The 57671-nt window shown below is 62.6% G+C and carries 55 protein-coding genes (1 of these 55 cut by a window edge); 9 read left to right on the forward strand and 46 right to left on the reverse strand.

The genetic code is table 11. The features are described 5' to 3' along the window. Positions 1-1217 carry the 5' portion of an alpha/beta-hydrolase family protein gene (locus tag M1L53_RS09500; RefSeq protein ID WP_054188558.1) on the reverse strand. It extends 448 nt beyond the left edge of the window, so 1217 of the gene's 1665 nt are visible here — the first part of the coding sequence; the start codon lies at positions 1215-1217; its stop codon lies beyond the left edge, outside the window. Between the two features lie 234 nt (positions 1218-1451). On the opposite strand from M1L53_RS09500, the gene M1L53_RS09505 reads away from it, so the two are divergent. Next, positions 1452-3776: a LuxR C-terminal-related transcriptional regulator gene (locus M1L53_RS09505; RefSeq protein ID WP_051720813.1), complete on the forward strand. Its 2325-nt coding sequence runs from the start codon at positions 1452-1454 to the stop codon at positions 3774-3776. An 82-nt stretch (positions 3777-3858) separates the two neighbouring features. Here M1L53_RS09505 and M1L53_RS09510 read toward each other — a convergent pair whose 3' ends face one another. The 23 genes from M1L53_RS09510 to M1L53_RS09615 form a co-directional block, all read right to left on the reverse strand. Next, positions 3859-5676 (reverse strand): ABC transporter ATP-binding protein/permease, encoded by a 1818-nt coding sequence (locus M1L53_RS09510; RefSeq protein ID WP_054188559.1) that lies wholly within the window; start codon positions 5674-5676, stop codon positions 3859-3861. 31 nt (positions 5677-5707) lie between these two features. Then, a complete protein-coding gene (locus M1L53_RS09515; RefSeq protein WP_030535596.1) occupies positions 5708-6457 on the reverse strand; it encodes a DUF6390 family protein in 750 nt (249 codons plus the stop codon). Beyond that, entirely contained in the window at positions 6457-7527 is a 1071-nt protein-coding gene (gene hypE / locus M1L53_RS09520; protein ID WP_007735089.1) for a hydrogenase expression/formation protein HypE, read from the reverse strand. Before hypE ends, M1L53_RS09515 begins: the two co-directional genes overlap by 1 nt. Then, the gene (hypD, locus tag M1L53_RS09525) at positions 7517-8629 is read right to left on the reverse strand and encodes a hydrogenase formation protein HypD (RefSeq protein WP_007735088.1); all 1113 of its coding nucleotides are present in this window, start codon (positions 8627-8629) and stop codon (positions 7517-7519) included. Before hypD ends, hypE begins: the two co-directional genes overlap by 11 nt. Beyond that, positions 8626-8925, reverse strand: coding sequence for a HypC/HybG/HupF family hydrogenase formation chaperone (locus M1L53_RS09530; protein WP_003942168.1), 300 nt, complete (start codon positions 8923-8925; stop codon positions 8626-8628). Before M1L53_RS09530 ends, hypD begins: the two co-directional genes overlap by 4 nt. Positions 8926-8941: 16 nt before the next feature. Further along, a complete protein-coding gene (hypF, locus tag M1L53_RS09535) occupies positions 8942-11230 on the reverse strand; it encodes a carbamoyltransferase HypF (protein WP_054188560.1) in 2289 nt (762 codons plus the stop codon). Further along, positions 11227-11514 (reverse strand): HypC/HybG/HupF family hydrogenase formation chaperone, encoded by a 288-nt coding sequence (locus M1L53_RS09540; protein WP_042450715.1) that lies wholly within the window; start codon positions 11512-11514, stop codon positions 11227-11229. Before M1L53_RS09540 ends, hypF begins: the two co-directional genes overlap by 4 nt. Positions 11515-11517: 3 nt before the next feature. After that, on the reverse strand, positions 11518-12012 hold the full coding sequence (locus M1L53_RS09545; protein WP_030535599.1) for a hydrogenase maturation protease: 495 nt from the start codon (positions 12010-12012) through the stop codon (positions 11518-11520). Between the two features lie 6 nt (positions 12013-12018). Further along, a complete protein-coding gene (locus tag M1L53_RS34870; protein WP_003942178.1) occupies positions 12019-12138 on the reverse strand; it encodes a DUF6893 family small protein in 120 nt (39 codons plus the stop codon). 48 nt (positions 12139-12186) lie between these two features. Then, complete coding sequence (locus tag M1L53_RS09550; RefSeq protein ID WP_030535600.1) at positions 12187-13548, reverse strand: hypothetical protein; 1362 nt, start codon at positions 13546-13548, stop codon at positions 12187-12189. Beyond that, positions 13545-14183 carry a DUF6084 family protein gene (locus tag M1L53_RS09555; protein WP_054188561.1) on the reverse strand — a complete coding sequence of 213 codons (639 nt, stop codon included), beginning with the start codon at positions 14181-14183 and terminating at the stop codon, positions 13545-13547. Before M1L53_RS09555 ends, M1L53_RS09550 begins: the two co-directional genes overlap by 4 nt. After that, complete coding sequence (locus M1L53_RS09560; protein WP_054188562.1) at positions 14180-14800, reverse strand: DUF5947 family protein; 621 nt, start codon at positions 14798-14800, stop codon at positions 14180-14182. The genes M1L53_RS09555 and M1L53_RS09560 overlap by 4 nt, the downstream gene beginning before the upstream one ends. 19 nt (positions 14801-14819) lie before the next feature. Further along, positions 14820-15722, reverse strand: a complete 903-nt coding sequence (locus tag M1L53_RS09565) for a NifU family protein (protein ID WP_054188563.1) — start codon at positions 15720-15722, stop codon at positions 14820-14822. Positions 15723-15725: 3 nt separating this feature from the next. Next, positions 15726-17519, reverse strand: coding sequence for a nickel-dependent hydrogenase large subunit (locus tag M1L53_RS09570; protein WP_054188564.1), 1794 nt, complete (start codon positions 17517-17519; stop codon positions 15726-15728). Positions 17520-17573: 54 nt separating this feature from the next. Continuing rightward, complete coding sequence (locus M1L53_RS09575; RefSeq protein ID WP_042922651.1) at positions 17574-18689, reverse strand: hydrogenase expression protein HypE; 1116 nt, start codon at positions 18687-18689, stop codon at positions 17574-17576. Positions 18690-18870: 181 nt separating this feature from the next. After that, positions 18871-19683: a hydrogenase nickel incorporation protein HypB gene (gene hypB, locus M1L53_RS09580; protein WP_054188565.1), complete on the reverse strand. Its 813-nt coding sequence runs from the start codon at positions 19681-19683 to the stop codon at positions 18871-18873. A 2-nt stretch (positions 19684-19685) separates the two neighbouring features. After that, positions 19686-20015 carry a hydrogenase maturation nickel metallochaperone HypA gene (hypA, locus tag M1L53_RS09585; protein ID WP_073512368.1) on the reverse strand — a complete coding sequence of 110 codons (330 nt, stop codon included), beginning with the start codon at positions 20013-20015 and terminating at the stop codon, positions 19686-19688. Between the two features lie 160 nt (positions 20016-20175). Further along, entirely contained in the window at positions 20176-21870 is a 1695-nt protein-coding gene (locus M1L53_RS09590) for a cutinase family protein (protein ID WP_007735070.1), read from the reverse strand. Between the two features lie 181 nt (positions 21871-22051). Continuing rightward, positions 22052-23164: an alcohol dehydrogenase catalytic domain-containing protein gene (locus M1L53_RS09595; protein WP_185744503.1), complete on the reverse strand. Its 1113-nt coding sequence runs from the start codon at positions 23162-23164 to the stop codon at positions 22052-22054. A 28-nt stretch (positions 23165-23192) separates the two neighbouring features. Next, positions 23193-24551 carry a pitrilysin family protein gene (locus tag M1L53_RS09600; protein ID WP_003942169.1) on the reverse strand — a complete coding sequence of 453 codons (1359 nt, stop codon included), beginning with the start codon at positions 24549-24551 and terminating at the stop codon, positions 23193-23195. A 127-nt stretch (positions 24552-24678) separates the two neighbouring features. Then, on the reverse strand, positions 24679-26949 hold the full coding sequence (locus M1L53_RS09605) for a polyribonucleotide nucleotidyltransferase (protein WP_020907444.1): 2271 nt from the start codon (positions 26947-26949) through the stop codon (positions 24679-24681). Between the two features lie 438 nt (positions 26950-27387). Beyond that, positions 27388-27657 (reverse strand): 30S ribosomal protein S15, encoded by a 270-nt coding sequence (rpsO, locus tag M1L53_RS09610; protein ID WP_007735061.1) that lies wholly within the window; start codon positions 27655-27657, stop codon positions 27388-27390. Positions 27658-27815: 158 nt separating this feature from the next. Then, positions 27816-28796, reverse strand: a complete 981-nt coding sequence (locus tag M1L53_RS09615) for a bifunctional riboflavin kinase/FAD synthetase (RefSeq protein WP_003942148.1) — start codon at positions 28794-28796, stop codon at positions 27816-27818. Between the two features lie 117 nt (positions 28797-28913). Between M1L53_RS09615 and M1L53_RS09620 the strand changes: the two genes are divergently transcribed. Continuing rightward, a complete protein-coding gene (locus M1L53_RS09620) occupies positions 28914-29660 on the forward strand; it encodes a metal-dependent transcriptional regulator (protein ID WP_030535607.1) in 747 nt (248 codons plus the stop codon). 9 nt (positions 29661-29669) lie between these two features. On the opposite strand, the gene M1L53_RS09625 is transcribed toward M1L53_RS09620, so the two are convergent. The 12 genes from M1L53_RS09625 to rimP all read right to left on the reverse strand — a co-directional run bounded on the left by M1L53_RS09625 (position 29670) and on the right by rimP (position 41385). Then, on the reverse strand, positions 29670-30146 hold the full coding sequence (locus M1L53_RS09625) for a GNAT family N-acetyltransferase (protein ID WP_054188567.1): 477 nt from the start codon (positions 30144-30146) through the stop codon (positions 29670-29672). Continuing rightward, positions 30143-31063 (reverse strand): tRNA pseudouridine(55) synthase TruB, encoded by a 921-nt coding sequence (gene truB, locus M1L53_RS09630; protein WP_020907442.1) that lies wholly within the window; start codon positions 31061-31063, stop codon positions 30143-30145. The genes M1L53_RS09625 and truB overlap by 4 nt, the downstream gene beginning before the upstream one ends. A 24-nt stretch (positions 31064-31087) precedes the next feature. Then, positions 31088-31747, reverse strand: a complete 660-nt coding sequence (locus M1L53_RS09635) for a 4'-phosphopantetheinyl transferase (RefSeq protein WP_054188568.1) — start codon at positions 31745-31747, stop codon at positions 31088-31090. A gap of 13 nt (positions 31748-31760) precedes the next feature. Further along, complete coding sequence (locus M1L53_RS09640) at positions 31761-32684, reverse strand: metallophosphoesterase (RefSeq protein ID WP_054188569.1); 924 nt, start codon at positions 32682-32684, stop codon at positions 31761-31763. Beyond that, a complete protein-coding gene (locus M1L53_RS09645; protein WP_054188593.1) occupies positions 32669-34072 on the reverse strand; it encodes an MATE family efflux transporter in 1404 nt (467 codons plus the stop codon). The genes M1L53_RS09640 and M1L53_RS09645 overlap by 16 nt, the downstream gene beginning before the upstream one ends. Positions 34073-34082: 10 nt before the next feature. Beyond that, entirely contained in the window at positions 34083-35075 is a 993-nt protein-coding gene (locus M1L53_RS09650) for a bifunctional oligoribonuclease/PAP phosphatase NrnA (protein ID WP_054188570.1), read from the reverse strand. A gap of 12 nt (positions 35076-35087) precedes the next feature. Then, positions 35088-35567 carry a 30S ribosome-binding factor RbfA gene (gene rbfA, locus M1L53_RS09655; RefSeq protein ID WP_003942248.1) on the reverse strand — a complete coding sequence of 160 codons (480 nt, stop codon included), beginning with the start codon at positions 35565-35567 and terminating at the stop codon, positions 35088-35090. Positions 35568-35877: 310 nt separating this feature from the next. Next, positions 35878-36168 (reverse strand): DUF503 domain-containing protein, encoded by a 291-nt coding sequence (locus M1L53_RS09660; protein ID WP_003942205.1) that lies wholly within the window; start codon positions 36166-36168, stop codon positions 35878-35880. 113 nt (positions 36169-36281) lie between these two features. Beyond that, the gene (gene infB / locus M1L53_RS09665; RefSeq protein ID WP_039973456.1) at positions 36282-39233 is read right to left on the reverse strand and encodes a translation initiation factor IF-2; all 2952 of its coding nucleotides are present in this window, start codon (positions 39231-39233) and stop codon (positions 36282-36284) included. A 108-nt stretch (positions 39234-39341) separates the two neighbouring features. Then, positions 39342-39692 (reverse strand): YlxR family protein, encoded by a 351-nt coding sequence (locus M1L53_RS09670; protein WP_019748063.1) that lies wholly within the window; start codon positions 39690-39692, stop codon positions 39342-39344. A 44-nt stretch (positions 39693-39736) separates the two neighbouring features. Then, positions 39737-40768 carry a transcription termination factor NusA gene (gene nusA / locus M1L53_RS09675; protein WP_003942738.1) on the reverse strand — a complete coding sequence of 344 codons (1032 nt, stop codon included), beginning with the start codon at positions 40766-40768 and terminating at the stop codon, positions 39737-39739. Next, positions 40765-41385 (reverse strand): ribosome maturation factor RimP, encoded by a 621-nt coding sequence (gene rimP / locus M1L53_RS09680; protein WP_054188571.1) that lies wholly within the window; start codon positions 41383-41385, stop codon positions 40765-40767. Before rimP ends, nusA begins: the two co-directional genes overlap by 4 nt. Positions 41386-41656: 271 nt before the next feature. On the opposite strand from rimP, the gene M1L53_RS09685 reads away from it, so the two are divergent. Together M1L53_RS09685 and M1L53_RS09690 are read left to right on the forward strand one after the other, a co-directional pair. Further along, entirely contained in the window at positions 41657-42109 is a 453-nt protein-coding gene (locus M1L53_RS09685) for a hypothetical protein (protein ID WP_007735037.1), read from the forward strand. Continuing rightward, a complete protein-coding gene (locus M1L53_RS09690; protein WP_003942700.1) occupies positions 42106-42561 on the forward strand; it encodes a ferritin-like domain-containing protein in 456 nt (151 codons plus the stop codon). The genes M1L53_RS09685 and M1L53_RS09690 overlap by 4 nt, the downstream gene beginning before the upstream one ends. A gap of 51 nt (positions 42562-42612) precedes the next feature. Here the strand turns inward: M1L53_RS09690 and M1L53_RS09695 are convergent, their stop codons facing one another. Further along, the gene (locus M1L53_RS09695) at positions 42613-44037 is read right to left on the reverse strand and encodes an MFS transporter (protein ID WP_054188572.1); all 1425 of its coding nucleotides are present in this window, start codon (positions 44035-44037) and stop codon (positions 42613-42615) included. 83 nt (positions 44038-44120) lie between these two features. Here M1L53_RS09695 and M1L53_RS09700 point away from each other — a divergent pair, with 83 nt between their 5' ends. From M1L53_RS09700 to M1L53_RS09710, 3 genes are all read left to right on the forward strand, one after another. After that, on the forward strand, positions 44121-44756 hold the full coding sequence (locus M1L53_RS09700; protein WP_003942694.1) for a TetR/AcrR family transcriptional regulator: 636 nt from the start codon (positions 44121-44123) through the stop codon (positions 44754-44756). A 93-nt stretch (positions 44757-44849) separates the two neighbouring features. Further along, entirely contained in the window at positions 44850-45347 is a 498-nt protein-coding gene (locus M1L53_RS09705; protein WP_042450740.1) for a nuclear transport factor 2 family protein, read from the forward strand. Continuing rightward, positions 45344-46177 carry an SDR family NAD(P)-dependent oxidoreductase gene (locus M1L53_RS09710; RefSeq protein ID WP_042450742.1) on the forward strand — a complete coding sequence of 278 codons (834 nt, stop codon included), beginning with the start codon at positions 45344-45346 and terminating at the stop codon, positions 46175-46177. Before M1L53_RS09705 ends, M1L53_RS09710 begins: the two co-directional genes overlap by 4 nt. On the opposite strand, the gene M1L53_RS09715 is transcribed toward M1L53_RS09710, so the two are convergent. Both M1L53_RS09715 and M1L53_RS09720 read right to left on the reverse strand, forming a co-directional pair. Next, a complete protein-coding gene (locus tag M1L53_RS09715; protein ID WP_054188594.1) occupies positions 46139-47095 on the reverse strand; it encodes a DMT family transporter in 957 nt (318 codons plus the stop codon). The two genes, M1L53_RS09710 and M1L53_RS09715, sit on opposite strands and share 39 nt — an antisense overlap. A gap of 91 nt (positions 47096-47186) precedes the next feature. Then, positions 47187-48479 (reverse strand): aromatic acid/H+ symport family MFS transporter, encoded by a 1293-nt coding sequence (locus tag M1L53_RS09720; protein WP_054188595.1) that lies wholly within the window; start codon positions 48477-48479, stop codon positions 47187-47189. A gap of 159 nt (positions 48480-48638) precedes the next feature. On the opposite strand from M1L53_RS09720, the gene M1L53_RS09725 reads away from it, so the two are divergent. Continuing rightward, positions 48639-49064: a pyridoxamine 5'-phosphate oxidase family protein gene (locus M1L53_RS09725; RefSeq protein WP_054188573.1), complete on the forward strand. Its 426-nt coding sequence runs from the start codon at positions 48639-48641 to the stop codon at positions 49062-49064. Between the two features lie 75 nt (positions 49065-49139). Here M1L53_RS09725 and M1L53_RS09730 read toward each other — a convergent pair whose 3' ends face one another. The 5 genes from M1L53_RS09730 to M1L53_RS09750 form a co-directional block, all read right to left on the reverse strand. After that, positions 49140-49919 (reverse strand): nuclear transport factor 2 family protein, encoded by a 780-nt coding sequence (locus tag M1L53_RS09730; protein WP_054188574.1) that lies wholly within the window; start codon positions 49917-49919, stop codon positions 49140-49142. Next, positions 49916-51646: an acyl-CoA dehydrogenase family protein gene (locus M1L53_RS09735; RefSeq protein ID WP_050655157.1), complete on the reverse strand. Its 1731-nt coding sequence runs from the start codon at positions 51644-51646 to the stop codon at positions 49916-49918. Before M1L53_RS09735 ends, M1L53_RS09730 begins: the two co-directional genes overlap by 4 nt. A 58-nt stretch (positions 51647-51704) precedes the next feature. Beyond that, entirely contained in the window at positions 51705-52364 is a 660-nt protein-coding gene (locus tag M1L53_RS09740; RefSeq protein WP_021343988.1) for a rhomboid-like protein, read from the reverse strand. A 22-nt stretch (positions 52365-52386) separates the two neighbouring features. Further along, a complete protein-coding gene (locus M1L53_RS09745; protein ID WP_020969392.1) occupies positions 52387-53058 on the reverse strand; it encodes an O-methyltransferase in 672 nt (223 codons plus the stop codon). A 79-nt stretch (positions 53059-53137) separates the two neighbouring features. Then, a complete protein-coding gene (locus M1L53_RS09750) occupies positions 53138-54883 on the reverse strand; it encodes a proline--tRNA ligase (RefSeq protein WP_054188575.1) in 1746 nt (581 codons plus the stop codon). A 55-nt stretch (positions 54884-54938) separates the two neighbouring features. Here M1L53_RS09750 and yaaA point away from each other — a divergent pair, with 55 nt between their 5' ends. Continuing rightward, the gene (yaaA, locus tag M1L53_RS09755; protein WP_007735009.1) at positions 54939-55682 is read left to right on the forward strand and encodes a peroxide stress protein YaaA; all 744 of its coding nucleotides are present in this window, start codon (positions 54939-54941) and stop codon (positions 55680-55682) included. Positions 55683-55694: 12 nt separating this feature from the next. Here yaaA and M1L53_RS09760 read toward each other — a convergent pair whose 3' ends face one another. Beyond that, positions 55695-57203 (reverse strand): YdiU family protein, encoded by a 1509-nt coding sequence (locus tag M1L53_RS09760; RefSeq protein ID WP_054188576.1) that lies wholly within the window; start codon positions 57201-57203, stop codon positions 55695-55697. A gap of 35 nt (positions 57204-57238) precedes the next feature. Beyond that, entirely contained in the window at positions 57239-57667 is a 429-nt protein-coding gene (locus M1L53_RS09765; protein WP_007735005.1) for a CBS domain-containing protein, read from the reverse strand. Between the last annotated feature and the right edge of the window lie 4 nt (positions 57668-57671).

The following is a 57671-nucleotide window of genomic DNA, read 5'->3' on the forward strand; positions in this document are numbered from 1 at the left end:
TGAGCGGTGAAGTTCGGAGTCCCCGACCACAACGCCCCATCCACCCGCGTCGCCATGTCCTGTGCTCCCGCGAACGCGGCCTGTCCCCCGTACGATCCGAGGCTCTCGCCGAAAACGACAAGCTTGGGGCGCTTGTCGAGCGGCAGATCGATCCACTTCGCATAGACAGAGTTGAACAGCGCCCGGCCTGCGGCCATCGGGGTTTCGCGATCGGCGATGAATGCCAAAGGGCTGGGAAGGAACGAGTACTGCATCGCCGCGATGGCGGTGTCGCCGCCCTGGACGTATTCGAAAGCGGACGCCACGTCGTCGTTCACCCAGCCGCGGCCGGTGGTGGTCACTACTGCCAGGACGGCACGGTCGAAGCCGCCGGTGCGCTCGAGTTCGTTGACGACCCGCTGCGCGACACCGTCGACGGAATCCGACGACTCACGGCCGGCGTACACGCGGATGGGTTGCTTCGCGTCCCGGCCGGTCAGCGCGGAAATCTGCACCGCAGACGGCCCGCTACCCATGAAAGTGCGACCCTCCTTGCCCAGCGAATCCCATGCCTCGGCAGACATGGGTGAACCACTGCGTTCGGCGATCAGAGGCTGGTCGATACCATCGGGCGTGTCGTTGTCCGCGCCGGAGAAACTCCAGTTCGCAAAAGCGATGAGCCCGTTGTAGAGGGCACCGTTGACGACGAAGATCGCCAACGCGAAGACGACGACCAAGCTCGCGACTTTCGCTGCTTCCTTGGGAACAAACCGCAGAGCAACGGCAGCGAGCCCTCTGGTGAGATACCGCAGACCACGACCCACCTCCAACAAGGTCAACCACACCACCAGCGAAATCAGCAGCACCAGAAGATAGTTCGCCCGGTTCACGCGAGGCGCCTCGACCAGATCACGGACGATCTGCTGCCACCACGAACCCAAGATCAGAAACAGAGGCACCAATATCACTGCCAGTACGGCGAGTACGGCCCAACCGATCCGCTTGGTCCGGTCCGACCATCTCGGTTCGACTCCGCATTTGCGGATCATCCACGCCACGCTCACACCGATGCCGTACCCGGTGGCGACGGAAATACCGGTTGCCACGCCCTGCAGGTACCACGCGCGCGGTAAGAGGGACGGGCTCATCGAGAGGACGAAAAACACCAGACCGAACGACAACCCGACCGAGTGCAGCGTCTTGCCGTAGCGCCGCACACCTTCCCACACACGTTTCATGCCCGAATCGTAAGTGCGCCAGAAAGATGAAATGCGCCTCTCATCCCTTTCGAATGAGGCGCGAACTACGTCGGTGGAAAGTGTTCGCTATTCCGCGTCATGCACCGAAAAGCTTCGACCCAACGGCAATCACGGACAAACACCGGTGGTGCGTTGACAGATTTCACACACGCGAGTCCGCGTACACTGTGTGGGGTCAATCCACTCAGCACGTACAAATTCGGCGCGATTCTCATGGCGGCAAAACGAGGAAACCTACCGATCGAACTGAGCAGTTTCGTCGGTCGCCGGTCCGAGGCCAAAGAAGTCCGACGCCTGCTGTCGGACTACCGGCTCGTGACCCTTACGGGCCTGGGTGGGGTCGGCAAAACCCGCTTGGCGCTCCGTGCCGCCGATGATTCCTCTCGTGCGTTCCCCGGGGGCGTCTGGTTCGTCGACTTCAGCGAACTGCGGGAGCCGGCACTTCTCGATCAGACGATTCTTGCCGCACTCGGAGTACAAGACCGATCTACGCGGTCACCGCGATCGGTACTGATCGGCCGTCTCGTCGACGAACGGGTCCTGCTTGTTCTGGACAATTGCGAACACCTCATCGGCTGGGTGGCCGACACCGCCGCCGAACTCCTCCGGTGCTGTGCCCGATTGGCACTTCTGGCGACCAGCCGAGAACCGCTCGACATTCCCGGCGAGATGGTATTACGGGTGCCGCCTCTGCGATTTCCCACCGAGGCGCCGTCGCCAACCGACACCCGTGATGGTGATGCGATGATGCTGTTCGAGCAGCGGGCACGTTCCTCCGTGACGGACTTCCGCATCACCAGCGAGAACAGCGCGGCTGTGGAGAAGATCGTCCGCCGGTTGGAAGGACTACCGCTGCCGATCGAGTTGGCGGCTGCCCGACTGAGGGCGATGTCGGTCGATCAGATCCTGCAAAAACTCGACGACCGCTTCCAACTGCTGACGCGGGGCAGCCGGAACGCTCCAGCGCGTCAACAAACGCTTGCACAGAGTATCGACTGGAGCTTCGATCTGTGTACGCCGCCGGAGAAGTCGTTGTGGGCGAACTCGAGCGTATTTGCGGGTAGCTTCGATCTCGGGTCCGTCGAAGGAATTCTCGCCGACGAAGCACAGAACGACGACTTGGGCGATCTCGTGATGTCCCTTGTCGACAAGTCGATCCTCATCCGTGAACAAAACGGCTCGTACGTCCGCTACCGCCTACTCGAGACTCTTCGCGACTACGGGCGTGAACTGGTGTCAGTCGACGAGTGGGTCTCGCTGCAGCGCAGGCACAGTGAGTGGTTCAGGCAACTCGTCTTCCGCGCCGGAGTCGACTGGACGGGGCCGCACCAAATCGACTGGATGACGCGGATCGACCGCGACTTACCCAACGTGCGCACCGCGTTGGAATTCGGTCTGACCGAACCCGACTCGGTCGAAGCCACATTGCGTACCGCAAGTGCCTTGCATGATTACTGGCTTGCACGTGGTCGATTCAACGAAGGTCGCTACTGGTTGGGTCGCGCCCTGGCCGAGGTGCCCGAACTGACCGAGGGCACTCTCGGTGAGGCGGTAGTCGAGGCCGCCGCGACAGGCGCACTGCTGGCAGCCCTCCAACGAGATATCGCTTCGGCGACAAGCATTGCCGAAGAGGCTCGGCGACAGGCCGAGATGCAGCGGAACGACGACGGTCGCATACTGGCGCGGTACACGCTCGGATTCGTCGCGGTCGCCGACGGCGATCTCGTGCGCGGCGCCGAGTACCTGGAGCAGGCTGTCGCAGCATTCCGGGCAAACGACGACATCGCCCGTCTGGTACCCGCGCTCTACTGGTTCGCCTTCGTCGTCGACGCACTCGGCGAAACTGACCGGGCTGCAAGTATTTACGAGGAGGAGTTGGCCCTCACCGAATCGCGCGGCGAAATCTTGTGGCGGTCGATGACGATGTCGGACTACGGATCCGCCCTATGGCGTCATGGCAACCACGCTCGCGGTATCGAGCTACTCGAAGATTCTCTCCGATTGCTGCGAGGGCTGGGTAACCAGTTCGGATGTGCATGGTGCCTCGAGGAAATCGCGTGGACGCTTGTCGACCGGGACGCAAAGCTGGCAGCCACACTGATGGGAGCTGCCAACACGCTGTTCACCGCCACGGGCAGCCCGATGGACACCTTCAGGAGCATGGTCCCGTACCACGAAAACAGCGTGACCGAGGCTCGTAACCGGCTCGGAGACAGGGTGTTTCAAACAGCATTCGATCATGGACGAGCTCTGACTCTCGACGACGCAGCGGCCCGCGCGCTGAGAGGGCAACCGCCCGGTGGATCACCGAAATCGGCGGCCGACGAAGTGCTGACTCCGCGGGAGCAGCAGGTGGCCGAACTCGTCGCACAGGGCCTGACAAACCGAGCAATCGCGGACAAGCTGGTCATTTCTCAGCGCACTGTCGACGGCCACGTCGATCACATACTGAACAAACTGGGGTACGGCTCGCGCACCAGGATTGCGGCCTGGGTGCTCCAGCGCACAAACGACTTCCGCAACCCTTCGACCTCGTGACGGTCGGTGTCTTCGATCGATCGCGGCGCGGCGGGTAACCCGGCCGAATCCTGTCGCAAGAATCCGACCGTCGAAAGTTTTCTCAGCCTTCGTGATCAGCGAGAGTCCAGTGTCCTGCACCGCGCAGTTCGAGTTGTCGATTGTGAAAAACGTCGAGAGTGCTGCGATGCCCGACGCTGACAATGATGCTGTCGGGCAGTTCACGGCGAAGGATGTCGTAGAGCGTGTACTCGAGGCCTTCGTCGATTCCGGATGTCGCCTCGTCGAGAAATGCGGTTCGCGGTCGGATCAGGAGGACTCGGGCGAACGCCAACCGTTGTTGTTCGCCCGGCGACAGAATTCGAGTCCAATCAGCCGGCTCGTCGAGCCGACCGATCAAATGTGCGAGATGCACCTCGGCGAGCGCGTCGTGGAGCCTGCGGTCGTCGAAGTTCGAGCGCCCGGTGTTCGGCTGACCTGAGGGCAACTGGTCCGGATATGCCAAACCCGCGCGCAGAGAACCCAATGGTAGGTATGGCCGTTGTGAGAGGAACAGGACGTCTCCGACCGGGGTGGTCACGGAACCGTTTGTGTACGGCCACAACTGCGCGATGCTGCGGAGCAGCGTGGTTTTGCCGCTACCCGACGGACCCTTCACCAGCAGTGCATCGCCGGGCCCCAGTGACATGTCGAGTTCGGAGATCAACGCCTCACCAACCGGCGTGCGCACGTCGAGTCCCCGAACAACCAAATGACTGCCAGCGGAGAACGCGTCGAGCACGGGAAGTGCGCGGGCACGTCGATTGGCATCGGCGAGCCCGGTCAAACGGATCAGTGTGGCCCGGAAACTTGCAAAATCGGCATAAGACTCTCGAAAGAACGACAACGAATTGTGCACCTGGCCGAATGCTTGAGCAGTTTGCATCACGTCGCCGAAAGTGATCTGCCCGCTGAACAATCGAGATCCCTGGACCAGAAACGGAAACACCACCGCTGTCTGATCCACTGCCAGATTGAAGCCACTGAACTTGAGCGTCCGGAAGACGATCGCCCACATATTGCGGATCACTGCAGCAAAACGTAGTCCGAGCGTGCGTCGTTCGACGTTCTCTCCGCGATAGAAGGCGATGCTTTCGCCGTACTCCCGTAGTCGAACCAACGCGTACCGGAAGCTGGCGCCGAGTTTCTCGTTCAAGAAGTTCAGCATGATCAAAGGCCGGCCGATCCAGAATGCGAGTGCCGTGGTCACCAACACGTAGGTGTAGACGAGAAAGATCATCGCTCGCGGAATCTCGGCACCGAAAACAGTCAAGGGACCGGACAGATCCCACAGGATCTTGGTGAAGCTGACGATCGAGACCATTGCGGCGACGGCGCCCATGGACAACGTGCGGGACGACGTCGCGAATGCGGTGATGTCTGCCTGAATACGTTGGTCCGGATTGTCGACCGGGTTCTCCAGGAAGTTTCCGCGATAGTAGGCGCGGCCGTCGAGCCAATCGTCGGTCAATGTGTCATTGAGCCAACTGCGCCAATTGATATCGAGTGTTTGGCCTACCAGGTAGACGACGAGTGAGCTAGCGACGTGGACTGCGGCCAATATCGCGAACACTCGCAGGTAGTGCCAGAAAGCGGTTTCGTCGAGGTTCTGAATGGCGTCGTAGAAATCCTTGTACCAGTACGAGAACAACACCGTCACGCGGACACCGAATATCGTGAGCAGCAGCAGTAACGCGAGAATCGACAGCGGAATGACGGTGCGCCGGGGATCGAAGTAGGGCCAAGCCATTCGCCGAAACTGGTTGCCCCAGAAGGTATACCGAGCAAGCAGCAGCGCGGTGACGACGAGAACCACTACCGTGATCGCATATGCCTCTGCCAACCACAGTGCGCTGTCCGTTACCGCGCTACCCCAATTCACCGTAGCCTCCGTCCTGGAGGGGAACTGACGATCACATATCGGTCGACAGCATTCGGTTCGCGATCCGCAATCCCGAGTCTTCCGCGGCATCCAATGCACGTGATTGCTCTGCCGTTATCCTGTCGCACACCCAATCCCAGTGCATCGTCACCACAGCGCCGGGGACGGGCATCGCCGCAAGCGCGTTGCCCTCGACCCTCCACCGCACTCTCTGCGTTGCCGGTCGGCCGCGTGCGAGTTGCTCACCGTCGAACTCGAGCGGGGACGAAACCACCAATGCATGCTCCTCGCCGACGTCCTCGACCACTCCCCATCTGATCCGGCAGTTCTGGAGGACGGACAGTGGGACCGCACCGCGCTTCCGAAGAAGCTTGACCCACGGATACACCAGAAATACGTGAAAACTGTGGTGCGCGAGCGCGCGGTCCCGACCCCCGAGGACGGGGAGGAACCCGGTGTTCTCGCGTTCACCGAATGCCCCCCTCAAGTGCTGTAACAACTTCCCCGAATCGAGAGAGTCGAGGAGATCACCTCCCACCCAATAGGCTTCGATCACTCGCGGATCCAGGGGGTCGTCGATGCCCGCTCCTACAGCCAATGCCTCGAGGTACGGCCACGCACCGTCGAATTGACGAGCGTGATCACGGTCGCCGCTGCCCGAGTTGCCGCTGGCCAGACGAAGCAGCACTGAAGGATCGTCGGGTCCGCAGTAACCCAACTCGTTCGGCGGATACGCGTAGCGGGCAAACAATGCCGGCCCGTTCATACCGACGGCAGTCATCAGCAGATCCGAGGAAGTTGTTCACCTGCCGGCAAATCCACTACCCGATTGCCTCCCAATGCCGTACGCGCCACCACCATTGTGCGATGTTCGGCCACGCACTCCCCGATCACGGCGGCTCCCACACTCAGTGGATTGCCGTGCATCGCTTCCAGAACCAGGGCGGCATCTTCGCGTGGAACGAAAGCGATCAACTTGCCCTCGTTTGCGACGTACAACGGATCCAAGCCGAGTAGCCCACAGGCGTCGCGCACGTCAGCGGGAATCGGCAGATCTCGCTCCACCAGCGCAACCCCGATGTTCGACGCCTGAGCGATCTCGTTGAGGGTCGCGGCGACTCCGCCCCGCGTAGGGTCGCGCAGGACGTGGATGTCGACACCGGTGGCAATCATGTCGGCCACCACGCCGTTCAGGGCCGCACAATCACTGCGCACTTCGGTCCCGAATTCGAGACCTTCGCGACAACTCATCACGGCCACGCCGTGAACGCCGATGTCGCCGCTGACGATCACGACGTCACCCACTTGTGCGCGAGTGGGGCTGATGTCCACCCCGTCTGCGACAATCCCGATTCCTGCGGTGTTGATGAAGACTCCGTCGCCGTGACCGGCATCGACGACCTTGGTATCACCTGTCACCAGCCGAACGCCGGCAACGTGCGCGGCCTCACCGAGCGCCTTCGCGATTCCCGCGATGTCGGTCAGCGCCGTCCCTTCTTCCAGGATGAATGCCGTCGACATCACCAATGGCTGCGCTCCCGCCATCGCCAGGTCGTTCACCGTTCCGTTGACAGCGAGATCGCCGATAGTTCCGCCGGGAAACACCATGGGTTTGACGACATACGAGTCGGTCGAGAACGCGAGCCGCACCCCGCCGACGTCGAATACGGCCGAGTCACCGAGTTCTGCATCGGCAGCGCTTCCGAACGAGGGCAGGAACAGGTGCTCGATGAGCTCGGCGGACATCGCTCCTCCACCACCGTGCCCCATGACGATGTTCGGCGAATCACGCAGCGGCAGTGGGCAGACCCACGCCGACAAGTCCACGACAGCGGTCTCCTCAGCCGGCATGACCCGCCTCCTGAAGTTCCAGGCGCCGGTACAGGTAGTACGCGGCGCACGCCCCCTCGGACGACACCATCGTGGCACCGAGTGGATTCCGAGGAGTGCATTCCTTCCCGAAGGCACTGCACTCGTGTGGCTTGATCAAACCTTGCAACACTTCTCCGGAACGGCAGACGCTCGACTCGTCAGTATGGATATCGGTCACCGAAAAACGCTCTTCGGCATCAAAATACGCATACTTCGGTGCCAGCTGCCAACCGCTGTCCGGGATCGATCCGATGCCGCGCCACGTCCGGTCCGACACGGCGAACACATCCTCGAGCATCGCTTTCGCTGCGGTGTTGCCCTGCGCGGTGACGGCACGGGCGTAGGCATTTTCGACCTCGTATCGACCCGATTCCAACTGCAGCACCGTCTTTCGGATGCCCTCCAGCAGATCCAGCGGCTCGAATCCGGTGACGACGATCGGGACCTTGTACTTCTCGGCCAGCGCCGGGTACTCCGACGTTCCCATCACACTGCACACATGCCCGGCCGCCAGAAATGCCTGCACGCGGCACTCTGGCGAATCCATGATCGCGGCCATCGCCGGCGGGACCAGAACGTGCGAGACGAGTAGCGAGAAGTTCTCGATACCCAGGCGATTGGCCTGATAGACGGTCATGGCGTTGGCCGGCGCGGTGGTCTCGAATCCGATCCCGAAGAACACCACTTGCCGGCCCGGATTCTCCTTGGCGATAGTCAGTGCATCCAACGGTGAGTACACCACCCGCACGTCACCGCCGGCGCTCTTGATGCGGAACAGATCCGACGAACTCCCCGGAACTCGCAACATGTCCCCGAAGGAGCAGAAAATGACATCGGGTCGTGCCGCGATTTCGAGAGCTTTGTCGATGATCTCGAGCGGGGTGACACAGACCGGGCATCCGGGTCCGTGGATCATCTCGATCTGTTGGGGAAGTAATTGATCGATGCCGTGTCTGATGATCGAATGTGTCTGACCACCACACACTTCCATGATCGCCCATCGCCGTGTGGCCAGCGCACGGATCTGATCCAGCAGTTTGCCGGCCAGTTCCGGATCGGAGAACTCGTCCAGATATTTCATGATTCCGTCTCCTTCGGTTCGATCCCCGCGGCCCGGGCAGCCCTTTCGAACCCGTCACCGAATTCCTCTTCGAGTACGCCGAGGTGCTCGAATTCCGCCAGCGTGCTGCGAGCGGATTCCTCGTCGAGTCGCTGGATGGCAAATCCGACGTGCACCACGACGTACTCGCCGACTTGGGCGCCCGGAATGTACTCGAGGCACACTTCTTTTCGGACGCCACCGAAGTTCACCACCGACATCGTCGTTCCGTCGCGTTCCTCCAGGGACTCGATACGTCCCGGTACGGCTAGGCACATGACACAACTCCTGACCTCATGACGAACTCCCCACCAGCACTTGGCCGTAGGCGAGACCGCCGTCGTTCGGCGGCAACTCCAGTCCTGTCAACGGCGTGAATCCAGCGTCTGAGAGCAGAGCACACGCCCGAACGAGCAGTAGAGGGTTCTGAAAGACACCTCCGGTGAGTACTACCTCGTCCACTCCCGCCAGTTCCCGGCCACGAATTGCCCACTCGAGCACCAGGTGCGCTACGGATTCGTGGAAACGGGCGCCGATCACTTCAGCGGGCAACTTCTCCCGGAGATCGCGGACAACAGCCCGAATGACCGACCGCGGATCTGCTGTCCACGAATCGTCGTCCGACTGCGTCCAATCGAAGGTGTACCGCGAACCGGCGCTGTCGACTCCCCTCGACACCCCCTCCAACTCGATGGCAGCCTGCGCTTCGTAGTCGACCCTCTGACGGACCCCGGTCAGCGAGGAGACTGCGTCGAACAACCGCCCCATGCTCGAGGTGTCCACGCACCCGAAACCGGTTTCCATCTGGTGAAGTAGGACCGACTGCTCTCGGGGCGGACAGGCTGCCACGGGCGCGAGGTCGGATTCCCAGTCCAACCCGGCATGCCACAGGTGGGCGAGCGCCATTCGGTACGGCCGTTCCACTCCGGCATCGCCACCGGGCAGCAGTACGTATCCCAGATGCGCGAGACGGCGATAACCCTTGTACGTCGCCAGCAGTAGTTCCCCTCCCCACACTGCGCCGTCCGCCCCGTAGCCGGTGCCGTCGAACGCTATTCCGAGAACTGGTTCGCTCCCGTCCCGGCCGTTCTCCCCCATCACGGAAGCCACATGTGCGTGGTGATGCCCGACGATGCGCACCGGTCGGTCACCACTACGACTGCGAGCCCACGAGGACGAGCGATACCGAGGATGCTCGTCACAGGCGATCTGGTGCGGCACCACCCCCGTGATCGATTCGAAGTGACTCTCCGACGCAGCAAAACTGTCGATGACAGCGAGGTCGCCCATGTCTCCGATGTGCTGACTCGGCCACACATATCCGTCCTCGGCAAGACAGAAGGTGTTCTTCAGGTCGGCCCCGACCGCCAAGGTAGGCGGTACGTCGAACGGCGCGGTGACGGGCAGCGGAGCATATCCGCGCGAGCGACGAAGCAACTGTCTTCCACTGCCGACTATTCGCATCACCGAGTCGTCACACGGCATCAAGATCGGACGGTTGTGGGTCAATACCCCGTCGGCCAGGTCACCCAATCGTTCGAGATCGTTGTCGGAGTACAGAATCGGCTCACCGCCGATGTTCGCCGATGTCATGACCAACACCGCTGGGCCCGCCTCTTCTCCGGCCAAACCCAGAAGAAGATGCTGAATCGGGTTGTAGGCCAGCATGATTCCGATATCCGGAATGCCGGGGGCAATCAAGGGGGAAAGCGCGTATCCAGACGCTTTGGCAACCAGCACAATCGGGCGCTCGCGCGAGGACATGGCATCAGCCTCGGCATCACCGACCACACCCAACTCTCTGGCTTCTGGCACATCGCGCACCATCACCGCCAACGGCTTGCTTGCTCGATGCTTGCGTTCACGCAACTCGTGAACCGCGCGGTCGTCGCGGGCATCACAAGCCAGGTGAAATCCTCCGATTCCCTTGACAGCAAGAATCTTCCCGTCTCGCAGTAGGGATCGGGCTCGTAGCAGTGCACCCTCACCGGTCACGGCGGGCGCGTCCCCTTCCACGAACGATAGCGTTGGACCGCACTGCGGGCAGGCAATCGGTTGCGCATGAAACCGGCGGTCGGAGGGATCCACGTACTCCGCCGCACAGTTCGCGCACAACGGGAATCGCTTCATCGTCGTAGCGGCCCGGTCGTAGGGCAGCGATTCGATGATCGTGAATCGCGGACCGCAGTTGGTGCAGGTGATGAATGGATGACGATATCGCCGATCGCTCGGATCAGTCAGTTCCCGGAGGCAGTCGTCGCAGATCCCGACATCCGCCGGCGCCAAGGTTCGCCCGACCGACCCCGCATCCGTCTCGACTATGCAAAACCCCTCACGACCAACCGGCCGCGAGTCCTCGCGCTCTACCGACTCCACCCGTGCCAGCGGTGGGGGGTGGTTTCGCACCCGAGCGACAAATGCATCGATTGTCTCTCCGTCGCCTTCGACGTCGATCACGACACCGAGAGCAGAATTTCCCACCGAACCCGACAGTCCCAGTTCGGTGGCGGTCGCATGGACGAACGGCCGGAAGCCCACCCCCTGGACTACGCCACGAACGATGACACGGCAGGCGATCTTCATGTCCCGACCTCGCCGTTACCAGTATCGGAGTCGACTATCTCACCGTCGTGGCCACCACGGCCCATCAGTTCGAGGCCGGCCCGAGCGTGGCGAGCTTCCTGCTCGTCGACCTTCTCGACTGCAAAGCCCATGTGGATCACCACCCAGTCACCTGCAGTGACGGTGCCTTCGTCGAGCATTCCGATGTTGACCTTGCGTGGTGCCCCCTCCACGTCGACGAGAGCGAGTTGACCGCCGTATCCGTCCAGTAGTTCGCGTACCCGTCCCGGAATCCCCAGACACATGACTCACACCTCCGGCCCCAGTGTGGTGGCATCACAGTCCACGTCGATGGACCGGACGAGTGCCAGCACCGCCGAAGCGGCTTGCCTTACCGAATCACGCATCTCCGCACTCAATCCGATTCCGTCGCCGATCGATTTCGCATGTGCCCCCACCACGAACGTCCGCGGGAGTGTTCCGCCGAGGGCCTGCAGGCTGGCAAACACCGAACTCGGATGCATCGAGTGCGCGTCGAAACCTCCTTGCGGGCCTTCACTTTCGGGGTCCACTTCGATGATCGCGAGCTTGCCCGGGACTCCGGTCGCCGGTAAGGCATCGATCAGGACCAGGGCGTCCCACGACTCCAACAAGTCGTACGCCAGATGCACGCCCCGAATCCCGTAGTCGACCAGGCGAGCTCCCGATGGGAGATTCTCATGCTGCAGCGCCCGAACAACTTCGGGGCCGAATCCGTCGTCTTCGAGAAATATGTTCCCGACACCTGCAATCAGCACGCGCACAGCGCTTTACATCTTTCGCATTCGCAGATAGCGCTGGATGTCCGGCATCGACACCACCAGGACGATCGCGGCTGCGATCGCGGTGGCGCCGAGAAGTGCCGTCGACAGCAATCCCATGCTCCTCATGGCGAGTTCTCCTCTCGATAGCTGTGAAGTTCGATACCTGTGAGTACGTCACGCGCTGTCGCGCGGCATCGGCTCTATCTCGTCCGGCGCGAAGTACAGGTAGCGGCCGTACCAGTTGTGTAGATCGGCGGCCGGATCGTCCAACAGTGTCACCCCAACATGAATGTCGCCGTCCACGTCTTCATGAATGGTGGCGACGTGGGCGATCCGGCCGTCGAAGAACAGGTCCTGAGCATCAGCGCGGCGTGAGGGGTGGAGCCGAACCGTACTTCCACCAGAGACACGGACGCCGTTGATCAGAACTGCGTCGGTGCGTGGTTGGACACTGGTGTCGGCTTCCGGGGTCCACCAGTCCACACCGTCAGGCACCTCGGGTATCAGATCAGAACCGGCATTCGAATCTCGCAGCACGCCGTGCAGGCCGGCTAGATCGTCGTCCGTCAATCGCTCACATCGGTCGATGATGTCGGCAGCTCTGGAGTCGGTAGCTCGCGCCCGCGCCTTTTCCTCGTCGGTCATGGCAAGGATTCTCAGGGTGAGAATTTCGTCGATCTCGGTCGAGTCGAAGAGAGATCCCTCGCTCTGCGGCGCAATCTCGGGAAAGTCGTACAGGATGATCGGTGACACCAGAACGGTGGGAGATGTGCCAGGGTGAGTGGGGTCCTCGGTCCCCGCAAGCACCGGATAACAGCGATTTTGCCGCAACTGCTCCGAGTGATCTGCTTCTTCGAACAACGACAGGAACCTCGAGCCTGTGCAGTTCACAATGACGTGAGTCCCCAGCATCGATTGCGCGGTGGCCGTGCCCTTGTCCCGTGCGTCGACGCTCGTGGCGTTCATGATCGTCACGGAAATCACCGTGCGTCCGTCCCCGGCGGAGGCGCTCACTGCCAAGAGGCCATTCACCGGAAGCCGTGTCCGAACGATCCGTCCGACCACCCTGCCCCGAGAGTCCGACAAAGTCTCTCCTTCGACAACTCCGGCCGCACAGAAGGTTTCTTCGACGCCGGCCTCGAGTTCGTCCAGACCCCACGGACCCAACACGATCTCGGACTCGGTGGCTTCGTCCCACGAGATCGACTCCCGCTCGCCGACAACCAACCGATCGACCGGGATCCACGCCCCGCCGGCGCCGAGTCGTTCAACCGTCCGCGACTGGTGGTGCAGAAATCTCACAGTCGCAGAAACTTCGACGCCGTTCCGCTCGAATTCGCCGAGCAGACATTGCGCGGACATCGACGGTTCCTCACCGACTCCGACCTCGGCGGCGCCGGGCGGTCCGAGAACCCCGAACTGCCAACGGGATTGATTCTTCGCCGAGCCGGCCCGGTAGGGATAGAGAAGATATCCCTCGTACAGGACGGCGTCGGCCACGGCCCGAACGTCGTGATCCATCCCCGTTCGAGTCATCGCGGCACCTGGCTCGCCGTCAGCAACTGCCGCACGGCTGAATCGAGGTCCGTGAGGCCGTGCGCTGCCTTGAACCGCACGAGATCGGCAATCGTCTCATGGTCGAGGCGTACCCAACCAGACGCCGGATAATGCGCAGCCATCAGCTGTTTCCACACGTCGACCGGCAATTCGTAGGCAGCAGATCTGTCCCACGGGATCTGCTGCACGGAGAAACCACGCGGTCCGTCGGTGAATACCGTGCCGCTGAGTAGAACCACGATCGGAATCGTTCCGTCTCCGAGTGCGTGCATGTACTTCGACGCCGTCACCGAGAAGTCGTACGTACACGCCATGGGCAAGGCCGCGACCGTTGTTCCGGTGAATCCTTGAACGACCGTGGAACATTCCATCCACAGGAAGGTGCGCAGCGTACTCGACCAACGCTCCCGCGGACCGAAGAGATCGCGCAGACCTTCGCCTTCGGCGTCGGAGTACGGTCGGCGGTGTGGTTCGATTCGTACCTGCGCGCGCAGAGCCACCGCACGGACGGTCGTGCCGGTGGATTCCGACATTCTCAATCTCACCGTCAGATTCGGCGTAACCGCGTACGGTTCCACCTCTATGTTGTCGACCGAGAAGTCGAGAACAGTCATGCCGACCTGCTTCGCGCCTCGACGCGCCCGAAGAACTCGTCCACTGCGCGTGCGGCATCCTGGCCACCGTCGAATCCGCGCCACACGGTGCGCAATCGTCCCACCAGTTCGTAACAGGCGTCGATGGGAACAACGAAGCATCTCGGCGATTGTCCTGACGTGGGCACCGACACGATCAACGCCTCGACGTCAGCCCGCATCTGCGAGAGCCCCGGATTCTCCTCGAGCACAGTCTCGAACGAGTCGATAGGCAACTCGGATTCGGTAGCTCCGGCCGGTCCCGGATAGAAGACTATGTACTTGTCGAGGAGTGAGTTGCGGAAGAAGAATGCCAGGCCGACGGGGATTTCCAGAGACTCCCACCGGCCAGGGCCGAGGTCGAAGTCCGGAAACTCGAGGTACCGATCGGGAACCGCTTTGTATCGAAGGTCCGCGTCGACCGGTGCAAAGAGTAGATAGCACGGTCGGCACACGCACATCAGGCTCCGGACCTGTACGTCCACGACGTGCTGGTGTTCGTCGCCTATGCCCGCCGCACACATCTCACACCTCGGTCCGGCCGGAACGACACGCGACGAGGCGATTCGTGTGAGCACCTCTCCCACAGTGACTTTCATGACCCGGCTGCGTTCACGGCTAGGTCACCGATATCACAGACTCGTCAGCAAGCGCGACCGAGAGCACTCCGTCGCGAATCAGCACCGGCACAGGCGCCAGGTGCTCGGTCCCGGTGCCCACCCGCGCTCCCGCCCCGTACACACTGAAGTGGGCAGAGCACGTCGGACAGGTGAGGACAGCGGCGTCTCGGGCAGGACGGCCCATCATGCGTTCGAGCACAGCCCCCGCCATCGAGTGCTCACACACCGGGCAATGGTCGCGATACGCGTACAGATCGTCACCGGAGCGGCAGACCAACAGATCGGAGCCCGACACGCGGAAGCCCGCGACCTCTCCCACCTCGACTTCGGCGAATTCGGGGACCTCCACCCAGTGCGTACCTCCCCCGTCGGCGTGAACGTGCGAGAACAGGGACTCGACCGAGATCACACCCGACTTCACCTCGTGCGGATCCGGTGTTTCGACGTCGATTCCGGTGGTCTCGGGCGCCGCCGCCTGCACCGCGTCCTGGACCGCGGTTTCGAGGGTCACCGAGGACGAAGGGCAACTGTTACAGCTTCCGAGAAGCCGTAGTCGCACTACGCCGTCCGCCACCTCGATCAGTTCGACGTCGCCTCCGTGCGAACCGAGGTACGGACGCACGCTGTCGAGCGCAGTGCGGACGCGGGTCTCCACGTCGTGCGGGTGAAGTCCGTGCACCAGTAGCAGGCTGGACACCAGATCGTCGCGAACCATCGCATCCATCGTGGCCGGATCTGCCAGAGCGACGGTGCGTTCGAGTGCTGCGCCGTACAACTGCACGACCTCACGCACCAGTTGCTCGGCGCGATCTCTCGCCACCGGGCCTGCGCCGACGTTGGCCTGCAACAACGTCTCGATGCGCTCACCTGCTCCGCGCCAGTAGTCGGCCGATTGCTCCATCGATCACTCCCCGGTCACGGACTGCGCCGGAGAGTGCAACTTCTCCAGGGTCTTGCCACCGCCGAGATACATGTGAACACCACACGGCAGGCAGGGATCGAAACTACGCACGGTCCGCATGATGTCGATGCCCTTGAAGTGGTCGCGATCGTTCTCCTCGAAGATCGGCTGACCCTGCACGGCATCCTCGTACGGACCGGGGGTTCCGTAGCTGTCGCGCGGGCTCGCATTCCACGGTGTCGGTGGGTACGGGTGATAGTTCGCGATTTTTCCGTCACGAATCACCATGTGATGTGAGAGAACTCCGCGGACGGCTTCGGTGAATCCGCAACCGATACCCTCGTCCGGGACCTCGAACGACTCCCACGTCTTGGTCCGGCCGGCCCGGATCTCGACAAGCGCCTTCTCGGCGAAATGAAGGGCAGCCGCGGCTGCGTATGCCTGGAAATACGTTCGCGCGCGGTTTCTTTCGAGGGTATTGCTGCCATGTTCGGGAATCTTCCACTCGAGCGAGACAGGAGCCTTCAGAGCTGTTTTCGGAAGATTGATCTTCACACTGTGTCCGGTCGACTCCAGGTATCCGATGTCGACCAGGCCGGCCAGAGCGGTGCTCCACAGGCGAGCCAATGCTCCCCCGCCCGTATCCAGAGCAAGGTTGTCTTTTCCGTCGAACCATCGCGGTGACATGACCCAGCTGTACTTGTCCTCGAGGTTCCGCTTCTGCGGGTGAGGGTTGGTGTGCTGATTCCACGGGTGCCTGCGATCGACCGGGTTACCCAGCGGATCGGTTTTGACGAACATCTCCTGATCACTCCAGTCCTCGTAATACGAGGAGCCCAGCATGATTCGGATACCGAGGTTGATGTCCACCAGATCCGTGGTGACCAACTTTCCGTCGACAACCACACCGGGAGTGACAAACATCTTCCGGCCCCAGTCGGTCATGTCCTTGTAGGAGAAATTGCAGTACTCGGGGTCTTGGAACGATCCCCAACAACCCAGCAGGGTCCGCCGCAGGCCAACCTTTTCGTAACCAGGCATCGCCTGGTAGAAGAAGTCGAACAGGTCGTCGTGCATCGGCACGACCTTCTTCATGAATTCGACGTACCGCATCAGCCGCGACATGTAGTCCGTCATCAGTTCGATCGTCGCGACGGTGCCGACGCCGCCGGGATAGAGCGTCGACGGGTGAACGTGCCTGCCCTCCATCAAGCAGAACATTTCGCGAGTCGAACGCGAGACTTGCAACGCTTCGCGATAGAACTCACCCGTGAACGGATTGAGAGTCCGCATGATGTCCGCGATCGTGCGATACCCGTGCTGCTCCTCGTGCGGGCAGCGCGTGTTCTCTGCCTGCGCCAGCACACCGGGATTCGTCTCGGAGACCATCTTCTCGCAGTAGTCGACGGCGACAAGATTCTCTTGAAAGATGTTGTGGTCGAACATGTACTCGGCGGCCTCGCCGAGATTGACGATCCACTCGCCCAGATGCGGCGGCTTGACGCCGTACGCCATGTTCTGTGCGTAGCACGAGCATGTGGCGTGATTGTCACCGCAGATGCCGCAGATACGACTGGTGATGAAATGCGCGTCGCGCGGGTCCTTCCCCTTCATGAACAGGGAATACCCGCGAAAGATCGACGACGTGCTGTGACACTCCACCACTTCGCGATTGGCGAAGTCGATCTTGGTGTAGATACCCAGACTGCCGACGATTCGGGTGATGGGGTCCCACGCCATCTCGACAAGACCGTCGCGGTCTGCAGTCGAGGTGGGTTCGGGAACGATGGCCGTCATTGCAGTGCCTCCCAGAGACGTTGCTCACGAACTGATTTGAATGTATCCGGTCGGTCACCACGTACGCGTCGCACCAGTGAGTAATTTCGACCCGCGCTCGCGCCAGTGCGGTTCCTTGTCCAACGTGTTTCCGGTGATCCGGCGCAGACTGTGAATCACGGACCCGTACATTCCCACCGCATTGGTGGAGAGTTTGCCGCCAGGTGGTTCATCCATGAACGGCATGAACTTGTCGGGGAACCCCGGCATCGTGCACCCGATGCAGATCCCGCCGACGTTGGGACACCCGCCGACTCCGTTGATCCAACCACGTTTGGGGACATTGCATTTCACGACCGGTCCCCAACATCCGAGTTTGACGATGCACTTCGGTGACCCGTACTCCGTCGCGAACTCACCCTGCTCGTAGTACCCACCACGGTCACAGCCCTCGTGTACGGTGGCACCGAAAAGCCACTGCGGGCGCAGGGATTCGTCCAAGGGAATCATCGGCGCCTGGTCAGTGGCCATGTACAGAAGATAAGTCAGGGTCTCGGAGAGGTTGTCCGGCTGAATGGGACACCCGGGAACGCAGACGATCGGGATGCCCGCCTTCGATTTCCAGGTCCACCCGAGATAGTCCGGCACACCCATCGCACCGGTCGGATTGCCGGCCATCGCATGTATGCCGCCGTAGGTCGCACACGTACCGACCGCAACTACCGCAGTCGCTTTCGGTGCCAGCTTGTCGAGCCATTCGCTCGTGGTGACCGGTTGGCCGGTTTCGCGATTGTTCCCGAAACCACACCAGTACCCTTCGTCGTGAAGTTTCTCGTTCGGTATCGATCCTTCGACAACAAGAACAAAGGGTTCCAGTTCTCCCCGGTCGGCTTTCCAAAACCACTCCAGGAAATCGTCAGCGCCACCCTGCGGTCCACATTCGAAGTCGATGAGCGGCCAATGAACCGCCACCTGAGGCAGGCCGGGCAACGCACCGAGCGCGATCTCCTCGATACTGGGTTGCGTGGCTGCAGTGAGCGCCACCGAATCTCCGTCGCAACTGAGACCGGCATTGATCCACAGCACGTGGATCAGAGTTTCTTCCGCTTTGGCCGCTGCGCTTGCGGGGGTAGCTGCGCTTTCGGAGGCAGGTTCCGCCGTGGTGCCAGCAGTCGATTTTTGTGTGTCCATGTCAGCCGCTTTCACGGGTGCACTTGCGCCTTGACTCTCAGCGCCGCGACTGGCCTGACACGCTATGGCCTCAAGACTCTGTGGCCTCGAATTGCCGCGGCACCGAAACGCTGACGCCACCGGAGTCGAACCTCGGCCCACTTGCGTGGCACCCACTCATTTCATTAACTACCCGAGCAGATCAGTTGTCAACGGCCACCGGAGAAATCGCCGAACGACTACCGATCCACTCGTACCACTCGTCCATGCCCTCACCTGTCGTGGCAGACAAAACAACAACGCGCACAGCAGGATTGAGTATTCTCGCCTGCTCGACGCAGGCATCGACGTCGAACTCGACGTATGGGAGCAAGTCGATCTTGTTGATCACCACGAGGTCCGCGACAGCGAAGATGTGTGGGTACTTTTTCGGCTTGTCTGCCCCCTCCGGCGTCGAAATTAGGACAACCTTGCCTTCCTCGCCGAGGTCGAAGAGCGCGGGGCACACCAGGTTTCCGACGTTTTCGATCAGAAGCAGCGATTCTTCAGCGGGATCCAAGGCGCGCAGTGCGCGGTCGATCATCGCGGCATCGAGGTGACATCCGGCCCCGGTATTCACCTGCACCACCGACGCGCCGGTCTCTCGGATCCGCTCGGCGTCGAGCCGGGTTTCCTGGTCACCTTCGATCACGGCTATCGGTCGCTGACATCCGAGCTCCCGGATGGTTCGCGCCAGCAATGTCGTCTTCCCCGCGCCGGGGGAACTCATGATGTTGAGCGCCGTGATTCGGCGGCTCCGCATCCACTGACGATTGTGAACCGCAATGCCGTCGTTCTTGGCGAGCACCTGTTGCTCGAGAATCACGGTGTGGTCGGGGTGGCCGTGCTCATGGTCATGCTCGTGACCGTGCCCGTGACCGTGCCCATGATCGTCGTGTTCCTGCTCGTGTTCTCCGTCTGCGACTACCGACACCCGAGGTCCTGTGGTGTCCCCGCACCCACACGTCGCGCACATGCTCAGCTCACTTCCATCGACAGGATCCGTAACTCTCGGCCGGCAAGCACCTCGACATCAGCACTGCCGCATTCACACAGCAAGAACATGTCGGGCGGCGAGAACATCACGCCGCAGCTTTTGCATCGCGCGCTGGTTGCAATCTCATCGATGTGCAAGCTGGCACCTTCGGCGTGAGTACCCGCGGTGACGACGTCGAAGCAGAACAGCAGAGAGTGTGGAACCACCGCGCAGAGTTGCCCTACTTCAAGCCGCACGCTCGATACTCGTCGCTCGCCGGCACGCTCACACACGGCTTCGACCACACTCTGCGCAATGGACAGCTCGTGCACGGTGAAACCCACGATTCGTGATCCGGAAACCTCCCTTCCACGATAAGCACCAACGGTCGTTGTGCGTAACCCGTACACGAAAACAGGCTGCGATCCGCAACTAATTGCGGATCGCAGCCTGTGACAGCGTTATTCGTGTGACGAACGCCGGCGAGAAGGATTACGGGTTCGGAACCGGCACCTTCGTCGTCGTGGTCGTCGACGTCACTGTCGTAGTCGGGGGGGCCGTCGTTGCATCCGTTCCCGCTACCGGTGTGGTCGGAACTGTCGACGTCGGCGTCACTGCCGCCGAACCCGTCGGAGTGGCAACCGCTCCCGATGTGACCGACGCCGATCCTGCCGCAGGCACCTGTGACGTGGTTGCGGGCGCTCCAGCAGATCCCGTGGAGCCAGTGGTCCCGGCCGGTGCCTGACCGGTTCCGGTGCCTTCAGCCACCGCGGCGTCGCCCTCAGCATTGCCGTCAGCCATGTAGGCATCGACAGCGGCACTGATCTGTTCCGGGGTCGGCTTCGCAGTTGTGTCGACGGGCTTTCCTTCCTTCGCCTGCTGGGCGAGGTAGGTGAGCCAGGCCGCTGCGTACTCAGCTGAAGTCAACGGCTTGCCGTTGGCCGCATCCGCATCTCGCCAGTAATCGAAGTGGTGTCCGACGTCTGGAGCGAGTGTCTGCTGGTAGGGGTCGCTCAAGATCACGGGAATCGTGTTCTGGTTGGTAGCAATCAGACCGACAATCTCCTTGAAAAGCTTCTGCGGCAGATATGCCAGCGGAGACACCTTGTCGGTGGACACCGTCTCGCCCTCGGCTACCGGCGCCGGCGCGGGTGTTTTTCCGGGCTTGTACTCCGGATCCGAGACCTTGAGCATCACCTGAAGGAATGTCTCGTCACTCTGCATCCAGTTGGGATTGGACGAAATGTCTGCGAACGCCTCGAAGACGATCTGGCCGAACACCACCGCGACGTCCTGACCGGTGGCCGGGTTCAGACCCTGCGCTTCGAGTTGGTCGATGTTCAACTGCCGACCGACATTTGCCGCCAAGATCAACAGAGAGATGTTGCTGGGAGCCGAGCAGGTGAAGTCACCGTCCGAGCAGAAGGACGCGACCTTGCCGTTCAGCTTGCCGAAACCTCCGGCAGTGCCGGGGAGTACACCTTCGCCAGGTGTCGCGGAGGTGCCGTTCTGGTACTTCGTATTGAAGTTATCCGGGTTCGTGAACGGATTCGTGGCACCGAGGAACGTGCCGTCGCCCGCTTCACGGCCTGCATCCGCCAGCATGACCACACCGACAACCTTGTCCGGGTCGACCCCGAACTCGTTGTTCTCCTGCGTACCGATGTCCATCGCGACGCGACGCACCACATCGGCGCCTTCGCTGTACCCGACGATCGAGAACTGAGTCTTCGGGCATTCCTTGGCGATGGCACTCATCACGGACTGCGTATTTGCAGCGCCGGCAGCGACGGCATCCTCGTAGGACGCCATGTTGGCCGGGTACGCGATATACACAGCCGCGTACGAGCCAGGCTTGTTCGCGTTGACGGAGCCTGCCGGGTTGATCACCTGGTCGACGCGTTCACTCTTGTAGTCACCGGACAGGGCGGCCGGCAGCGGCTTCCCGTCGGCTCCCAGCAACATCTTCACCGTCGAAGCGTCCGGTGTGTCGTGTCGACCGGCAACCGCGATGCTGACCATGTCGTGACACTCGGTGACCGACGACGTCAATTGTGTCTCGATCGTGCGTGACTCCGGAGAGTCCACAGCGACCGCAACCGCGACCAGTGCGGCCACGCCGAGCGCTGCGGGCGCTACTGCACCCGCCAGTATTCGATGTCGCGAAAAGAACCCACGAACCGGCATATCTTCTCCCCAATCAACTTTTGGAAAACGTACGACCGACCCCCGGGGCGTCACGCAACGTCATTCGAGTAGTCGTCCAGTACGAGAGGAGCGTTACAACGGGTAACGATTTTCCGTGGCGACTCGGGAGGGAATCGGGAGCGCAAACGCCTCATTTCCGCTGCATAACACCGACGTGCACCTACTCCGCGTCGAAGATAATGACCTGTCGGATTGCTTTTCCGTCGGCGAGTTCGTCCATACCCGAATTGATGTCGGCCAATTCGATTCGCGAGGAAATGAGCTTCTCGACCGGCAGCTTCCCGTCGCGCCACAACTGCGCGTAGATCGGGATGTCGCGGGACGGGACCGCAGATCCCAGGTAGCTGCCGATAATGGTCCGCGCTTCGGCGACCAGTCCGAGAGGTGAGATCGACGAGCGCGCGTCAGGCGCCGGCAACCCGACCGTGACGGTCGTGCCACCCGCTGCCGTCGCAGCCACCGCTGTCTCGAAGGCCCGAGCATTTCCCGCGGCCTCGACGACGATGTCTGCGCGAACGCCACTCTCGGACAGGCCGGACGGTGTGAAGACCTCGGTCGCGCCCAGTTCCAGCGCCTGAGCCAGCTTGGATTCCAGTGCGTCGACACCGATGACGTTCTCGACCCCGAGTGCCCTCGCCGTCAGGATTGCGGCCATCCCGACGCCACCCAAGCCGACCACCATCACGGTGTCTGCCGGGCGAGGCTTCGCCGCGTTGAGGAGCGCTCCCCCACCGGTCAACACCGCGCAACCGAGTACGGCTGCAATTTCGGCCGGGATGTCGTCGTCGACGGGAACAACCGACTTGGCGTTGACCACAGCATGCGTCGCGAAACCCGAAACACCGAGATGATGTTTGACGTTCTCGCCGGAGCGCCGCAGTCGTTGCGCGCCACCGAGCAAACTGCCGTCGTTGTTGGCAGCGCTACCCACCGTGCAAGGCATCCGGCCGTCAGTGGCGCATCCCGCACATTCACCGCACCGCGGAAGAAAAGTCATCACGACGCGGGTGCCCACCGACAACGAATCAACTCCGTCGCCGAGTTCGATGATTCGACCTGCCGCCTCATGGCCCAACAACATCGGGACGGGTCGTACCCGATTCCCGTCGACCACGGAGAGGTCGGAGTGACAAAGCCCGGCAGCTTCGATCTTGACCAGGATCTCACCCGGGCCCGGGGATTCGAGGTCGAGTTCCGAAATCGAAATCGGAGTCGACTCTGCGAAGGGACGCTTCCGGCCGATCTCTTCGAGCACTGCACCACGGATCTTCAACTGCACACCCCGATTTCGATAGTTCGAACTACTTGCCCACGATCCCGCGTACCGACGCGGGGAGGTCACGAACCCGCTTGTACGGACCCACGACGGCGGCTGCAAACGGCCTCGTCAACAGCACCTGCGCCACCTCGAGCACCTCTTCGGAGGTGACTGCGTCGATGGTCGCGAGCGTCTGCGCAACACTGCGATGGTTGCCGTAGTTCAGTTCGCTGCGACCGATACGGTTCATGCGTGAGCCTGAATCTTCCAGTGCCAGAACCAATCCGCCGCGCAGCGATCCCTTGGCGCGGGCGATCTCGGCATCGGTGATTCCGTCCGTCGCCACGTTCGCGAGTACCTCGCGGATCACCGTGGCAACCTCCCCGAGGTTCTCCGGCTGGCAACCTGCATACACGGAGAACGCTCCGGTGTCCGCGAAGGTGTCGACGCCCGAATAGACGGAGTACGCAAGCCCGCGCTTCTCCCGAATCTCTTGGAACAGACGAGAACTCAGCCCACCGCCCACTGCGGCGTTGAGCACAGACAGCGCCCAGCGATGGCCCTCATGCCGGCCGAACGCGCGTACCCCGAGCGCAAGGTGGACCTGCTCGCTGTCGCGGTGGGTCAAGCTCAGTTCAGGCATCGTGCGCAACCGCAGAGTGCCTTCGCGCCGCGGCGCCGGCTTGACCCCGCGCTCGAGATGTCCGGCAAATGCACGGCGAGCGAGCGTCACTACCTGCTTGTGGTCGACGTTTCCCGCTACGGCCAGCACCATCCGCTGCGGTGTGTAACGCCGAACATGGAAGGAATGCAACTGATTGCGCGACATCGACTCGATCGATTCGACGCTACCGATGATCGGACGGCCGACAGGATGATCGCCGAACAACGCGGTCAGGAACGCGTCGCCGAGCAAGTCTTCCGGATCGTCGTCACGCATCGCGATCTCTTCGAGCACTACTTGCCGCTCGACGTCGACGTCCGCGGTTCTGCAACGCCCTCGCAGCACGACGTCGGCGACAAGGTCAACCGCCATCGGAAGGTCGTCGTCGATCACGTGCGCGTAGAAACAGGTGTGTTCCTTCGACGTGAATGCATTGAGTTCGCCGCCCACACCATCCATGACCTGCGCGATGTCCAACGCCGTCCGTGACGGCGTCGACTTGAACAGCAGGTGCTCGAGAAAATGCGCGGCACCGGCCACACTCGGCTGCTCGTCGCGCGAGCCGACTCCGACCCACACACCGACGGAGGCGGAACGCACACCGGGAATGAACTCGGTGACGACGCGCAGGCCGCCGGGAAGGACCGTGCGCTGTACTCCGGATTCGGGAGTCGCATCGATCGGCGATTTCAGCACAGCGCTGCGGCTGCGCGTGGTGTTGGGAGTGGTCTTTGCCATGAAAAGGTTCAGCAGTCCTCGGTGCAAGTGGTCAATCAGGTATCTACAGGCTCTGTGTCTACAGACAGTACAGATGCGGCCCCGCACGGAAATCCGCGCGGGGCCGCATCAGAGTACGAAGTGAGATCTACTCGGAAGCAGCCTCGTCGGCGGCCGGAGCGGCAGCCTCGTCGTTGCCCTCTTCGACCGGGATCAGCGAGATCTTGCCGCGAGCATCGATGTCGGCGATCTCGACGCGGATCTTGGATCCGACGTTGACCACGTCTTCGACCTTGGCAATGCGCTTACCGCTGCCCAGCTTCGAGATGTGCACCAGTCCGTCGCGTCCCGGCAGGAGCGAAACGAAGGCACCGAAGGCGGTGGTCTTGACGACCGTGCCCAGGAACCGCTCGCCGACCTTGGGGAGCTGCGGGTTGGCAATGGCGTTGATCATGTCGATCGCGGCCTGTGCAGACGGTCCATCGGTGGCGCCGACGAACACGGTGCCGTCGTCTTCGATGGAGATGTTGGCACCGGTCTGCTCGGTGATGGAGTTGATCATCTTGCCCTTGGGGCCGATGACCTCACCGATCTTGTCGACGGGGACCTTGATGGCCGTCACGCGGGGAGCGAACGGGCTCATCTCGTCCGGGGTGTCGATGGCTTCCGCCATGACCTCGAGGATCGTGGTCCGTGCGTCCTTGGCCTGCGAGAGTGCACCGGCGAGGACCTGCGACGGGATGCCGTCGAGCTTCGTGTCCAGCTGCAGGGCCGTGACGAAGTCCTTGGTACCTGCGACCTTGAAGTCCATGTCGCCGAAGGCGTCTTCGGCGCCGAGGATGTCGGTCAGCGCGACGTAACGGGTTTCGCCGTCGACCTGGTCGGAAACCAGACCCATGGCGATACCGGCAACCGGAGCGCGAAGCGGCACACCGGCGTTGAGCAGTGCGAGCGTGGACGCGCACACCGAGCCCATCGAGGTGGAACCGTTGGAGCTCAGAGCCTCGGAGACCTGGCGAATCGCGTAAGGGAACTCTTCGACGCTGGGCAGAACCGGCATGAGGGCGCGCTCGGCGAGTGCACCGTGACCGATTTCGCGACGCTTCGGCGAACCGACGCGGCCCGTCTCACCGGTGGAGTACGGCGGGAAGTTGTAATGATGCATGTAGCGCTTGGTGGTCTCGGGACCGAGCGAGTCGACCTGCTGAGCCATCTTGACCATGTCGAGAGTGGTCACACCCAGGATCTGGGTCTCGCCACGCTCGAACAGTGCGGAGCCGTGTGCGCGCGGGATGATCGCGACCTCGGCGGACAGCGAACGGATGTCCGTGACGCCGCGGCCGTCGATGCGGAACTGATCGCGCAGGATGCGCTGGCGAACCAGCTTCTTGGTGAGCGAGCGGAACGCTGCTCCCAGTTCCTTCTCGCGGCCTTCGAAGTTGGGTGCAACCTGCTCGAGAACCTCGACCTTGACCTCGTCGGTCTTGTCGTCGCGTTCCTGCTTGCCGGCGATTGTCAGTGCGGCATTGAGCTTTTCGGACGCAGCGGCCTCGACGGCAGCAAAAACGTCGTCCTGGTACGCCGGGAAGACCGGGTAGTCACCCGTGGGCTTTGCAGCCTTGGATGCCAGTGCTGCCTGTGCAGCGCACAGACGTGCGATGAACGGCTTGGCGGCCTCGAGGCCTTCGGCGACGATGGCCTCGGTCGGTGCCTGAGCGCCGTCGGCGATCTTCGCGATGACGTTGTCGGTGGCCTCGGCCTCGACCATCATGATCGCGACGTCGGCGTTGTCACCGCTGCCGGACACGACGCGGCCGGCGACGACCATGTCGAAGACAGCGTTCTCGAGCTGATCGACCGTCGGGAATGCAACCCACTGGCCGGCCTTGTTGTCCTCGGAGACGATGAGTGCAACGCGCACGCCACCGACGGGGCCGGAGAACGGCAGGCCCGCGATCTGCGTCGACGCGGAAGCGGCGTTGATAGCCACGACGTCGTACAGATCCTGCGGGTTGAGGCTCATGACCGTGACGACGACCTGGATCTCGTTACGGAGACCGTCGACGAACGACGGACGCAGCGGCCGGTCGATGAGGCGGCAGGTCAGGATCGCGTCGGTGGAGGGGCGTCCCTCACGACGGAAGAACGAACCGGGGATGCGGCCCGCTGCGTACATGCGCTCTTCGACGTCCACCGTCAGGGGGAAGAAGTCGAAGTGCTCCTTGGGGTGCTTGCTGGCGCTCGTGGCGGACAGCAGCATGGTCTCGTCGTCCAGGTAAGCAACGACGGCGCCGGCGGCCTGCTGAGCAAGGCGTCCGGTCTCGAAACGGATGGTGCGGGTACCGAAGGACCCGTTGTCGATCACGGCGGTGGATTCGAACACGCCTTCGTCGACCTCTACTACGGAATTCTCTGTCATTCTTTTCTCTTCACTTCCCTCTCGTCTTCGCCGTACCCGCGCGGGCGTTTCCACCCTCCTGGTGGAAACTGCGCACCGAGGGACGTCCCCCTCTTGAATTGCAGACGCTCCTTGCGATGCGAGCGATTTCTGCTTCGGGACGTCACGACGTTCGGGCGGCCGTCGATCGAAGTCCGCCGGAGCTTTCGGGCTCTTGCCCGGTCCGGAGAACCACTACCGACAACCGACACCACGTTCTCTGGTGCATACGGTGTGCTGGCTGCGTACTGCACAACTGCGCCTAGACAACTGTGCATAGCGCCGACAGCGGAAACTGCCTTGCGGCAGCTAACGCCGAAAGCCAGCGAAGCCAAGTATATGCGTGGCTTCGCCGGCTGACGGAGTGTTCGGCAAACCGAAGCATGCCGTGTTGCTTTCGATCAGCGTCGTGAGAAAAATCTAGCGACGCAGGCCGAGACGCTCGATGAGCGTGCGGTAGCGAGCGACGTCGGTCTTTGCCACGTACTTCAGCAGACGACGACGGCGACCGACCATCAAGAGCAGTCCACGACGCGAGTGGTGGTCATGCTTGTGGGTCTTGAGGTGCTCGGTGAGATCGGTGATGCGCTTGGTGAGCATTGCCACCTGAGCTTCAGGCGATCCCGTGTCGGTCTCGTGCAAGCCGTACTCGCCGAGAACGGCCTTCTTTTCTTCCGTGGTCAATGCCACTTGATTCACTCCTGTGATGACGTTTGCGTGAAAGGAACTAGATCGGGCGCGGCCACCGCAAACCGCAGCACGCACCGAGAGAAGATCCTACCAGCAACAATGAGGCGCTCTCGCCCACCTGGAGCGAATGTGGCGGCCGCCACTGACACAGGAGGAACTCAACCGACGCTACGTTCTGCATCCTCACTCAGAATCCGGCGTGCGCGTTCGACATCTCGGTTCATCGCCGTGATGAGCGACTCGATCGAGTCGAACTTCTCCATACCGCGAATCCGCGAAACCAGGTCGACCGCGACGTGTTGTCCGTACAGGTCTGCTTCGGTGTCGAGAACGTATGCCTCGACGGTTCGGGTCCGGCCGGAGAAGGTCGGATTGGTACCCACAGACACCGCGGCTTGGTATCGGCGACCGGGAACGACGGTTCCGAGTTCCTCGCCGGCACCGAGCACCGTGAACCACGCCGCGTACACGCCGTCGGCCGGAATCGCCGAAAACATCGGCGGTGCAACGTTGGCCGTCGGGAACCCCAACTCGCGTCCACGCTTGTCACCGTGGACGACCACACCTTCGACACGATGTGGACGGCCCAGAGCTTCGGTAGCCGCTTCCATGTCGCCTGCGTCGACGCACGAGCGGATGTAGGTCGACGAGAACGTCACCGCATGCTCGGCGAGCAGCTGGACGCCGTCGACGGCAAAGCCGAAGCGAGCGCCCATTTCACGAAGAAGATCGACATTGCCGAGCGCCTTCTTGCCGAAGGTGAAGTTGTCCCCCACCACGACCTCGGCGACATGTAGACGTTCGACGAGAATCTCGTGGACGTAGCGCTCCGGCGTCAGCTTCATGAAATCAGCAGTGAACGGCATCACGCAGAACACGTCGATGCCCAGATCCTGAGCCAATTCCGCACGCCGTTGCAGCGTCGTCAACTGGGCTGGATGACTACCCGGCCGCACAACCTCCATGGGATGCGGGTCGAACGTCATCAACACGCTCGGAACACCACGTTTGCGGGCAGCGGTAACCGCTCTCGCTATCAATTGGGCATGCCCACGATGCACACCGTCGAACACACCGATAGTGAGCACACAACGACCCCAATCGGCCGGAACTTCGTCGAGACCACGCCATCTCAGCACGATTGGCAGCCTACGGGTCCACCGGCGGCGGGTCACGTTCGGACCCGCCCAGCGAATCACCGCTGTGCTGCCGCTCACGTACGGAAGTTCCGGATTTCGTAGCCTAAGCTAAGCGTTGTGGCAGCTCACAAGACCGGAACCTCGGAAGCATCATCGACGTCGGATGGCGACAGCACTTCGGCGCACGACGCGGCAATCGACACGCTCGCACTCTCGTCGGTGGCCCAGGACTACCTCAAGGTCATCTGGACTATCCAGGAGTGGTCCCACGAGCGGGTTTCCACCAAGCTCCTGTCCGAGAAAATGAGCGTCTCGGCCTCGACGGTGTCCGAGGCGATCCGCAAACTCTCGGACCAGGGCCTGGTCGATCACGCCCGCTACGGATCCATCGCCCTGACCGACAGCGGCCGCGCCGCCGCCGTCTCCATGGTCCGGCGCCACCGGTTGATCGAGACCTATCTGGTTCAGGAACTCGGATACGGCTGGGACGAAGTCCACGACGAGGCCGAAGTCCTCGAACACGCCGTTTCCGATCTGATGATCTCGCGGATGGACGCCAAACTGGGCTTCCCCGAACGTGACCCGCACGGTGATCCCATTCCCGCCACCGACGGTTCGGTGCCGACTCCCCCGGCCCGCCAGCTCAGCGACTTCGCCAACGGTGAGCGGGGCCGCGTTGCCCGGATCTCCGATTCCGATCCCGAAATGCTCCGGTACTTCGATTCCGTCGGCGTCAGTCTCGATGTCGAGATCACCGTCGAGGAGCGCCGCGATTTCGCCGGGACAGTGTCCGTTCGACTCGGCGACAGCCCCAACACCATCGACTTGGGAAGTCCAGTCGCTCAAGCAATTTGGCTCGTCTAGCCGAGGTAGTCAAAGCGGCAGTCGGTATCGGCGTTCCACGGGCCGGACGCCGTCGGTCCGGGTCCAGTCGGCGAGCCTCTCGTCGACGTACACCCACCCTCGACGCTCGTACAGCGCGATCGCCGGCAGAGCGTCGTCGACGACGTCGAGCACCAGTTCCGACCGACTCTCGGCTGCGAAATCCGTCACGGCATCAAGTAGCGCATCGCTGAGGCCGTGTCCACGTGAGCCGGGATGAACGAACAATCGCGACACGGCTATCGATCCCGCGGTTGTGGGCGCACCTGCGACCTCGCTGTCGACGGCCACATGACCGACAACACGACCGTCACTCTCACCGACCCACGCCTTCACCACCGTGGGCGAACTGAGCCAGCGGCGCGGGTGTTGCGGCCACGTGTTCGGATATCCGTCGCACTCGTGGACCTGTACCAGCGCATCGACGCAACCGTCGAGGTCGCCGTCGACACGCTCGCGGACGATCACCCGCGAAGCGTCGCCGGTCGCACGACCATCACCGAACTGGCGCGTCGACCCTTCTCCTGCAGAAGCGCAATCGTGTGACCGGTGGGATCGATCGCCGCACAGATCCCCTTCATCCCGATCGGCTCGAGCCAGCGCCCCTGGCTGATCGCCTCGGCTTCCTCCGCCGTGATCTGCCGATGCGGAAAAGCCGTCTGCGCGGCCTGATCGATGTCGAGGCTCACACCCGGCTGATCCGCGAGATCTTCGAGCGTGCGCGCATGTTCGAGAGTGAACGGCCCGACGCGGGTGCGGCGCAGTGCCGTCAAATGACCGCCGACGCCCAATTCACGACCGAGGTCGCGGGCAAGCGAGCGGATGTACGTACCGGACGAGCACTCCACGTCGACGTCCAGATCGACGAAGCCACCCGGGACATCTCGCCGAGCCAGAACCTCGAAAGTCGACACCGTTACCGGACGCGGCGCCAGCTCGACGGTTTCTCCCGCACGCACCAGAGCATGTGCGCGCTGACCGTCCACCTTGATAGCGCTCACGCTTGCCGGGATCTGCTTGATGTCCCCGGTCAGCGTGGCCACGATCGCCGCGATCTCCGCGTCCGTCACCTGCGAAGCGTCTGCGGAGGTCAGGACCTCCCCCTCGGCATCGTCCGTGTCCGTCGCTGCCCCGAGGCGAATGGTCGCCGAGTACGCCTTGGTTGTCAGCGCCAGGAGTCCGAGCAACTTGGTCGCACGCTCGACGCCGAGAACGAGAACACCGGTCGCCATGGGATCCAGCGTCCCGGCGTGTCCCACCTTCCGGGTGTTCAACAACTTGCGGCACCGAGCGACCACGTCGTGGCTGGTGATACCCGCCTCTTTGTCGACAATCAGAATTCCGGCGCCGACAAGACCGGAGGAAGGCTTTTCACGAGCTGACACGTGTGCCGATTCTGCCAGTCGCGCTCACTGCACCGAAATTGCCGTCAGGATGAGTCCGTCCGACACCAACCACCTGCCGTCGAAAGAGGTGAGCGGCGGACCGGACGTCGCCTCACCGGGGACCAGCAGACGCGAGTTGAAAGTGCCGGACGTTTCCGACTCCGCCTCGAACGTGATGTGGGCGTCCTCGAAACCCAACCAGCGCCCGGTGAGCGGAAACCACGCCTTGTACGTGGCTTCCTTCGCGCAGAAGAGCACTCGATCCCAGTGCACCGGACCGCCGGTTTCCTGAGTGTCCAACCACGTTCGTTCCGCCTCGATGCTGACCGCGGGCAATACCCCGTCCGGCAGCGGGCCGTGCGGCTCGGCGTCGATACCGAGTGAGCGGACCTGCATGGAGTACGCCAGGACAGCGCCGCGGTAGCCGTCGCAATGGGCGAGGCTCCCGACCAATCCCTGCGGCCAGAGCGGCGCACCACGCTCACCGCGCATGACAGCGGCAGACGGAACACCGAGCTTGCCCATCGCCTGACGCGCAAGGTGCCGGGTGGTCACGAACTCACGACGACGCTTCTCGACCGCGCGGCCGATCAACGCCTCCTCACTGGGGTGCGGAACCAGACCGGGCGGATCCACGAAGGCCTCGGCCGTCGCAACTCCACCGGGAAGAATCTGTTCGATCACGTAGCGATACCTCTCAGCGTCCGGCGCGCATGCGCTCGACTTCGGCTTCCTGCTCCGGCGTGACCTTGAAGTGGCCACCCCACTTGTTGAGCGTTCCCGGCGGGTACTCCGGAACGGGAAGAATCTGACGCAACAACTTCTCCGGCAGTCCACGCCGACGCCACTCGCGCGGGTATCCGAGTGAGACTTCCTCGAAGCGGACGCCGTCGTAGTACGTGGTTCGAGGGATGTGCAGGTGCCCGTACACCGAGCACACCGCGTTGTACTTCACATGCCAGTCGGCGGTAGCGGTGGTTCCGCACCACAGTGCGAACTCCGGATACATGAGCACGTCCGTCGGCTGCCGGACCATGGGGAAATGGTTCACGAGAACGGTTCTTGTGCCTTCGGGAAGCGCATCCAACCGCGCCTGGGTGTACTCGATCCTCGCCCGGCACCATGCGTCGCGCGTCGCATACGGCTGCGATGAGAGTAGGAACTCGTCGGTGGCGACGACGTTCTTGTCACGCGCGATCTCGAGCCCGTGTTCCTTGTCTCGCGCACCTTCCGGCAGGAAGGAGTAGTCGTAGAGAAGAAACATCGGGACGACCGTGACCGGTCCCTCGTCTCCCTCCCACACCGGGAACGGGTCCTCGGGTGTGATGACGTCGAGTTCGCGGCACATGTTGACCAGGTACTCGTAGCGCGGCGCTCCGTGAATCTGAACCGGATCCTTGGCGGTCGTCCACAGTTCGTGGTTGCCAGGAATCCAGATGACCTTTGCGAATCGGCTGCGAAGGAGCTTCAACGCCCACCGAATGTCGTCAGTTTTCTCGGAAACATCTCCGGCGAGAATGAGCCAGTCGTCAGGCGAATCCGGAAACAGTTCCTCCGTCATCGGCTTGTTGCCGTTGTGACCGACATGAATGTCGCTCACCGCCATCAGCTTTGCTGCCACGATCCCTCTGCTTCCTCAGTTGAACTTCCGCGCTTCGCCGTCGCCGGACCTGTCACGGCCCACTTGCCGGAAAACGCTCGCCACGACACCGCGACCATCCGAAGTACTACGAACACGGTAAGCCCTGCCCAAATTCCGGCGAGCCCCCAGTCGTAGGCGAGAGAGAGCCAGATCGCGGGCAGAAACCCGAGAACTGCGCACAGCATGGTCGCGTTGCGCAGAAACACCACGTCCCCGGCGCCGAGTAGAACACCGTCGAGTGCGAAGACGATTCCCGCCACCGGCATGATCGCGACGAAGAACCACCATGCGATCGACATCTGACCGAGCACCTCGGCGTCGGACGTGAAGAGTCCGGGGATCACGGAGTGGCCGGCGGCGAAGAAGATCGCGAGCACCACGGCAAATACCGTCGACCATGCGGTGATCCGCCAGGTCATCCTTTTCGCCGCGGCTGCGAATCCACCGCCGAGCGCCGCTCCGATCAGCGTCTGAGCTGCGATCGCCAAGGAATCGAGAAGGAGCGAAACCAGGTTCCACAGTTGGAGGACGACTTGGTGTGCACCGACTACGGCCGCACCGAACCTCGACGCCACTGCAGCCGCGGAAACGAAACACGCTTGGAATGCGAGGCTGCGCAGAATCAGGTCACGGCCCATCAGCATCTGCGCCCGCATGATCGCAAAATGTGGTCGAGCCGAAACCGGTTCACGAAAGAGCGCCCAGGCGAACAGCACACCCGAAACACTCTGGCCCACCAGATTCGCAACAGCTGATCCTTCGAGTTCCAGACGCGGAGCACCGAGCAAGCCGTGCACCAGAATTGGACACAACACCGCCGAAATACCCAGGCCGACAAGGACGAACCGCAGCGGTCGCACCGTGTTCTGAACCCCGCGCATCCAGCCGTTGCCGGCCAGGGCCACCAGGATGAGTGGAACACCCAACACCGCTATCCGGAGCCAACTTTCCGCAGCCGCGGCGATGTCGGGAGTCCCGGCCACCGCCGAAGTCAGCGGGCCGGCGATCACCTGCACGATCACGACCAAGGCCAGGCCGATCGCGGCCGCCAGCCAGGTCGCCTGAACACCCTCGCCCACCGCATCACGCTCGCGCCCCGCTCCGTGCAGCCGTGCCGCGCGCGCCGTCGTCCCATACGACAAGAAGGTCAGCTGCGTACTCACCAACGACAGGATCAGACCACCGACCGCCAACCCGGCCAGCGGGAGTGCCCCGAGTCGGCCGACCACGGCGATGTCGAACAACAGATATAGGGGTTCGGCTGCCAGTACCCCGAGTGCCGGAAACGCCAGGGAAAAGATTCGACGCCCAGTGACGTCGAAATCAGCTGCCGAAGATCCTGCCGAGGTGGCGTCAGATTCGCTCAATGCCGCGGATTCAGCCGAGTGCCGCGACGAGCGCGGCAACAATCTCGTCGCTGGAACTGGTCGACGTGTATCCGGCCGACAGCCGGTGCCCGCCGCCACCAAGACTTTCAGCGACCGCCGACACGTCGATCGCCGACTTTGCACGCAACGAGATCGACCAGCTTCCGGAAACCGACTCTTTGAGTACGGCGGCAACTTCGGCTTCCGAAGTGGTTCGCACGATATCGACGACGCTCTCGATCTCCTCGGAGCGAAGATCGCCGATGTCACTGCGTCGGATGACCGCGTACACCAGCCCACGGCCGTCCGCGGCTTCCGGGACCAGCACCGCGGACCCGAGTACCGAAGCCAGCATCGGCAACCACCCGAACGGATGGGTGTCGAGCAGCTTTCGCGCAATCGCGTCGCCGTCGATGCCGGTCGCCAGCAAACGCGCCGCGAGCACGTGCGGAAGCGGACCTCCCCACCGGAAGGAGCCGGTGTCGGTGACCAGTCCGGCATAGAGACAGTGCGCGATATCGCGATCGATCGCGACTCCCCACGCATCGAAGAATCGTGCGATGAGCGCCGTCGTCGAAGCCGCGGCTTCGTCGACGACGTTGATACTTCCGAATTCGGAATTGGAGCGATGGTGATCAAGGACGATCGTGCGATTCGCGCCGGCGAGTCGACTCGACAACTCACCGAGACGGCCCTCGCTGCCGACATCCACCGTCACCAGTACATCGACACTTTCCCGAACATCAGTGGGCGCCACGAGCAAGTGGAGACCGGGGAAATCGCGCATCGACTCGGGCAGCGCCGACGGCCGACTGAACGCGACCTGCACCGAAATGCCCCGACGCTCGAGAACGAGACCGAGCGCAAGTCCGCTGCCGATCGTGTCCGCATCCGGCTGCACATGGCAGAGAATTGTCACCGTGTGTGCCGATTCGAGAACCTCGGCCACCTGAGCGAACTTCGCCTCGCAGGGGTCGACGTCCGAAAGTGCGGTGATCGTCATTCTCGGTGCGCGTCAGTCGGCTTCACGAACATCTGGCGACGCCTCGTCTTCGTCCGAAGCCACTCGCGGCTCCTTGTACGGATCTGCATCTCCGGCCGGTTGTGCATTCTCACGCGCCTTGGCGACCTCGTCGTCGGCGGCCTTGGCACGGGCCAGCAGTTCTTCCATATGACGCGCGGTGTCGGGAACGGTATCGGCGACAAACGTCAGAGTCGGTGTGAAGCGAACTCCGGTTCCGGCACCGACCTTCGAGCGGAGAACACCCTTGGCCTTCTCGAGACCTGCGGCGGCGGCTTCCACATCGGGTGCGGAATCAACCTTCTCGCCCATGACTGTGTAGTACACCGTCGCGTCGTGCAGATCGTTGGTGACCTTGGTGTCCGTGATGGTCACAAATGCGAGTCGCGGATCCTTGATCTCGTGATCGATCGCGGTCGCGACGATGGTTCCGATACGCTTTGCCAACTTGCGTGCCCGGGCTGGATCTACCATGACTGTCAGTCTCCTCTACCTGGCCACTCGAATCGAGGTGACTCGATCGATCAAAGTTCTGGTTAACAAGAATTATTACCGACAACAGTCTCGTCCATCGGCTACCCGGCAACCAAATCACCATCGGTAGAGGTCTTCGACCACGAGCCACCGCCGCCAGGCCCGTCGTCGATCTCCACAGTTGTCGCATGCGTCGAGCGTGAGCACAAACACCGCCACAGTTGGTCCCGAAGCCACCGAATCCCTTGCCGACGAACTCGATTCGGTACGCCGTCTGGAAGCGTGGCTCATCGACACCGCCCGATGACGCTCAGTCTTCCGGGCCGAAGATTCGCCTTCGCACAGCCAGCAACTGAATCTCCGGACGCTCGGCGACCGCCCGCTCACAATGATCGAGAACGTCGTGCAGGTGATCGACGGACGAACTGACCACACCGACTCCCACGAGCGCACGACGCAGGCGTCCCTGCTCCCCCGCCTCCGCTGCACTCACACCGAATCGACGGAGTTCCGTCAGGATCGGCGACAGCATCGAACGCTTTTCCTTGAGTGAGTGGACATCGCCGAAAAGGATGTCGAACTCCAGTGCCCCTACAAACATTTTCCCCCTATACAGAGCCGAATGGACTCTCTCGGACTTGTATGTTCAAGTCCGAGAGAGTCCATGTCAGCTAGTACTCACGTGCGTCCGCCCCAACGCCCGTGTCGACATAATCAGTCGCGCGGCTTCTCGCGAAGCTCGTAGCACTCGAGAACGTCACCGATCTTGATATCGGAATAGGTGACGGTCAAACCACATTCGTAGCCTTCGCGAACCTCGGTAGCGTCTTCCTTCTCCCGCTTGAGCGAGGAGATGGTGACCGTCTCGGCGATGACCTTGCTGTCGCGGATGAGACGTGCCTTGGCGTTGCGACGGATGCTGCCCGACGTGACCAAGCAACCGGCAATGTTGCCGATCTTGGACGAACGGAACATGGCGCGGATCTCTGCCTTGCCCAGCTCGACCTCTTCGTACACCGGCTTGAGCAGACCCTTGAGTGCCTTCTCGACCTCGTCGATGGCCTGGTAGATCACCGAGTAGTAGCGAATGTCGACGCCCTCGCGGTTCGCCAGCTCCGTTGCCTTGCCTTCGGCGCGGACGTTGAAGCCGATGATGATCGCGTTGGACGCAGCAGCCAGGTTGACGTTGGTCTCCGTGATGCCACCGACACCGCGGTCGATGACGCGCAACTGCACCTCGTCGTCGATCGGAATTCCGAGGAGAGCCTCTTCGAGGGCCTCCACGGTTCCCGAGTTGTCACCCTTGAGGATCAAGTTCAGCTGTGAATGTTCCTTCAGAGCTGCATCGAGATCGTCGAGGCTGATGCGCTTACGACTCTTCGCTGCAAGCGCGTTGCGCTTACGTGCGTTGCGACGGTCCGCGATCTGACGAGCGATACGGTCCTCGTCGACCACGAGCAGGTTGTCGCCTGCACCGGGGACCGACGTGAAGCCGATGACCTGGACCGGACGTGAAGGCAGTGCCTCGTGGACGTCCTGACCGTGCTCGTCCACCATGCGGCGGACGCGGCCGTAAGCATCGCCGGCAACGATCGAGTCGCCGACCCGCAGCGTTCCGCGCTGAATGAGCACGGTAGCGACGGGGCCGCGGCCACGGTCGAGGTGCGCCTCGATGGCAACACCCTGCGCGTCCATGTCCGGGTTGGCGCGCAGATCCAGGGAAGCGTCGGCCGTCAACAGCACTGCTTCGAGCAGTGCGTCGATGTTGAGACCCTGCTTCGCCGAGATGTCGACGAACATGGTGTCTCCGCCGTATTCCTCGGCCACCAGTCCGTACTCGGTGAGCTGCTGCCGGATCTTGTCCGGGTTCGCGCCTTCCTTGTCGATCTTGTTCACCGCGACCACGATCGGCACGTCGGCCGCCTGGGCGTGGTTGATCGCTTCCACCGTCTGCGGCATGACGCCGTCGTCGGCTGCGACAACAAGGATCGCGAGGTCGGTGGCCTTGGCACCACGAGCACGCATGGCCGTGAAGGCCTCGTGACCGGGGGTGTCGATGAACGTCACGAGACGCTCGTTGCCCTCGAGCTCGGTCAGCACCTGGTAGGCACCGATGTGCTGCGTGATGCCGCCGGCTTCGCCCTCACGGACATTCGCCTTACGGATCACGTCGAGCAGACGGGTCTTACCGTGGTCGACGTGGCCCATGACGGTGACCACAGGCGGACGGGACTCGAGGTCCTCTTCTCCGCCGGCGTCCTCGCCGTAGGTGAGGTCGAAGCTGTCGAGCAGCTCGCGATCCTCGTCCTCCGGGCTGACGACCTGCACGACGTAGTTCATTTCGCCGCCGAGCAGCTCCAGCGTCTCGTCGTTGACCGACTGAGTTGCCGTGACCATCTCACCGAGGTTGAACAACGCCTGCACGAGTGCTGCGGGGTTCGCATCGATCTTGTCCGCGAAGTCCGACAGAGATGCGCCGCGAGCGAGACGGATGGTCTCGCCGTTGCCGCGTGGCAGCCTGACGCCGCCGACTGCGGGAGCCTGCATGCTTTCGTACTCGGCGCGCTTCGCCCGCTTCGACTTACGTCCACGGCGAACTGCTCCGCCGGGACGACCGAATGCACCTGCCGCTGCGCCGCGCTGACCGGGACGGCCACCGCCGCCGGGACGACCGCGGAATCCACCGGCCGGAGCTGCTCCACCGGGAGCACCTGCACCGGCACCGGCGCCGGGAGCGCCGCCACCGCGGTATCCACCGCCGCCGCCACCCGGACGACCACCGGGAGCGCCACCGGGACGACCCGGACGTCCGCCGCCACCGGGCGCGGGACGAGCGGAACGAGCAGGCATTGCACCCGGGTTCGGGCGAGGAGGCATGGAGCCGGGGCTGGGACGGGGTCCGCCCTGACCTGCCGGCGGACGGGGTCCACCCTGACCGGGAGCCGGACGGGGACCGCCCTGACCCGGAGCCGGACGAGGTCCACCCTGACCGGGAGCCGGACGGGGACCGCCCTGACCCGGAGCCGGACGAGAACCGCCCTGACCTGCGCCCGGACGCGGTGCGCCGGGAGCCGGACGAGGTGCCGGACGCTCGGCGGGTGCCGAGGAGTACGGGTTGTTACCGACGCGAGGTGCCTTCGGTCCCGGACGCGGTCCGCCGGGCTTTGCGCCGGTGGACGGTGCGGCCGGAGCCGCGGGGGCTGCCGGTGCCGACGCTGCGGGAGCAGCCGGAGCCGGACGTGCCGGCTGTGCTGGTTTCGGAGCGTTGAACGTCGGGGTGGGGACCGGCGCTGACGGTGCTGCCGGAGCAGCGGCTGCGGGAGCCGCGGGGGCTGCCGGGGCCGGAGCTGCGGGAGCAGCCGGTGCGGGTGCGGGTGCGGCCGGCTTGGGGCCGGGACGCGGTGCGCCAGGCTTTGCAGCCGACGGCGACGGTGCGCCGGGCTTTGCCGCGGGGCGAGCCGCCGGAGCGGCTGCGCCGGTCTCGGACTTGGTTTCTGCTCCGCCTGCCGACGGGAATGACTCCCGCAGACGACGGGCGACGGGCGCCTCCACTGTGGATGACGCAGACTTCACGAACTCGCCTTGCTCCTTGAGCGTTGCGAGTAGTTCCTTGCTGGTGACACCGAGTTCTTTAGCCAACTCGTGCACGCGGGCCTTGCCTGCCACTGCTCTCCTCACTGATGAGGTCGAGCAGGAGGCATCCCACAGATGTGGGTCCCGCACGACCTCGGGTTATCGCCGATGGACGTTCATCGTTGGTGCTTCACGGTGTGCTCATGAGTGCTTGTGCCTGTTCTTCTCGAGAGGTACTGCTTTTGTGTGAACTGCGTCGACCAGCTGGTCGACAGCGGACGTGTCCAGATTTCCGGACACTCGCAGTGCTCTGCTGAATGCTCGGCGCCGCTCTGCCAGGCTCAGACAACTCGGATCCAGGTGCAGCCATGCACCTCGACCGGGGAGTCTTCGCGATACGTCGGGGACGAGCGGGGAACCCTCCGGCCCCTGCTCACCAACCACGACCCTCAACAGATCGACAGCCGACCCTTGTTCCCTGCATCCCACACACGTTCTGACCGGCGAACCGGGTTTCACGCGCGCAGAATCCGAGGACTCACGTCGAACCATTGTCCACTCTACCGCCGAACCGTCTCGATCACTGCATTCCACTGTTATCCGTTGGACGTGGCGGGCCGGTCGGACGCGTCGCCAACGGGTGCCGCATCGCTCCGAATGTCGATACGCCAACCCGTCAACCGCGCAGCCAGGCGGGCATTTTGACCCTCTTTTCCGATGGCCAACGAAAGCTGGAAATCGGGCACGATGACACGGGCCGCACGAGCCTCGGGATCGACGACAGTGACGGAGACCACTTTCGACGGGGAAAGTGCGTTGCCCACAAACGTCGCGGGATCTTCGTCGAAGTCGATGATGTCGATCTTCTCCCCCGCGAGTTCGCTCATGACGTTGCGGACGCGCTGACCCATCGGGCCGATGCATGCACCCTTTGCGTTGAGCCCCTGCACACGTGAGGCAACGGCGATCTTGGAACGATGTCCCGCTTCGCGCGCGACGTTGATGATCTCGACGCTCCCGTCCGCGATCTCTGGAACCTCGAGTGCGAACAACTTGCGAACCAGGTTCGGGTGGGTCCGCGAGAGGGTGATCTGTGGGCCGCGGGCTCCGCGAGCAACTCCGACGACGTAGCACTTGATGCGCTCACCGTGCTCGTAGTTCTCGCCGGGAACCTGTTCTGCAGGCGGCAACAATCCTTCGGCGCCATTGGATTCGCTGCCGATTCGGACGACGACCATTCCGCGGGAATTCGCACGCGTGTCACGCTGAATGACACCGCCGACGATTTCACCCTCATGGGTCGAGAACTCACCGAAACTGCGCTCGTGCTCGGCGTCGCGCAGACGCTGCAGGATGACCTGGCGTGCGGTGGTCGCCGCGATGCGTCCGAATCCCTCGGGAGTGTCGTCCCACTCCTCCCCGATCATGTTGCCGTCGGCATCGGTGTCGTGCGCCATCACTCGCACCGAACCGGTCTTGATGTTGACATCGATCCGAGCGTTCTGCTTGTGCCCCTCGGTGTGGCGGTACGCCGTCAGCAGTGCGGTCTGGATCGTGGCGATCACAGTTTCGATCGAGACACCTTTTTCGGCTTCGATCGCTCGCAACGCTGCAATGTCGATATTCACTTGTCGAACCCTTCTTCGTTTCCTACGTCTTCTAATTCTGCTTCGTCGTCTTCGACACTGTCCACGCCCGAGTCCTCGGTGAGGTCAACCGCATCGGAGGGAACTGCGCGCCCCTCCGGGATGCCGCCCGCGAGTTCCAACTCCGCCTCACTGGGCTTCGAGAACTCCACCTGAACTACAGCCTTCTGGACGTCGCCCAGTGCAATCTCGCGCACGGTCAGTCCGCCACGGCCACCGATGACAACTGCCACGGAATCGCCGTTCAACGTTCCGATACGGCCCACCACGGTCTCGCCGGCCAGATCGATTCGCGCTTTACGTCCGCGAGCCCGACGCCAGTGACGATCGAGCGTCAGTGGGCGATCGATTCCCGGAGAGGTCACCTCGAGGGTGTACGGCGTTTCACCGATTTCCTCGAGGGTGTCGAAAAGTTCCGAAACGAGTCTGCTGATCTCCGCGGCGGCATCGAGCTCGATCCCGGCATCGCTGTCGACCATGATGCGCACCGCGCTGTGCTTGCCCGCACTGGTCACGACAACGTCTTCGACGTCGTAACCCTGGGCGTGCACGAGTTCGGAGATCAGCTCGATCACCCTCTCCCTGGATGGCACCGGCATCTCGCGAACTCCTCATTTCAGTTGTCGTCGATTGTCCGACTTGTGTCGACTGTCGACGTGGGCGGCTGCGAGCATGAAAAGACACCAGGTGCCACATGCTGCAAGCATCCAAGAGTACCGCTCATTGCGCGTCTCCGTGACCAGAGTGCCCGACGCACGTCACACTTGAACACGTCACGCGGATTCGAACGATCGGCCGACCACCTGGCACGATGGACTGGTGCTGACGCCCATGACTACTACCCCACTCTCCCGGCGGAGTGCGCTCAAGATGACGGGAACCGCAGCAGCGTTGGGCGCTGCGGCCTTCTCGTTGTCCGCCTGCACCGACAACGGCACAGCGGAGGCGGCTGCAGAAGTCGACCAGCTGACGGCCCAAGCCGATCGAGCCCGCTCCGACGCGGCAGCCGCAACCGCCGCCATCGCTCTCGCGCCGGACAAGTCGGCATCACTGACCACGATCAGCGCCGAACGCACAGCGCATGCACTCGAACTCGACGCCGAGATTGCGCGAGCAGCGGGCAGCGGCGCCTCTGCGACCACAGCGCCCCCGTCGACCTCGGTCGCAAACGCTCCTACGGGCGTCGAAACCTTGAGTACCTCGCTGGCCGATTCGGCGCGCAGTGCCGCGGATCTCGCTCGGACGATGTCCGGCTATCGCGCGGGCCTGCTCGGTTCGATCAGCGCGTCGTGCTCGACTCAGGTTGCGGTGTTGCTTCCGTGATCACTTCGCACACCCGTCGATCCGAGAGTTCTGCCTTGCTGACCGCAATCGAATCAGAGAATGCCGCGATCTTCGCTTACGGAGTGGTTGCCGCGTTTTCGAATCCTGCCCGTGTCAACGAGGTTGCCACGCACACAGCAGCGCACCGCGCACGACGTGATGCGCTGGTTGCCCTGTCGACCGACGCGGGCGTAACCCCGCCGACAGCCGCGGCAGCGTACGAGATCCCGTTTCCGGTGACGGACGCCGTTACCGCGGCACAACTGGCAGCACAGATCGAATCCGACACCGCCGTGACCTACCGGGCATTCGTCGAACAGGTCGATACCGACCAACTCCGCACATTCGGAATCGACGGCCTGACCGATGCGGCAATCCGCGGCGCCGGATGGCGGTCCGCGCTGGGAACCGCTCCGGCCACCTCAGCGTTCCCGGGGGACCCGACTTCGTAACTGCTGTGCGCCTTTATTAACCCCCGGCGGGTAATAAAGGCGCACAGCGGCTCAGGCCTTGCGATGCGAGGGCACGAACCACGCCGCGACCACGGCCACTAACACGAAGCAACCGCCGACGCGCAGTGCAGGTGTCAGCGCATCTCCGTAACCGAGTGGCGTGAGGGCACCGCCGGCGGCAAGGAAGACCGCAGTGAGAACCGCGATTCCCAATGCAACACCGATCTCACGAAGCGTCGAGTTGGTCGAACTGGCCGTTCCGTGATCAGGCTCGTCCATGTCGACGAGTACCGCCGTCGAGCTCGGCGCGAAGGTCAGGCCCATACCGATTCCCGCCATCAGTAGAGCCGGAACCAGCGACCCGTACGTCACGTCGGGACCGATCAACGCTGCCAACCAGAACAATGCTCCGGCCTGGAGCAACAGACCGGTCAGCAGAAGCGAACGGAGCCCGACCTTCGGCGCCAGAAAACCGGCGAGAGGCGCGAAGATCATCGGCGCTGCCGTCCACGGAAGCGTCCGCAGGCCTGCTTGGAACGGGCTGTAGCCCATCACGATCTGGAGGTACTGCGAGAGCAGGAACACCGCCCCGAAGATTCCGATCGAGAGGGTCAAGCCGATGACGTTCGCCATCGAGAAGCTGCGTGAGCGGAACAGACGTAGGGGCATGACCGGATGCGAGGTCTTCATCTCGCGAAAAACGAACAGTGCCAACGCGACTGCGGAACCGACCAACGACGCAACTACTCCAAGCGATCCCCAGCCCTCGTCGTTGCCGTGAACGATCCCCCACACCGCCAGGAACACACTGAGTCCGGCGAGTGCGACACCGGGAAGGTCGAGAGGCTGTGTGCGACCGGTCGATTCACGCAACGCATACAACGCGAGAGGAACAGCGACGATCGCAACCGGCACGTTGATCCAGAAGATCCCCTGCCACGAGAACCCGTCGACTACCGCTCCACCGACCACGGGACCCATCGCGATCCCCAGGCCGGAGACGCCACCCCACACGCCGATTGCCATGGCACGCTTGGCTTCCGGTACCGCTGCCACGAGGAGAGTGAGTGAGAGCGGCATGATCGCGGCAGCGCCGGCGCCCTGAAAGGCTCGGGCCGCGATGAGCAGGCTTGGTGTCGTCGACAACGCCGAAGCAATCGACGCCGCCGTGAACAGCCCGATCCCGAACACGAACATCTTGCGGCGCCCCCACCGATCGCCGAGCGTCGTCGCCGAAAGCATCAGCGTCGCAAAGCAGAGCGTGTACGCATTCATGAACCACTGAAGTTGCCCGACGGACGCATTCAGCTCCTTCTCGATCACCGGCAGCGCGCTCGTCATCACGAGGTTGTCGAGGGTGGCCATGAACATGGGCAGAGAGGCAGCAACCATCGCTATCGCGATCGGAACCTTACGTCCTCCACTGCTTTCCGACCCGGATGCGGCGTCCGATCCGGACTTCGTCAAAACGGTCATCGTGATTCCTCGAGTGAAGGTGCCTTAAGGCATCGGATGATTACTTAAGTCGAAACTAAGCTATCCGGTGATAACGTGTCAACATGTCGATCGGTGCAGCTGAACCACGTACCCGCAGGATGAGCGCACCGGAACGTCGCGCGTTGGTCCTTGCCGCGGCAACGCGAGCTTTCGCAAAGGGTGGATACTCGGGGACCAGTACGGACGCCGTCGCCAAGGAAGCCGGTGTCTCGCAGCCCTACGTCGTGCGTATGTTCGGAACCAAGGCAGATTTGTTCCACGCAGTGTTCACGCGCGCGCTCGACGAAATCGTCCGCACCTTCAACGACAAATTGGATACGGTCACGATCGATCCGAGCAATCCGCAGTTCTGGGCCGAACTCGGATCCGCCTACGGCGAGCTGGTTCTCGACCGAGATCTACTGCTTGTCATGTTGCACGGCTTCGCCACCAGCACCGATGATGTCGCCGCCGTCTCCCGGAACGCCATGTCCGGCATCTACACCTTGCTGCGCGAGCGCACCGGTTGCACACCCGAGCAAGCGCGTTTGTTCATCGCGAACGGGATGCTGATCAACAATCTGCTCGCAATGATGGCGCCCGAACACGCCGAAGAAGATCCAGCCCTCGGCGAGCTCTGGGGCAGCGTCTTCAGCGACTCGACTGCGATCACGCTCACCGGCGACGAATCCTCGAGCGAAACCGACACCGATTCCTGACCGGTCACTGGGAAAAACTACACACATGTGACTGAGGACACCCTACAGTCGATCCGACATGTCTCCGGGAAACCCAGACGAAAAGGACCGACGTTGGATCTCGCACAACGCCTCGACGCGCTCGAACAGATCGAGGAAATCAAGAAGCTCAAGCACGGCTACTGGCGAGCATGTGACGCCAAGGATCCAGTTCGGTTCCGCAACAGCTTCATCCGTTCCGGAGCGTCGATCGACTACGGCCGCCTCGGCGCCTTCGACGACGCGGGGCCGATGGCGGACATCTTCGAGAAGATCGCTCTTCGCAAGGTCGACGGCCGGTACGCGGTCCTCGACATGCATCACGGATTGCATCCCGACATCACACTGACCTCGGAGACGTCGGCGGTGGGGCGATGGGCTCTGCAGTTCCGCCAGATCGACACCGTCGGGCGCACCGAGAAGTTGATGACCGGCGAATACGACGACAAGTACGTGATCGAGGACGGTATGTGGAAAATGAGTCAATGCCATTTCACGGAGGCGTGGTCGATCACCACTCCCCTGTCCCCGGACGCTGACATCGCCGAGGGTTCGTTGGGTGGGCGGCGATGACGACGAACGGAAAAGTTGCGCTCGTAACCGGTGCCAGCCGGAGCGTCGGCAAGGGCATTGCCCTCGCTCTGGGAAGCGACGGGTGGACGGTGTACGTGACGGCACGAGGAACCGTCGGCGCCGACGGCCCACTCGATCGCACCGCGGCGGAGATCACCGAGCGCGGTGGTCACGGCATTGCCGTGCAGTGCGATCACAGCGACGATCAGCAGATCGTCAACCTGTTTGCCCGCATCGCCGAAGAGCGGTCAGGCCGCCTCGATCTTTTGGTCAACAACGTCTGGGCAAACCCGGCGGGTTATGCAGGCTTCGCCGATCCGTTCTGGAAGAGGCCGATCGACGATTGGGATTCGCTGATCGGAATCGGACTGCGCGCCCACTACGTTGCTTCGGTGGAAGCGGCGAAGTTGATGGTCCCCCGGGGCAGTGGAGTGATCGGCAACATCTCGTCGTTCGGCACCCGCGGGTACCTGCACTCTGTCCTGTACGGGATGTCGAAGGCAGGTTTGGACAAGATGGCCGCGGACATGGCTGTCGAATTGAAGGGGACCGGCGTCACCGCACTTTCCTTCTGGCTCGGGTTGATCCGCAACGAGCGGATGGAGGCGAGTGGGATCGAGAGCTTCGAAGGCTTCTCACTGGCCGAGGCCGAAACCCCGGAATTCGTCGGCCAAGTCATCACTGCATTGGCCAACGATCCAGAAGTGAACGCGCGCAGCGGTCACACACTGATCACCGCCGAGACGGCCGTCGAGTACGGAATCACCGACGCCAACGGGAAACAACCGGCGTCACACCGCAGTGCCTTCGGTGGCGGCCCGCTTTTCTGATTCATCAGTAGCAGTGGTCGCGTCGCGTGCCGGCACAGCACGCGGCGCTGCCACTCGCGCCTTCAGGGCAAGCCAGGCACACCCGATGACGACGACACCGCCGGCCACGATCGAGGGTGACAACGCCTCACCGAGGATCAGCGCAGACCAGGCAATGCTGAGCACCGGTTGAACCAACTGTGTTTGGCTCACAGTGGAAATGGGACCGATCGCCAGACCCCGGTACCAAGGAAAGAACCCGAGAAACATACTCACGCATCCCAGGTAGGCAAACGAAAGCCACGAATTCACATCGGCAGAGACCGGAGCCTGGGCCATGGACGCCACCGTCAACGCAATCGTGACCGGCAGTCCGAGAATCAATGCCCAGGCAATCGTCTGCCACGACCCGATCTCGCGGGCCAGCAACGCACCTTCCGAATATGCCAGCGCTGCACACACAACCGCGGCGAACAGAAGAAGATCAGCGAGATGAAACGAGCCGAGTCCGCCGTTTGCAATCGCCACGAACCCTACGACCGATACCGCGCCGGCGGCGCTTGCCCACCAGAATCCCTTACTGGGACGCTCTTTTCCTCGGACGACCGCAAATACCGCGGTCGCAGCGGGAAGTAGCCCGATCACGACTGCCGCGTGACTCGCCGGCGATGTCTGCAACGCAAACGTGGTGAACAGTGAAAACCCCAGTACCGCACCAACAGTCACGAATGCGATGCGCAACCACTGCCGAAGCGTCGGAAGCGTCGCGCGAGTAACCGACAGCATCACAATCGCAAGGGCCCCGGCAACGACAGCGCGGCCCGCACCGACGAACAGGGGTTCGAGATCCGCGACGGCGACCCTCGTGAGCGGAACGGTGAACGAAAACGCCAGCACACCGAGCAAGCCCCACCACAAACCGGATCGAGACGATGGCATCGGTAGCGGTGCCTGCGGCGCAACGATAGCGCTACTCTTCATACTCATGTTTTACGATAGCAGTAGCACGCCAACCAGCGAAACTGGTATTTCAGATGCGCACCCGTGTGCAGGAGATCGAAATTGCTCCGAGCAGTCCGACGAGCGCGAAAGCGTAGAAGCCCCACGGCACGGCATAACCCGCACCCAGGAGGACTCCGCCCAGGATCGGGCCACAGATCGCACCGACCCGGCCGACACCTGCCGACCATCCGAGCGCGGTCGCGCGAATCTGAGGTGGGTGATTGGCGCTCGTGAAGGCGTAGACCAGTACCTGCGCACTGAATACGAAGCATCCGGCGAGGAAGACCATCACGTAGATTCCGAACGACACCTTCACACTCAGAAGCGCCAGGAACAGTGCAGCTCCGGCGAACCACACGATGGCTGCAGTCCGCGGGCCGATCTTGTTCGCGACGCCCCCGGCGATCAACAGCCCGACGACGGCGCCGGCATTGAGGATCAGAAGGAACGTCAACGACGCCCCGAGGTTGTAACCGGCCTCACGCATGATCGTCGGAAGCCACGTGTTCAATCCGTAGACGAGCAGCAAGCCCATGAAACTGGTGATCCAGATGGCGATGCTGTTGCGCAGGAACTTCGAAGAGAACAGTGCGCGAACGGGATTGGCGGCTTCGGCGCGCTCAACTTCGGACGTGGGCGCAATCTCGAGTTCGACTCCGTAACGGGCAGCGATTTCCTCGGCTTCGGCACGCTTTCCGTGAGCGAGAAGGTACGACGGGGATTCCGGCAGATACCGCAACATGAGTGGAATCAGGGCGACGGCAGGAAGTGCGCCCACAACGAACATCGCTCGCCAACCGAAAGGTTCGATCACGACGAGCGCCAGCGCTGCGGTGGCAACGGCGCCGACGTGGTAGCCGGTCATCAGCATGGTCGACGCAGATCCACCGCCTTGTTTCTTCGAGAATTCGTTGACCAGAGCCAATGCCGTCGGTAGGGCGCCACCCAGCCCCACACCGGCAAGGAAGCGCAGCAGCCCGAAGATGAACGGATTGGGCGCAATTGCGCACAACAGAGTCAGAATCGAGAATGCGGCAACGGCGTACAGCAGCGCGCGGCGTCGACCGATGACGTCGGTGAGAGTGCCGATGACGAGGGCGCCGATGGTCATGCCGATGAGCCCGAAGGTCGAGATCATCGTGATCGTGCCGGTACTCAAACCCCACGCGTCGTAGTCGAGAAGCGAAGGAATGACCGCGCCGAGTACGACCAGGTCGAATCCGTCCAGAAGCACAGCGATCCAACACAACGGTGCTACCCACATTGCGGCACGCGCCCCAGGCGAACCGGTGATTGAACTCGACTGCGTATGTGCGGTCATCGGATCCTCGACATTCACTGCTTGTGGGCGTTCGCGACCGGTTGGGATCCAGTAGTTCGGATCGAAACGTGTTCGCATTGCGAACGCCTGTTCATAATGAGCACATCGATTGTGTACGGAGTCACAACGCCATGTCAAACGTCGCGGTAATCTCGAGGAATGGCACTCTCCGAAAATGAGCGTGAACAGTTCCTGGCCGAACCCCACATCGGGGCGCTGTCCGTGGCGGACGGCACCGAGCGCGGTCCGTTGACCGTCCCGATCTGGTACCTGTACTCACCCGGTGGCAAACCATGGATCCTCACAGGCAAGGATTCGCGAAAGGCACGACTCATCGAGTCGGCCGGGCATTTCTCGTTGATGGTCGAAAGGCTCGATCCGACAATCCGTTACGTCAGCGTCAGCGGATCCGTCGACAAGATCGTTCCGGGCACCGACGAGATGCTGGTCGAAGTCTCGCGGCGTTACCTGGCTCCGGACAAGGTCGACGGGTATCTCGAATTCGCGCGATCGCAGTTGGGCGAACAGGTAGCGATCTACATGAATCCGCAGCACTGGCTGTCTGCGGATCTCGGGGCGATCTGACAATTCTCAGAAAAACGAAGGCTCGGCGCGCCGGAGTGGCGCGCCGAGCCTGACCTGCATGTGGAGGGCTCTATGTCAGCTCTCGGTGAAGAAACGCACCCGATTGAGTCGATGACCGCTCGCCTCGAAGCCGAACAATACGATGGCAGGTTCCCCGCACACGATGACGCTCGCCGTCACGGTGCGACCGGCAACCAGCATCTTGCTCTTCGTCACGCCGGTGAGCAGAGCGTTGACATCAGCGTTGGACAACTGCGTCCCCGCAGGAAGCTCGACGGGTACCGGCGGCGTTCGGCCGACAGCGGCCGCATCGAGGAACCGCGACGCTGCCTTCTTGCCTTTGTCTCCGACGCCGAAGATGCCGCGCGAGAACCCGAGCGCCCCGCCGATCCCCTGGTTCGAGAGCAACTGCGGCGTCAACTTCGCGGCCGCCTTCACCCCCGCCACACCAGCAGTCGCGAGCTGGCTCAACATCGTCGCCAATTCCCAATGCGCGTAGAGGGTTCCGATCCGCAAGGAATCGGGCTCCCCCACCAAGTCGTATCGCAAGTGCATCGGAACGTCGAGAACGACTCCGGTCGACATCTCGGTAGCGAGGCTCAGATCGCGCCACACCGTCCGGCCGCACACGATGTCGCGCTCGACATGGAAGGTGATCGAATTGGGGGCGATGAACGTGTCGTAGAAACTCTCGATCGCCGCCTGACCGTTGTGCGGACGTGAACCTACAGGGTCGTTGACCTGTCCGTCGCCGGCAAACAGGGCCACCCAGGTCGAGCGGTCATGCGCGCCGACGGCTTTCGGGGATCCCTCCACGACGGCCATCAACTGCTCGCGCGTCACCGGCGCGGTCATGCGCGCATCTCGTATGCACCGTCGTACGCCTTGACCTGCTGCCACACCCGGTCGAAGCGTTCACTGTCGACAACAGGCTTCCGCACCGCGGCCAGGGCCCACTTCTGCTGCTCGGGTGTCGACGACGGCTTTCCGTGCAGTGCGATCGCGTATCCCGAGAAGTCACGAATCTGGAAGTCGAAGATCTGATCGACAACGTCGGCGTCGAGCCCGCTGATCTCGGCCTGTTCGAGAATCAGATGACCGTAGACGACGAGAGAGAACAGGTGCCCGACGTTGAGCATGAAATCGAGGTCCTTCTGCTGCTGCGCGTCCGGCGCTGCAGCAGTGAGCAATTCGGTGAGCGCGATCGCCTGCTCGTAAAAACGGGCGACGTTCGGAATCGAAGAGTGCTTCTCGTAGACGGGCTTCCACTCGTGGAACTGAATCTTCGCAGCGCCGCGGGTAGGCCCCTGGTTCCAGAAGAACTCGTCGTCGGCGGCGTCGTCGCGCGTGACGATCTCCGGGAACTGCGCCGAGTTGAACAGATAGTTCGGCAAGAACTTGAGAATCAGGCCGACGTTGACGTGGACGGTGCCCTCGAGCTTGGGCAGCGTGCCGATCATCTGCGCTGCCTCGCGGAAGTACGTTGACTTCTCGTATCCCTTGGCTGCGATCACATCGTGCAGCAACCCGACCACCTTCTCACCTTCGGAGGTGACCTTGGCCTTGGTCATGGGATTGAACAGCAGGTAGCGACGGTCCTCGAGGCTGGCGCTGCGGAAGTAGTCGACCGCCCGCGCACTGAACTGCTTCATCGCGATCAGACGTAAGTACGCGTCGACGAAGGCGGCGCGAACGTGGGCGAAATCCGTGACGGGATTGCCGTACAGAATTCGATTCTGCGCGTGAGTGATTGCCTCGAAGAACGCATGCTCGGTGATGCCGATGGAGCCGGTGCAGAGGTTGAACTTTCCGACGTTGACCGTGTTGAGCGCGGCCTCGAATGCGGCGACGCCGGTGTGCAGAATGTCTTCCTCGCGCACCGGGTAATCGTCGAGGCGGAAATTGCTGACATACATCTGCCCGCGCAGGACGTTGTCCACGAGCTGATAGTTCGGATGTGCACTGTCGGCGACAAAGAACACGTAGCCTTCGGGGCCCTCGACGTCGGTACGACGCCCGAACACAGACACCATTCCGGCTACGTTGCCGTTTCCGATGTAGTACTTCTCGCCGCTCGCGCGGAAGGCGACGTCGCCGTCGGTGGGAGTGAGGAGCATGTCGGTGGAGTACACGTCGGCGCCGTGGTCGCGCTCGGACAGCCCGAACGCCATGACACCACCGTCGGCAAGTTCCTGCGCTGCACGCTTCTTCGCAGCGTCGTTGTCACTCATCCAGATCGGTCCGAGTCCGAGGATCGTGACCTGCCAGGAGTACCAGTAAGCGAGTCCGTAAAAACCGAAGATCTCACTCAAGGCCGCGTTGCGGGCACCGTCCCAACGACGGTTCTCGTCACCGTCGGCGAATGCCGCCGGAGTCTGGAACGTCGCGAACAACTTCTCCTTGCCGACGAATTCGAGAAAGTCGGAGACCCACACGGCGTCGAGGTCGTCCTGAAGCAGTTGCTTCTTACCGCGGCTCTCGAACCATTCGATGGTGGCTCGCAGCAAACGGCGGGTCTCCGGATCGAACTGAGCGGGGTCGTAAGTATGGGGGTTGAAGAGCAATCCATCGGTGCCAGACACGTCATTACCTTTCGTCGATGACGCTAAACTACCAGCGGGTAACTTTCCGCGGTGCGATTCATGGAAGACCTGCGATTCTTCGCGAATGCCACAGGTCCATCGGATTCCACGTGCCCGCCCGAGCACGCGTGATCGGGTAGCACGCCAACCCGAGCAACAACGCAGACATATGGCCGATGGCGGTGAAATTGGTGGCGAAAATCAGAGGTACACCGTAGAAGAGCAACAGCCCCGCGAGATAGACGTATCGCCACGGATCGACGATGCGGTACACCAGAATCCCCATGATGCCGGCCAGACCGTAGCTCACACCCACGTCGAGAGTGTTGACCGCCGACTCCGCCACGTATCCGTGCCGAATACCTTCGTACAGAACACCTTCGCTGATGTACGTGGCTCCGACGTGGGCGATGACGACAACACACAACCACCGCCACGTCCCGAGCCAACGCTCAGCCGTTGCATGAAAGATGGTGAAGAGAACCAGGTATCCCAACCAACCGCCACCTTCGAGCCAGAAGGCACTCGAGAACAGGACTCGTAGCGGGTCTTCGGCCAGGTGATGCAGATTGGTCGAGCGCTTGCCGAGAAAACGCTCCTCGACATTGTCGGGCAGATGCCGAAGGAAGAGCGTGGTGAACAGCAGGGCCAGCAACCAGACGTAGGTACCGGGAGCACTGCGCACCCATCGCCATGCCGCCTTTGCTGCCCCCAGCATCCTCACCGCTTCGAGTCTGCGCTCACTCGTTCACTACTGCAACGGCAAACCCGTCCCATCCCTTCGAACCCACGGTTTGAATGGCGGTGCCGTCGAGTTTCGGCTCGGCCGCGATCATCTCCAACACCGCTCGACTCGCTTTGACGCGCTCGTCGTCGATATCCGGGTTGGACACATGTCCCCCACGCACCACGTTGTCCACGATGATGACGGTTCCGGGATGCGAAAGGGCCAACGCCCACCGCACGTACTCGGTGTTGTTCTCCTTGTCGGCGTCGATGAAGACCAAGTCGAAAGGTCCCAACTCTTCCTTCGCGATCGACGGGAGGCTGTCGAGCGCCGCCCCGACGCGGACGTCGACACGGTCAGCCAAGCCGGCGCGCTCGATATTCGCCCGAGCGACATCCGCATGGGTGGGATCGAATTCCAGCGTGATGACCTGGCCCGAGGGGCCGACCGCGCGAGCGAGCCAGATCGTGCTGTATCCGCCGAGCGTTCCGATCTCGAGAACATTGCGCGCCAGGCACATTCGCGCCAGAAGATTGAGGAGCTTGCCCTGGTTCGGCGCCACGTCGATGGGCGGAAGACCGGCCTCGGAGTTGGCGGCGAGTGCCGCGTCGAGAACCGGATCTTCACCTACCAACGTGGAGACAAGGTAACCGTCGACTTCTGCCCAATCCGGTTCGCGTTCCATAGCCACGATTGTGGCAGAAAAGAAGGGCCGCCGCAGACACCTCGGAAGGTGGCTGCGGCGGCCCAGACGACTATTCGAATCAGCCGCGAACTGCGCTGATGATCTCCTCGATCGCCGAGTCGGCGTCGATCTCACGGCTCTCGCCAGTGAAGCGGTCGCGAATTTCGACCTTGCCGTCGGCCCAACCGCGTCCGACGACAACGATCAGTGGAACGCCGATCAGCTCGGAGTCCTTGAACTTCACGCCCGGCGATGCCTTGCGGTCGTCGAGGATTACTTCGAGTCCGGCACGGTCGAGTTGCGCGGCGAGGCCTTCGGCGCCTTCGCGCGCGGTCTCGTCCTTGTTCGCGATGACGAGGTAGACGTCGGCCGGTGAAACCTCGGCAGGCCAGCGCAGGCCCTTCTCGTCATGGTGCTGCTCGGCAATGACGGCCACCAGACGCGAGACGCCGACGCCGTACGAACCCATGGTCGGGCGGACGGGCTTGCCGTTCTCGGCGAGGACGTCGACGGTGAAGACGTCGGTGTACTTGCGGCCGAGTTGGAAGACGTGCCCGATCTCGATACCGCGAGCCGAGACCAGCGTGCCGGCTCCATCGGGAGAGGCGTCGCCGTCACGAACCTCGGCGGCTTCGATGGTTCCGTCAGGGGTGAAGTCGCGACCGGCAACGAGGCCGACCACGTGCTTGCCGTCTTCGTCGGCGCCGGTGATCCAGCTGGTGCCGTCGACGACGCGCGGGTCGACAAGGTAGCGAACTCCGTTGGCCTGCAGCGCCTTCGGGCCGATATAACCCTTGGCCAGGAACGGGTTGTTCTTGAAGTCGGTCTCGGTGATCATCACGAACTCGGCCGGCTCCAGCGAAGCCTCGAGGCGCTTTTCGTCGACCTCACGGTCGCCGGGGATGCCGATGCCGAGAAGTTCCCATTCGCCGCCGGGCAGGCGGGTCTTGACCATGATGTTCTTGAGAGTGTCGGCGGCGGTGACGGTACGGCCGAGATCAGCGCCGTTCGCCCAGTCCACCAGGGTGTCGATGGTGGGTGTGTTCGCGGTGTCGTACACCTTGGCTTCGGGCAGCCCGTCGAACGGAATCGAGTCGGGAACGACAGTCTTGACGGCCTCGACGTTGGCGGCGTAGCCGGATTCGAGGCAGCGCACGTAGGTGTCTTCGCCGATCTCGCTCTCGGCAAGGAACTCCTCGGACGCGCTGCCGCCCATCGCACCGGAGGTGGCCGAGACGATGACGTACTTGACGCCCAGACGCGTGAAGATCTTCTCGTAGGCGCCGCGATGCGCCTGGTACGACTCCGTCAGGCCTTCGTCGGTCAGGTCGAAGGAGTAGGAATCCTTCATCAAGAACTCGCGGCCGCGCAGAATGCCGGCACGCGGACGCTCTTCGTCGCGGTACTTGGTCTGCACCTGGTACAGGGTGACCGGGAAGTCCTTGTAGGAGTTGTACTCACCCTTGACCGTCAGAGCAAAGAGCTCCTCGTGGGTCGGGCCGAGCATGTAGTCGTTGCCCTTGCGGTCCTTGAGGCGGAACAGGTTGGGGCCGTACTCGGTCCAGCGGTTCGACGCTTCGTAGGGATCGCGCGGGAGCAGCGCAGGCAGCAGGATTTCCTGTCCGCCAATTGCATTCATTTCTTCACGGACGACACGCTCTACCTCGCGCAGCACCCGCAATCCCAGCGGCAACCACGAGTAGACGCCTGGAGCGATACGACGCACGTAGCCGGCACGAACCAGCAGTTTGTGGCTGGCAACTTCGGCGTCCGAGGGATCGTCACGCAGGGTACGCAGGAACAGGTGGGACAGACGGGTAATCACGAGGTGTAAGGATAGTCGCCGCAGTCGGCCGAGCGGGCCTCGGTACGGTTACAGCGTGCTTGTACTGCTGCCTCCCTCAGAAACCAAGTCCGACGGCGGCAAGGATGCGCCCCTCGATCTGGCCGAACTGTCGATGCCACAGTTGACCGAAACGCGCGAATTGCTGGTTCAGACGCTGGTCGATCTGGCCGCTGACGTCGAGGCGTCGTGCGAAGCGCTCGGGCTCGGTCCGACGCAAGCAGACGAAGTGGAACGCAACGCCAAGCTGTGGGTGTCCGCGACGCGGCCCGCACTACAGCGCTACACCGGCGTGCTCTTCGACGCCCTCGACGCAAAGTCGTTCACCCGCGCCCAGAAGGCGAAGGCGCTCGATCGGATCGCCATTGGTTCCGCTCTGTTCGGTGCTGTCCGCGCAGGAGATCTGATCCCCGCCTACCGCCTCTCTGGCGGGTCCAAGCTGCCGGGGATGGGGACGCTGCGCTCGCTGTGGAAGCCGGAGCTGCCGAAGGCCTTGGCCGCCGAAGCCGACGGCCTTGTCATCGATCTACGATCCGGCACCTACCAAGACCTCGGACCTGTTCCGGACGCCTTGATCGCAACGGTCCTCACCGAGAAGCCGGACGGCACCCGGACGGTGGTCAGTCACTTCAACAAGCACCACAAGGGTCTGCTCGCCCGTGCGCTGGTGGTCTCGCGCGCCGAACCGACCGATATCAAGGGTGTCGCGCGGGTGGCGTCGAAGGCCGGCCTGCGGGTGGAAATCGCGTCGGAGCGTGAACTGATCATCCTGACGGATTGATGGCTTCGTCTGTCAAGTGCCACAGAAGGTTTGGAATGTTTCGCTGAAAGACTGCGGAGCCGCCTCGGTGTAGTCGGTCCACTCGTCGCGTCGGTCGAATGGATGCGTGACAACCTCGAGCAGCTTCTCGAAGGGAACGAGGTCGCCGTCGGTCGCGGCGCGCAGGGCAGCATCGAGGTGATGATTACGCGGAATGTACAGCGGGTTGACGCGATCCATCGCGCTCGCGGTCTCCGCGGCCCCACGCCCCTGGTCCGTCAGGGCCCTGTGCCACCGCTGCAACCAAGACGCGATGTGGTCCCGTGGCACGAGGTCGTCGAGGGGCGCCGAATTTCCACGCAATTCGTCGGCGAGTGCGCGGAAACTGCCCGTCCAATCAGCACCGTGTTCCGCCAACAACGTCAGCAGATCGTCGACGAGCGCCCGATCGACAAACGGCTGGGCCAGACCGAGCTTTTCCGCGAAACCGGCCGCATAGTGTCCCTCGTAGCGCTCGTCGAAGGTCTCGAGAACTGCCGACGCCGCGGAAATCGCATTGTCGGGTGCGGAATCGATCAGCGGCAACAGTGTTTCTGCCAAGCGCGCCAGATTCCACTTCAGTACAGCGGGCTGATTGCCGAACGCATAGCGGCCCCCGTGGTCGATCGAGCTGAACACTGCCGCCGGATCGAATGCGTCGAGGAAGGCGCACGGACCGTAATCGATGGTCTCTCCCGAAATTGTCGTGTTGTCGGTGTTCATGACCCCGTGCACGAAACCGATGAGCATCCACCTCGCCACCAGTGACGCCTGCGCCTCGACGACCGCCTCGAGGAACCTCAGATAGCGATTGTGTGTACCCGTTGACGGAAGTTCGGTCAGCTCCGGGTAGTGCCGGGCGATCGCGTAGTCGGTGAGCGGCTGCAAGACCTCGCCCTGCCGGGCCGCGAACTCGAAGGTCCCAACGCGTAGGTGACTCGACGCGATCCGTGCAAGCACGGCACCGGGTTCTGCGCCGTTGCGGCGAACGTCTCGGCCCGTCGCCACCACCGACAGCGCGCGCGTAGTGGGGACACCGAGGGCATTCATCGCCTCGCTGACGAGATATTCGCGCAGCATCGGCCCTACGACCGCATACCCGTCGCCGCCCCGAGAGAACGGTGTGCGCCCGGAGCCTTTCAAATGCAAGTCCACTCGCTGCCCGGCACTGCTGACGAGTTCGCCGAGTAACAACGCCCGACCGTCTCCGAGAATTGGTGCATACCCACCGAACTGATGACCCGCATACGCCATCGCCACCGGTGTGGCCCCGACCGGCACCGTCGACCCGGACAGTACGCCGATCCCGTCCACACTTCGCAGCGCTGCTACGTCCAATCTCAACGACGCAGCCAGCTGCTCGTTCACCACGAGCAACTGCGGGTCAGGGGCGGCAGCACCTTGCCACGGCACCGTCAGAGCGCCGAGTTCGTCGGCGAACGTGCTCTCGAGGCCGGCCACGATGGTGACCGTGTCTGCTGTGGATTCCTGGAATGCGGCCATCACACGAGAGTAGTCACCGTGCGACAACCTATCGATCAGCCCTGATCGATGTACGACTCGAGCTGATCGCGTTCGCTCTTGAGCTCGTCGATGCGGCTCTTCACCACGTCACCGATACTGACGATGCCGAGGAGGTTGCCGTCCTCGATCACCGGCAGATGCCGGATTCGACGCTCGGTCATGATCGCGGCAATGCTGTCCACTGCGTCTGCCGGAACGCACGTGTACATCAGAGCGGTCATGACCTCGGAAACCTGGATCCCGAGAAGGTCCGGGCCACGCTCGTGCAGGCGTCGAACGACATCGCGTTCGGAAATGATGCCGACCACCGCATCGTCGTCGACCACCACCATGGCTCCGATGTTGTGGCGGGCAAGATCGCACAGCAGCCCGTTGACCGTCGTGTGGGCGTCGATCGTGACGATGCTGTTGCCCTTGTTTCGCAATATGTCCGCGATCCGCATCACG

This window comes from Rhodococcus sp. T9N (assembly GCF_024436645.1).
Classification (GTDB): domain Bacteria; phylum Actinomycetota; class Actinomycetes; order Mycobacteriales; family Mycobacteriaceae; genus Rhodococcus_F; species Rhodococcus_F qingshengii.

Excerpts from the sequence above, each read along its gene's own strand:
- M1L53_RS09505 (WP_051720813.1), top strand. The coding sequence starts at position 1,452 with ATGGCGGCAAAACGAGGAAACCTACCGATCGAACTGAGCAGTTTCGTC.
- M1L53_RS09515 (WP_030535596.1), bottom strand. The coding sequence starts at position 6,457 with ATGACTGCCGTCGGTATGAACGGGCCGGCATTGTTTGCCCGCTACGCG.
- hypE (WP_007735089.1), bottom strand. The coding sequence starts at position 7,527 with ATGCCGGCTGAGGAGACCGCTGTCGTGGACTTGTCGGCGTGGGTCTGC.
- hypD (WP_007735088.1), bottom strand. The coding sequence starts at position 8,629 with ATGAAATATCTGGACGAGTTCTCCGATCCGGAACTGGCCGGCAAACTG.
- M1L53_RS09530 (WP_003942168.1), bottom strand. The coding sequence starts at position 8,925 with ATGTGCCTAGCCGTACCGGGACGTATCGAGTCCCTGGAGGAACGCGAC.
- hypF (WP_054188560.1), bottom strand. The coding sequence starts at position 11,230 with ATGAAGATCGCCTGCCGTGTCATCGTTCGTGGCGTAGTCCAGGGGGTG.
- M1L53_RS09540 (WP_042450715.1), bottom strand. The coding sequence starts at position 11,514 with ATGTGTCTGGGGATTCCGGGACGGGTACGCGAACTACTGGACGGATAC.
- M1L53_RS34870 (WP_003942178.1), bottom strand. The coding sequence starts at position 12,138 with ATGAGGAGCATGGGATTGCTGTCGACGGCACTTCTCGGCGCCACCGCG.
- M1L53_RS09550 (WP_030535600.1), bottom strand. The coding sequence starts at position 13,548 with ATGACTCGAACGGGGATGGATCACGACGTTCGGGCCGTGGCCGACGCC.
- M1L53_RS09555 (WP_054188561.1), bottom strand. The coding sequence starts at position 14,183 with ATGACTGTTCTCGACTTCTCGGTCGACAACATAGAGGTGGAACCGTAC.
- M1L53_RS09560 (WP_054188562.1), bottom strand. The coding sequence starts at position 14,800 with ATGAAAGTCACTGTGGGAGAGGTGCTCACACGAATCGCCTCGTCGCGT.
- M1L53_RS09565 (WP_054188563.1), bottom strand. The coding sequence starts at position 15,722 with ATGGAGCAATCGGCCGACTACTGGCGCGGAGCAGGTGAGCGCATCGAG.
- M1L53_RS09570 (WP_054188564.1), bottom strand. The coding sequence starts at position 17,519 with ATGACGGCCATCGTTCCCGAACCCACCTCGACTGCAGACCGCGACGGT.
- M1L53_RS09575 (WP_042922651.1), bottom strand. The coding sequence starts at position 18,689 with ATGGACACACAAAAATCGACTGCTGGCACCACGGCGGAACCTGCCTCC.
- hypB (WP_054188565.1), bottom strand. The coding sequence starts at position 19,683 with ATGTGCGCGACGTGTGGGTGCGGGGACACCACAGGACCTCGGGTGTCG.
- M1L53_RS09590 (WP_007735070.1), bottom strand. The coding sequence starts at position 21,870 with ATGCCGGTTCGTGGGTTCTTTTCGCGACATCGAATACTGGCGGGTGCA.
- M1L53_RS09600 (WP_003942169.1), bottom strand. The coding sequence starts at position 24,551 with ATGGCAAAGACCACTCCCAACACCACGCGCAGCCGCAGCGCTGTGCTG.
- M1L53_RS09605 (WP_020907444.1), bottom strand. The coding sequence starts at position 26,949 with ATGACAGAGAATTCCGTAGTAGAGGTCGACGAAGGCGTGTTCGAATCC.
- M1L53_RS09650 (WP_054188570.1), bottom strand. The coding sequence starts at position 35,075 with ATGACGATCACCGCACTTTCGGACGTCGACCCCTGCGAGGCGAAGTTC.
- rbfA (WP_003942248.1), bottom strand. The coding sequence starts at position 35,567 with ATGGTAGATCCAGCCCGGGCACGCAAGTTGGCAAAGCGTATCGGAACC.
- M1L53_RS09660 (WP_003942205.1), bottom strand. The coding sequence starts at position 36,168 with ATGTTTGTAGGGGCACTGGAGTTCGACATCCTTTTCGGCGATGTCCAC.
- M1L53_RS09670 (WP_019748063.1), bottom strand. The coding sequence starts at position 39,692 with ATGGTTCGACGTGAGTCCTCGGATTCTGCGCGCGTGAAACCCGGTTCG.
- rimP (WP_054188571.1), bottom strand. The coding sequence starts at position 41,385 with ATGCCGGTGCCATCCAGGGAGAGGGTGATCGAGCTGATCTCCGAACTC.
- M1L53_RS09685 (WP_007735037.1), top strand. The coding sequence starts at position 41,657 with ATGACGGGAACCGCAGCAGCGTTGGGCGCTGCGGCCTTCTCGTTGTCC.
- M1L53_RS09695 (WP_054188572.1), bottom strand. The coding sequence starts at position 44,037 with ATGACCGTTTTGACGAAGTCCGGATCGGACGCCGCATCCGGGTCGGAA.
- M1L53_RS09700 (WP_003942694.1), top strand. The coding sequence starts at position 44,121 with ATGTCGATCGGTGCAGCTGAACCACGTACCCGCAGGATGAGCGCACCG.
- M1L53_RS09710 (WP_042450742.1), top strand. The coding sequence starts at position 45,344 with ATGACGACGAACGGAAAAGTTGCGCTCGTAACCGGTGCCAGCCGGAGC.
- M1L53_RS09715 (WP_054188594.1), bottom strand. The coding sequence starts at position 47,095 with ATGCCATCGTCTCGATCCGGTTTGTGGTGGGGCTTGCTCGGTGTGCTG.
- M1L53_RS09720 (WP_054188595.1), bottom strand. The coding sequence starts at position 48,479 with ATGACCGCACATACGCAGTCGAGTTCAATCACCGGTTCGCCTGGGGCG.
- M1L53_RS09725 (WP_054188573.1), top strand. The coding sequence starts at position 48,639 with ATGGCACTCTCCGAAAATGAGCGTGAACAGTTCCTGGCCGAACCCCAC.
- M1L53_RS09730 (WP_054188574.1), bottom strand. The coding sequence starts at position 49,919 with ATGACCGCGCCGGTGACGCGCGAGCAGTTGATGGCCGTCGTGGAGGGA.
- M1L53_RS09740 (WP_021343988.1), bottom strand. The coding sequence starts at position 52,364 with ATGCTGGGGGCAGCAAAGGCGGCATGGCGATGGGTGCGCAGTGCTCCC.
- M1L53_RS09745 (WP_020969392.1), bottom strand. The coding sequence starts at position 53,058 with ATGGAACGCGAACCGGATTGGGCAGAAGTCGACGGTTACCTTGTCTCC.
- M1L53_RS09760 (WP_054188576.1), bottom strand. The coding sequence starts at position 57,203 with ATGGCCGCATTCCAGGAATCCACAGCAGACACGGTCACCATCGTGGCC.
- M1L53_RS09765 (WP_007735005.1), bottom strand. The coding sequence starts at position 57,667 with ATGCGGATCGCGGACATATTGCGAAACAAGGGCAACAGCATCGTCACG.